The following is a 56,430-nucleotide window of genomic DNA, read 5'->3' as shown; positions in this document are numbered from 1 at the left end:
GGTGTGGATGTCAGTCCCTGCGGCCATACTTCTGGCCGGGCACCAGTCCCCCGATCGGCCGGGGGGCGGGCCACCGTCAGCGACCGAGGGGGAGGTCACGTGACATACCCGCCGAATGTACGCACGGCGCCGGAGCACGCGTCGGCCCAGCCGCCCGCGCCCGTACCTGTGCCGGTACCCGCGCCGCGTCGCAGCGCCTGGTCCGAGTCGACGGCGCGGCTGAAAACTGCGGCGACGACCGAACCGGGCAGGCTCCAGATCATCGGGGCCGCGCTGGCGGTGCTCGTCATTGCGTTCGGGGCCGTGACGGCGTTCGAGATCTCCGGCCGGTCGGCCGCCGCCGACGACGTGGTGAGCCGCAGCCAGCCGCTGAGCGCCGAGGCGGCGAACATCTACCGTTCGCTGGCCGATGCCGACACCGCGGCGGCCGGCGGATTCCTCGCGGGGGCGCAGGAGCCGCGCGATGTCCACGAGCGGTACGAGAAGGACATCAAGGACGCGTCCAGGCTGCTGGTGAAGGCGGCGTCCACCACGGACGCGTCGTCGCCGTCGGGCCAGGAGATCACCAAGCTCAACGAGGAACTCCCCCGGTACACCGGCCTGATCGAGCGGGCCCGCGCCAACAACCGGCAGGGGCTGCCTCTGGGCGGCGCCTATCTCCGGTACGCGAACCAGAAGATGTCCACCGAGCTGCTGCCGGCCGCCGAGCGGCTGTACACGGCGGAGACCGGCCGGCTCGACCAGGACTACGACTCCGCGAGAGCGTGGCCGTTCCTCTCGCTGGGTCTCGGTGTCGTGGCGCTGGGTTCGCTGTTCTGGGCGCAGCGGCGCAACTACCGCAGGACGAACCGGGTCTTCAACCATGGACTGCTCGCCGCGACCGCCGCGTCGACGGTACTGCTGCTGTGGCTGGGCGTGGGGCACACGGTCGCGCGGTCCGAACTGCAGGACGCCAATGTGCACGGGCAGCAGTCCCTCGATGTGCTCAATCACGCGCGGATCAACTCGCTGAAGGCGCGCGCCAATGAGAACCTCACCCTCGTCGCCCGCGGCGCCGTGCTGACCGCGGACGGCAAGAACGACAAGTACGAGACCGACTACACCACGGGCATGAAGGCCCTCCGCGAAGAGCTGGGGACGGCCAGGAAGCTCGCCGACGACTCCCAGGGGAGCGGGCCGGTGGCGGATGCCATCAGCGGTGTCTCCGAGTGGCAGGGCCGCCACCGGACCGCCCGCACGACCGACGACAACGGCGACTACGAGGGCGCCCTGAAGCAGATCATCGGGCCCAGGAACTCCACGGGGGAGTCCTTCAACCGGGTGGACGAGGCGCTGGAGAAGGCACTCGCCCATGAGCAGGGCGAGTTCACCCGGGCCGCCGAGGACGGGCGCGGGGCGCTGGGCGGGCTGCCGATCGGGGCGGCCGCTCTCGCCGTACTGGCCGCGGTCGCCGCGATCGTCGGGGTCAACCGCAGACTGTCGGAGTACCGGTGAGAGGGGGAACGATGACCAGGACCAGTTCCACCCGGGGCAGGCTGCGCGGCTGGGGCGGGGTGACGGGGATGGCCGTGGCCTGTGCGGTGACGGCGTCGCTCACCCTGCTGCCGCTCTCGCACGGCGGCTCCGGGCCGTTCGGCGTCGGTGTCTCCGGGCCGGGTACGGCCACGGCGGTGCCGGCCAGCGCCGGCGACTGCACGGACCCGGAGGCGAGCCTGCAGCCCTCGAGCGCCGACGGGCCGGGCATCGCGAAGATCAAGGAGCGCGGGAAGCTGATCGCCGGCGTCGACCAGAACAGCTTCCGCTGGGGCTACCGCAACCCGGAGACCGGGAAGCTCGAAGGGTTCGACATCGATCTGGTGCGGGCCATCGCAAAGAACATCCTGGGCGACCCGGACAAGGTGATCTTCCGGGCCATCCCCACCAACCAGCGCATCGCCGCCCTGGAGAACGACAAGGTCGACGTCGTCGTCCGGACGATGACGATCAACTGCAGTCGGCTGGACCAGGTCTCGTTCTCCACGGCCTACTTCCAGGCCGGTCAGCAGGTCCTCGCGCCGAAGAACTCGCCGATCACGGGGTACGACAAGTCCCTGGCCGGCAAGCGGGTCTGCACCGCCGAGGGTTCCACCGCGTACGAGGCGCTGGAGAAGCAGTCGTTCGGCGCCAAGTTCAAGGACCGGCACGACGGCACCGAGGCGGACGAGGACCAGCTCACCGTCCCCAACCAGCTGGACTGCCTGGTCCGGCTGCAGATGGGCGAGGTCGACGCGGTGGTCACCGACAACGCGCTGGCGGCGGGCCAGGCCGCCCAGGACCCGGCCGTCGTCCTCAAGGGCGACAAGCCGTTCACCACCGAGTACTACGGCGTGGCCACGAAGCACGGCGCGAACGACCTGGTGGCCCGGGTCAATCAGGTGCTGGTCGACTACCGCCAGGGAGGCGCCGACAGCCCCTGGATGGTGTCCTACCGGAAGTGGCTGGCGAGCGGACTGCCCGGGATATCGGCGCCGCCTGCGCCCAAGTACCGGAGCAACTAGTCCTTGATCCTGCCGGGCCCGGCCCGGCAGGGAGAGCAGAGAGGTGATCGATGGGCGTCGCGGGCCCCTTCCCCGGCTATGCGGGGAAGCCCCCCGGCCCGGTCCTGGACCGGGACGAGGCGGACCGTGCGCTGGCCCGGCTCGGTGCGGAGCACGAGGCGATCGAGACCTCGCTCCTCGCCCTGCAGGACCATGCCGGCCGCCGGCTCCTGGAGGGCGCCGATCTGACCGGTGTCACCAAGGAGCGCTGGGCCACCACCGAGCAGTCGATCACGCTGCTGTGGGGGTATTTCGACGCCTACGCCGCAGCGATCGAGGAGGCCCGTGAGATCCGGGCCAGGCGGCGCTCCCCCAACCGTGACGACCTGCTGGCGCTGACCGAGCTGCTGCGCGGCCAGAGCGTCACGCTGGCGTCCACCGCCACCCGCCCCGATCCGTCGATCACCGGCCCGGCCAAGCTCTCCGAGCGGTTCTCGCTGGAGGAGCTGGTCGCCCGGATGAACGATCTGTACGCGCGCTCGCTGGACATGGTCGTCGCCTCCGACTCCGTATGGTCCGCGCTGCCCGCCCGGATAGATCTGCTCGCCGCCGAGCTGCGCCGTACGCGTTCGCTGGCGCACTCCGTCGGCGTACGGCCCGGGGAGCATCCGGCGGGCGACGACCTGGAGTCGATCACCCATGAGCTGACCACACTGCGGGTGCAGGTGATCTCCGATCCGCTGGCGTTCTGGCTGCCGGGCCCCGGCAGCGCGGCACCCGGCGGCGGCCGTCCGGACACGACGCGCTACGACCGGGCGGCCCGCGCCCTGGACGACGTGCGCCGGGAGATCGAGGCGGTCCTTGCGGTACGGCAGGACGCCGAGCAGCGCCTCGTCCAGCTGCGCGACATCCTCTCCCGCGCCGACCGCACGCTGGCCGAGGCCCGGTCGGCGCGCGGCGAGGTGCTGGCGAAGATCGCCGCCTCCGAGGTGCCCGCGGTCAGTGGCCCGCCGACGGTCCTCCAGGAGCGGCTGGCCGCCGCGTCGGAGTACCGCAGGCACGCCCAATGGCACCGGCTCTCACCGCTGCTGGAGTCCCTGGAGCGGGAGGCCGAGGACGAACTGCTGCGCGCCCGCGAGTCGCTGACGGCGGTCACCGCGCCGTTGGCGGTCCGGGCGGAGCTGCGCGGCCGGCTGGACGCGTACAAGGCGAAGGTCGCCCGGCACGGCCTGGCGGAGGACCCGGTACTGATCGAGCGGTACGACGCGGCGCGCCGCATGCTGTGGAGCGCGCCGTGCGATCTGCGGGTCGCCGCGCAGGCGGTGCTGCGCTACCAGGAGGCGGTGGCGGAGCTGCTGAACCCGCGCCGGCCGTTCGCACCGGAGGACCGGCGATGAGCAGGCGTACGAGTACGGGCAGGGTGAACGGGCCACTGCTGCGGCGGGGCGAACAGGGGGACAGACCATGAGTACGCAGTGCCAGCGCCCCGCGTGCGAGGGCAATTACGAGGACATGGGCGGCGGTGAGCTGTACTGCGACACCTGCGGTCTGGCTCCGGTCGTCTCCCCGACGGGGATGGTGAGCTCGCCGCCCACCGGCATCGCGGCCGGCGGCGCGAGTGGCAAAGGCAGCAACAGCAGTTCGGCACGGAGCGGCTCGCGGGCGTCGTCCCGGGCCTCCTCGCGCTCCTCGGCCCGCTCGTCGACCTCCCGGCGTTCGGTGTCGGGGCGGCTGTCGCGCTCCCTGTCGGGCAGCGCCACGTCCCGGTCGGTGTCGGTGCGCTCCTCCGGTACGTCGACGGGGGCATCCGGGCGCAACCGGCTGGGCGCGGGCCTGGTGCAGGTGCCGGACGTGCCGCGCCCCGATCCGCGCTCCGCGGTGATGGAGAACCCGGAGGTGCCGGAGCGGAAACGGTTCTGTTCGCGCTCCGACTGCGGGGCCCCAGTGGGCCGGTCCCGTGGTGAACGGCCGGGCCGGACCGAGGGGTTCTGCACCAAGTGCGGCCACCCGTACTCCTTCGTACCGAAGCTGCACGGCGGCGACATCGTGCACGGCCAGTACGAGGTGGCGGGATGTCTGGCGCACGGCGGGCTCGGCTGGGTCTATCTCGCGGTGGACCGTGCGGTCTCGGACCGCTGGGTGGTCCTCAAGGGCCTGCTGGACACCGGTGACCAGGACGCCATGGCGGCCGCGATCTCGGAGCGCCGTTTCCTCGCCGAGATCGAGCACTCCAACATCGTCCGGATCTACAACTTCGTCGAGCATCTCGACCAGCGCACCGGCTCGCTCGACGGCTACATCGTGATGGAGTACGTCGGCGGCAAGGCGCTCAAGGAGATCGCGAACGAGCGCCGTACCCCGTCCGGGAAGCGGGATCCGCTGCCGGTCGAGCAGGCCTGCGCGTACGGCATCGAGGCGCTGGAAGCGCTCGGCCATCTGCACAGCCGCAATCTGCTGTACTGCGACTTCAAGGTCGACAACGCGATCCAGACCGAGGACCAGCTCAAGCTGATCGACATGGGCGCGGTGCGCAGGATGGACGACGAGGAGTCGGCCATCTACGGCACGGTGGGCTATCAGGCGCCGGAGGTCGCGGAGGTCGGCCCCTCGGTCGCCTCCGATCTGTACACGGTCGCGCGGACGCTCGCGGTGCTCACCTTCGACTTCCAGGGGTACACGAACGTCTTCGTGGACTCGCTGCCGGACCCGGACAACATCGAGGTGTTCCGGACGTACGAGTCGTTCTACCGGCTGCTGGTGCGGGCCACGGATCCGGATCCGGCAAGACGGTTCGCCTCGGCGTCGGAGATGGCGGAGCAGCTGACGGGGGTGTTGCGGGAGGTCGTGGCGTTGCAGACGGGGCGGCCGCGACCGGCGCTCTCGACGCTGTTCGGCACGGAACTGCGGGTCACGGACACGCAGTTGTTCGCCGAGCTGACGGACGATGTGTCGCGGCTCGGGGTACGGACGGAGCCGGCCGGACGGCGCAGGGGGAAGGACCGGAGTCCGGTTGCGGCGTTCGGCGGGGTTCCGGTTGCCTCGCCGGCGGCGGTCGGGCATGTGGCGCCCGGTGCGCCGCCGTTCATTCCCGGGCAGTCGGCTCCGGGGGCCGCACCGCTGTCGGCGTCCGCCACGCACGTACGGGGTGGCAACGGCGCCGCCGTCCCGTACGCACAGACGCAGGCGGCCATTCCGGCGCCCCGGGTCGCGCCCGCACCGGTCGCACCGGTCGTCCCCGGGGCCCTGCCGGGCGCCTCCGCTCCGGGCGTGCCACGGCTGGCCGGGCTCGACGCGCGGGCCACCTCGCTCGCGCTGCCCGTACCGCGGGTGGACGCGAACGACCCCAACGCGGGCTTCCTCGCCGGGCTGATGGCGTCTGCACCCGCCGAACTGATTGCCGCATTGCAGGCCGTACCCGCCGCCTCGCTGGAGACCCGGCTTCGGGAGCTGCGCGCCCGCCTGGAGATGAACGAACCGGGCGCCGCCGGACAGACCCTGACCGGTCTGGAGGCGCAGCACCCGGACGACTGGCGGGTCGTCTGGTACCGCGGGATCGCCTCGCTGGTGACGGGTGACAACGAGACCGCCGCGCTGTCGTTCGACGCGGTCTACGACGCGTTCCCGGGTGAGCCCGCTCCCAAGCTGGCGCTGGGCATCTGCGCGGAGCTCCTCGACCAGCTGGACAACGCCGCCGAGTACTACCGCCTGGTGTGGACGACCGATCCGAGCTTCGTCAGCGCCGCGTTCGGCCTGGCCCGGGTGCAGATAGCGGCCGGGGACCGGGCCGGGGCCGTACGGACGCTGGAGTCCGTGCCCGAGGCGTCGATCCACTACACGGCCGCCCGGGTCGCCGCCGTACGGGCCCGGCTGCGTGAACGCGCCCCGCACGAGCCGCTGATCGCCGACCTGACGGCCGCCGCCGACCAGGTGTCCGGGCTGCAGAGTTTCGGACTGGACGCGGTGCGCCGCGAGCAGCTGTCGACCGAGGTGCTGGGGACGGCGCTGGACTGGGTACTCTCCGGAAGCCCCACGGACCGGCCGGACTCCCCGCAGTCCCGTGCTCCTGCCGGACCGAGGATGCTGCTCGGCAGCGAGGTGGACGAACGCGGGCTGCGTTTCGGTCTTGAGCGTTCGTACCGGATGCTCGCCCGGCTTGCGCAGCGTGGCGACGAGAGGATCGAACTGGTGGAGCGGGCCAACCGCTTCCGCCCCCGGACGTGGGTGTGAAGATGTCGCAGATGCACCAGGAGACCGCCTTGTCGAGGTGTCCCAACTGCGAGGAGCCGCTGGAATCGGGCGACCTGTTCTGCGGTGCGTGCGGGTACGACCTGTCGGTCGTACCGGCGCCGCCGGAGGATCACCCGACGATCGCGATGGCCGCGCCCGTGGAGGGCGGTGCGCCGGGGGGCCCGGCGGCTTCCGGGCCGGGCGCGCCCACAGCGGCGGCCCCGGGTTCGGTCGAGTGGTCGGCCGCCCCGGTGGTCGACCGGTCCGAACCGCCCGCGCCGGGCGGTGCACCGGTACATGCTCCCGCAGGGGTCCGCTTCGACCGTCCGAACACCTCGGGCTCCGACTCGGATGACTTCGAGCCGGCGGCGCCCGTCGCCCCCGACCCCCGTACCTTCGAGGGCGCCGCCTTCCCGGAGGCGGCCCTCACCCCGCCGGACGGCACCAAGCTGTGCGTCGCCTGCCGCGCCGGTCATGTCGACCCCGACGGCTACTGCGAGAACTGCGGTCACGCCCAGCCCCGCGAGCGCGACCACATGGAGCAGGAGCTCGGTTCGGTGGCCGCCGTCAGCGACCGGGGGCTGCGCCATCACCGCAACGAGGACTCGTTCGCCGTGTCGACCACCGCCCTGCCGGACGGCTCACCGGCCGTCGTCGCGATCGTCTGCGACGGCGTCTCCTCCGCGAGCCGCCCCGACGAGGCCTCCGCCGCCGCCGCGATCGCCGCCAACGAGTCACTGCTGGAGTCGCTGCCGCGCGGCGCCCACCCGCAGCAGGCGATGCACGAGGCGATCGTCGCCGCCGCCGAGTCGGTCAACTCGCTGGCCCACGACGACGGCCGGGCCCAGGAGCACGATCCGCACCACCACCGGAACGCCCCGGCCTGCACCCTGGTCGGCGCGGTCATGGCGGCCGGCCTGCTGGTCGTCGGCTGGGTCGGCGACAGCCGCGTCTACTGGGTGCCGGACGACCGCACCACCCCGCCCGCCCGGCTCACCGAGGACGACTCCTGGGCCGCGCAGATGGTGGCGACGGGCCTGATGAACGAGGCCGAGGCCTACGCGGACGAGCGCGCCCACGCCATCACGGGCTGGCTCGGCGCCGATGCGTACGAACTGGAGCCGCACACCGCTTCGTTCAAACCGGACCGGCCGGGTCTGGTGGTGGTGTGCACGGACGGGCTGTGGAACTACGCGGAGTCGGCCGCCGAAATGGCCGCCGCCGTCCCCCCGGACGCGCACGAACGACCGTTGCACGGCGCCCAGGTGCTGGTGGGTCACGCGCTCGACGGTGGGGGCCACGACAACGTAACAGTGGCTCTGCTGCCGTTCGCCGTACCGCCGCAAGGGGCAGGATCGGCCTACAGCACCGCTTGAGTCCTGTTCAGTCCGGTTCCGTTCGTCCGTTCGCCCACTGCGACCTTTTGCCAGCTCTGCCACCTTCGCCAGGAGCCGATCAGATGGCCAACTTCTCCAAGTCCCACGTGCCGCAGTTCTCCGTCGAGGTGTACCAGAACGAATATCTGCCGGAGGACGGCCGCGAGGTCAACGCGATCGTCACGGTCACGTCGACCGGCGGCGGCACCACCGGTGGTATTCCGCTGACCGGTGCGACCGCCTCGCCCGCCCATGTGCCGGGGCAGGGGCCGAACGCCGCCGTGGTGATCATGGTGGACTGTTCCGGTTCGATGGACTATCCGCCGACGAAGATGCGCAACGCCCGCGACGCGACGGCCGCGGCCATCGACACCCTGCGCGACGGCACGTCGTTCGCCGTGGTCGGCGGTACGCACGTCGCCAAGGAGGTCTACCCGGGCAACGGCCGCCTCGCCACCGCCGACACACAGACCAGGACCCAGGCGAAGGAGGCGTTGCGTCGGCTCAGCGCGGGCGGCGGTACGGCGATCGGCACCTGGCTGCGGCTGGCCGACCGGCTGCTCGGCGCCGCCGATGTGGACATCCGGCACGGGATCCTTCTCACCGACGGCCGCAACGAGCACGAGTCGCCCCAGGACCTGCGGGACGCGCTCGAAGCGTGCGCGGGCCGCTTCACCTGTGACGCCCGCGGCGTCGGCACCGACTGGGAGGTGAAAGAAGTCACAGCCATAGCCTCCGCGCTGCTCGGCACCGTGGACATCGTCGCCGATCCGGCGGGGCTCGCCGCAGACTTCACGCAGATGATGGAGAACGCGATGGGCAAGGAGGTCGCCGACGTGGTGCTGCGGCTCTGGACGCCCGTCGGAGTCGAGATCAAGTTCGTGAAGCAGGTCGCGCCGACGGTCGCCGAGCTGACCGACCGCCGCACCGACGCGGGCCCGCGCGCCGGGGATTACCCGACCGGGTCCTGGGGCGACGAGTCCCGCGACTACCACGTGTGTGTACAGGTGCCGGAGGCCGGGATCGGGCAGGAAATGCTCGCGGCCCGCGTCTCGTTGATCCTCCCCGACCCGTCGGGGACGGCGGCTCCGCAGACACTTTCGCAGGGATTGGTGCGGGCGGTGTGGACCGACGACATGGTGGCGTCCACCTCGATCAACCCCCAGGTCGCGCACTACACGGGCCAGGCGGAACTGGCACAAGTCATCCAACAGGGGCTCGAAGCGCGCAAGTCGGGAGACTTCGACGGCGCGACGGCGAAATTGGGCCGTGCGGTGCAGCTGGCATCGGCCTCCGGGAACGCTGACACTGCGAAACTGCTTTCGAAGGTGGTGGACGTCGTCGATGCGGCGACAGGTACTGTGCGACTGAAGGCGAAGGTGGCGGAGGCCGACGAGATGACCCTCGAAACGCGCTCCACCAAGACCGTTCGCGTGAAGAAATGACCTGATGGCCGACCGGCAGCCGGCCGGCTCGGCGACCTGGCGAAGCAACAGAGATGACGGCCCCCGGGGCCGGACGAGGAGAGGGGGAAGCGCCGACATGCCGACCTGCCCGAACGGACACCAGTCGGGTTCCGACGACTGGTGCGAGGTCTGCGGCCATCGCATGGCCGGCGCGGGCGCGCCTGCGGGTGCAGTCCCACCGCCGCCTCCCCCGCCGCCCGCTCCCGGTTACGGCTACCCGCAGGGCCCCGGCCCCGATGCGACGCAGCAAGCGGAGCTCTGCCCGCAGTGCCGCACCCCGCGTGAGGCGATGGCGCCGTTCTGCGAGGAGTGCCGGTGGAACTTCCTCACGAACACGGCGACGTCGTACACCCCGCTGGCCCCGCAGCACGGTGGCCCGGGTGCCGGCGGACCGGTGCCCGGTCTGAACCTGCCGCCCGGCTTCCAGGCGCAGCAGGGTCCGCCGCCCCCGCCGCCGCAACAGCAGCGCGATCCCTTCGAATACCAGAGCTCGCGGCCCTCGCAGGTGAACCGTCCGGCCGAGCCGCTGTCCGGTCCCGGCAGCCACCCGGGTCCTCCGGGACCGGGTCCGCAGCAGCCGCCGAACCCGTTCCAGCAGCAGGGCCCGCCGCAGCCGCCGACCCCGTTCCAGCAGCAGGGCCCGCCGCCTCCGCCGTCCTTCCGGCAGCAGACCGCGCCGCCGCAGCCGCAGGTTCAGCAGCCGGGTGGTGACGACTGGATGCTGCCGCCGCCCTCGCAGCCGCAGGCACCGCAGGCTCCGCAGCCCCCGAGGCAGCAGCAGTCGTCGCCGTTCCAGAGCCAGGTCCCGAACCAGGCGCCCGCGAACTGGACGGCGGTCATCGCCCCGGACCGTGAGTACTTCCTGGCGATGATGCAGCGCAGCGGCCCCGAGGCGACCGGGCTCAACCTGCCCGCGTACTCCCCGGAGCAGCGCCTTCCGCTCACCGGCAACCAGGTCACCATCGGCCGTCGTCGGCACAGCACCGGCGAGTCGCCCGATGTCGATCTGTCCGTGCCGCCGGAGGACCCGGGGGTCTCGCACCAGCACGCGGTGCTGGTGCAGCAGCCCGACGGCAGCTGGGCCGTGGTCGACCAGAACTCCACGAACGGCACCACGCTCAACGGCGCCCAGGACCCGATCCAGCCCTACGTCCCCGTTCCGCTCCAGGACGGCGACCAGGTGCACGTCGGGGCGTGGACGACGATCACCATCCGGCGCGGCTGACCGGAACGCTCAGTCCGCGAGGTCGGCGGGCAGTGGCCAGGCGTACGGCCCCTCCGGGTCGTCCAGCCAGGCCCACTGCCGCCCGTCCCGGACCGTGATGCCGAACCTCGCCCGCTCGGGGCGTCTCTCGCGCTGCCAGAGTGAGAGGGCCTCGCGCGGGTCGAGAGTGGACTCGGTCAGCGTCAGCAGGAACAGGAACAACTCGTCGTCGGCCACCCGCCTCGGCAGTCCCGCGGTGTGCGGGTGGCGCACCGGCGGTGGCACCGCCCCGCGCAGCGGCACGAAGTACGCGGGCGTGTGCAGGAACCGCCCCTCGGCGGACCTTCCGTGCAGCGTCTCCCGCACCTCCAGCATGATCAGACCGGTGGCGAACGGCGCCAGGATCCGCGCCCCCGGCCTGCACTGCGCCAGCCATGCCTGCGGTACGGACGGCAGGGTGCAGGTCGCGATGATCCGGTCGTACGGGCCCCGCTCCGGGCAGCCCCGCGCCCCGTCCCCGGTGATCACCGCCGGGTGGTGGCCGGCCGCCGCGAGATGCCTGCGGGCCGACTCCGTGATCTCCGGGTCGAGGTCGATGGTGGTCACCGCGTCGTCGCCGAGGCGGTGAGCGAGCAGCGCGGCGTTGTAGCCGGTGCCCGCACCGATCTCCAGGACGGTCATGCCGTCCGCCATCTCCAGCTCCTCCAGCATCCGGGCCATCATCGACGGCTGGCTGCTCGACGAGACGAGCTCACCGTCCCGGATCCGGGTGGCCAGCGCCTCGTCCGCGTACGCCCCGTACAGCCACCGGGCCCGCCGGGCCGGGTCGGGGTCCTCGCACCAGAGCCGCGCGGGCCCGCCGGTCCCGGTCACGAAGTAGTACGGCACGAACAGATGGCGCGGCACCTCCTCGAACGCGGCACGCCAGGCGGGGTCCTTCAACGCACCACGCGCGACCATTTCCCGCGCCATCGCCCACCGGGCCCCGGCGCCGGCCTCCGAGAACTGATCCAGGTGTGGCCCCATACCTCCACTCTCCCGCTCGCACCCCCCGGAAGCGACGAGGCGCACAGTGGCCGTCCCGGCCCGGGTCCTAGGACCCAGGTCCTCGGCCGGTGCGTCTGCGACCATGGACGGGTGACAGAGAATCCGCACGACACGCTTCAGGAGCAGACCTTCTACGAGCAGGTCGGCGGCGAGGAGACCTTCCGGCGCCTGGTCCACCGCTTCTACCAGGGGGTTGCCGAGGACCCGCTGCTGCGGCCGATGTATCCGGAGGAGGATCTGGGGCCGGCCGAGGAGCGGTTCACGCTGTTCCTGATCCAGTACTGGGGTGGCCCCAGGACGTACAGCGAGCAGCGCGGTCACCCGCGGCTGCGGATGCGGCACGTCCCGTTCCGGGTGGACCGGGCCGCGCACGATGCCTGGCTGAGCCGGATGCGGGTGGCTCTCGACGAGCTCGGGCTGTCCCCGGAACATGAGCGGCAGCTGTGGGACTACCTCACGTACGCCGCCGCCTCGATGGTGAACACCGAGGGCTGATGGCTCAGCCCTTTTCTCCCCTTTCTCCCTTTCCAGCACCTTCCTCCCCTTCTCGCACCCACGCACTGTGCGGAATGCGGTGCTCCGCCGCCGCATAACGATCACGATCCCATCAAGGTGCACGTGCAAGCGGTTTCCAGAGGTGGGTGCGCTCTGAAAGCATCTTGGGAGCGTCGGGGGGCGCGTGGGGTGACAGTGTCGAGGGGGCCAGGTGACGGGGTTCGTCTTTCTGCGGGTGAGGGCGCATCGGCTCCTTCTCGCCGCAGCCGTCCTGGCCGTCCTGCTCACCACATCGGTGCTGGCGGCACTCACCGCCTTCTCCGGCTCCATCGGCGACGCGGCCCTGCGCCACACGCTCACCCACCGCTCCGCCGCGTCCGCCTCGCTCGTCATCTCCGCACAGGTGGAGCGCGAGCAGCGGGAGGCGGCCGACGCGACCGCGCGCCAGGCCGCCCATGAGACGTTCGACGGCCTGGCGGTGACCGTACGGACGCTGGAGGCCTCGGGGCCGTACGCCCTGCCGCGCAGCCTGCAGGCTCCGGCGGCCCGGCGCGGCGATCCCGATCTCACCCGGTTCGCCTCGCTCGACCGCAGCCGCGTCCGTCTCACCGCCGGCCGCATGCCCGGCGCCGGGAGCGGGAAGAGCGGCGCCCCCGTCGAGGTGGCCCTGCCCTCCGTCGCCGCCGATGTCCTCAAGCTGAAGCCCGGCGCGCGACTCACGCTCACCGACCGGCTCGGCGACGGCACCAGACTGCCGGTCCTGATCACCGGCCTCTACGAGGCGGCCGACCAGGCCGACCCGTACTGGCAGTTGGACGAGCTCGGCGGGCGCGGCATCCGCAAGGTCGTCTTCACCACGTACGGTCCGCTGCTCGCCGATCCCGCCGTGCTCGACTCCGGGCGGATCAGCTCGGGTGAGATGTCGTGGCTGGCCGTCGCCGACTTCCGTACCGTCACCACGGACCGCATCGACGCGCTGCACACCGCATCGACCAAGGGCCCGAAGGCGCTCCTCGCCGCCCCGGAGTTCAAGGACGGGGCCCTCGCACAGACCTCGCTGCCCACCGTCCTCGACCAGATCGACCGGGCGCTGCTGGTGTCCCGCTCGACCCTGATGATCGTCGCCGTGCAGCTGGTGCTGCTCGCCGGTTACGCACTGCTGCTCGTGGCCCGGCTGCTGAGCAGTGAGCGCGGCGGGGAGACGGAACTGCTGCGGGCCCGCGGCGGTTCGCGCGGCCGGATCACCTCGCTCGCCGCGATCGAGGCGCTGCTGCTGGCGCTGCCCGCCGCCGTCATCGCCCCGCTGCTGGCCGGGCCGCTGACCCGGTTGCTGGCGGACCGCAGCGAGCTGACCCGGCTCGGGCTGCGGCTCGACGCGGGCGCGACCGGCACCGTGTGGCTGGTGGCCGCCGCCGTCGCGCTGGCCTGTGCACTGGCCGTCGTCGCGCCCGCGCTGGCCGCCAGCGCGGGGGTGCGCAGCCGTACCCGGACCGCCGCGCTGCCCGGGCCGGTGCGCGCGGGCGCCGACATCGGACTGCTGCTGATCGCGGCGGTGGCGTACTGGCAGCTCGACCGGCAGACCGGCAGCTCCGGCAGCGGTGCGCTCAGCGGTGACCGGGAGGGCGATCTCGGGGTCGATCCGCTGCTCGTCGCCGCGCCCGCGCTGCTGCTGCTCGCGGGCACCGTGCTGACGCTGCGGCTGCTGCCGCCCGCGGCCAGACTGGCGGAACGTCGTGCGGCGGGCGGTCGGGGGCTGTCCACCGCGCTGGCCGGATGGCAGTTCAGTCGCCGTCCGCTGCGCGGCGCCGGACCGGTGCTGCTACTGGTCCTGGCTGCCGCGATGGGGATGCTGGCGATCGGGCAAAGTGCGTCCTGGGACCGTTCGCAGGGCGACCAGGCCGACTTCAGGACGGGCGCGTCGGTGCGCATGGTCGGCGGAATCAACGGCGATCCCACGAAGGCCGGGGCGTACGCACAGCTGCCGGGGGTACGGGAGGCGGCGCCCGCGTTCCGGACGAAGGTGGATCTGTCCGGCGACCGCACGGCGGACGTGGTCGCCCTGGACACCGCGCACGCCGGCGAGCGGATGCTGATGCGCGACGATCTCGCCGGCGAACAGGTGGACCGCCTGCTCGGCGCGCTCGAACCGCCGAAGACCGCGCGGACCGGGCTGCTGCTGCCGAAGGGCAGCAGGGAGATCCGGTTCGACCTGCGGATCACCGTGCCCTCCGCACCGCACCGGGCGTCGCCGTCCGGCATGGCCCCGCTGGTCACCGTGGAGCTGGAGGACCGTTACGGCCTGCCGTACCAGGTGCTCGTCGGACCCGTGCCGGCGGATGGCCGGGCGCATCCCCTGTCGCTCGCGGTGGCGGCCGCCGGTGAGCTGGCCGTGACCGGGTTCGAGCTGGACAGCAGACAGCCCGTCGACCGTGCCGAGACGCACCGGGTCACCGTGAGCCGGCTGCGGACCGTGACCACGGACGGCACCGAGCAGCCGGTCCCCGTCCCGGCCGGGTTCGGCTGGCAGGGTGCCCTGACCACCACTCTGCTCAACGAGACGGGGCCGGGCGCCCCCGTCCACGCGGCCGCGTCCGACCGGGACCCGCTGACGCTCCGATACGACACCGGGTCCGTTCCGGTCGAGGACACGGGCTACGGGGTACCGTCCCTCAACCTGCGGGCCACTGCGCCCCACGCCGAGGCCCCGCCGCTCCGCGGGGTCGCCACCGACGCCTATCTGAAGGCGTCCGGGGCGAAGCTGGGGCAGGACGTCGATGTCACGCTGGCCGGCGAAACGGTCCGGGTGAAGATCGTGCGGACGGCCCGTCAGCTGCCCACCACCGGGCCGGGTGTCGCCACCGCCGCTGCCGCCGAGACGTCCCGGAGCCGGGACGGCGGTGCGCTGCTGCTCGACCTCAGGGCCCTCGGCCAGGTCTTCGCGGACCGCCCGAACGCGGTCCTCACCGCCAACGAATGGTGGCTGAGCACCGACCCCGGCCAGGCCGGGAAGGTCGCCGCCGCACTCCGTGAGCAGCCCGACACCGACCCGGCGCAGGTCCTGGTCCGCGACGAGGTGGCCCGGGATCTGCTGGGCGATCCGCTGGGCGCAGGGCCGCAGTCCGCACTGCTCGCGGTGGCGGTCGTCGCCGCCGCGCTGGCAGCGGTCGGCTTCGCGGTGAGCGCTGCCGGATCGCAGCGCGAACGGTCCGCCGAATTCGCCGTGCTGCGGGCCCTGGGGGCGCCGCGCCGCGGGCCGGCCCGGATGATCGCCGCCGAGCAGGGCGTGCTGATCGCCATCGCGCTGCTGGTCGGGTTCGCGCTCGGGGCCGTACTGACCAGGGCCGTCGTGCCACTCATCGTGCTGACCGGGCAGGCCGCCCAGCCGGTGCCGCCCGTGCTGGTGCAGCTGCCGGCCGGGCAGGTCGCCGCGCTGCTGGCGGGCGTCGCCGCGCTGCCGCTGCTGATCGTGGCGGCGATCGCCCTGCGCCGCGCCGACCCGGTGACTTCGCTGCGCCACCAGGGGGACAACTGATATGAGCCCACGTTCCGACAGCGGTCGTTCCGCAGGCGACGCCCGGGCCGCGGCCTGTGCCCCGTGGGTCCGTACCCGGCTGCGTACCGCGCCCGCGGCCGCCTGCACGCTCGGGTTGCTGGTGCTGGTCACAGCATTCCTCGCCGCCGCGTTCCCACGGGCCGTCGACGCGTACGAGAGCAAGGGGCTGCGCCACGACCTGGTTGTCGAGGACCCCAGGCGCAGCGTTCTGGAGCTGACCGCTCCGCCGCCTGCCCTGGGTGTCGAGGCGGAGCGCGCGGCCGCGGTGCGCAAGGCGACGCTGGGCGCGGTCCACCGCAAGGTGCTGGCCGGGCTGCCCGAACCGGTGCGCGCCGACGCCTTCCAGTCCTCGTACGGCATCCGCACGACGGAGCCGATCGCCGCCGGGGAGAAATGGCTGCCCCGGCCCTATGGCCTCGACCCCGAACTGACGTACGCCACCCCCTCGGCCCTGCCGGCCCACGCCACGCTGCGCGACGGCGCCTGGCCCACCGTCCACGGCGAGGTCACCACTACCGCCACGGAGGTCGAGGCCGCGGTCACCGAAGAGACCGCGAAGGCCCTGGGGCTCAAGGTGGGTTCGACGATCGCGGTACCGACCCGGGGCGAGGAGCCGCTGACCGTACGGATCACCGGCATTGTCGCCCCGAAGCTTCCGGGTGCCGCCTACTGGTCGTTCGAGCGCCTGCTGCGTACCCCTGCGCTGGTCCCGACGAACACCAAAGGTCCCCCCCTCTACTACTGGATAGCGGCCCTGTTGCTGCCGCCGGACGCAGCGCCCGCGCTGCTCTCCACGACCGGTGCGCCCGAGCCGTACTGGCGGATCGCGCCGGACGCCTCCCGGCTCACCGCGCTCGAGGTGGACCGGCTCCGCTCCCGGGTGGCTTCTCTGGAGAGCGGCCCGGAGCTGCTGAAGCTCCGTGCGCTGGCCGGTCCGGCGGCGACACTGACGACCGATCTGGACGTGGTCCTCACCCGGTACGACGCATTGCGTTCGGCGATCAGCCCGGTCGTCACGGTCGCCGCCGTCGGAATCGGCGCCGTCGCCGCCGTCGTGCTGCTGATGACGGGCGGCCTGCTCGCCGCCCGCCGCCGCAGCGAACTGGCCCTGCTGCGCTCACGCGGCGGTTCGTTGCGCGGCATCGGCGGGCGGCTGCTCGCGGAGACCGCGGTGACGGCGGTGCCCGCGGCGGCTGTCGGTCTGCTGCTCGCCGTTGCCGCCATCGGCGGGGCCCGGCTGTGGCCCGCGGTCGTCGGGGCAGCAGCCGTCGCCGTACTGGTCTGTGTTGCCCTGCCGCTGGGTACGACGCTCCTTCACCGCAGACCGCAGCTGCACGGCGCCCGCGACGACATGATGACCGCTCGCCCGTCGCGGCGGCGCACGGTTGCCGAACTCACCGTGCTGGTGCTGGCCGTCGGCGCGGTCGCCGCGCTGCGCCGCCGCGGCACCGCCGCGGGCGGCGGTACGGACTTCCTGGTCAGCGCCGCTCCGGTGCTGGTCGGGCTGATCGCAGCGCTGGTCCTCGCCCGCCTGTACCCGCTGCCGCTCCGGCTCGCCTCCCGCACCGTCGCACGGCTGCGCGGCGCGGTCGGCTTCCTCGCACTGGCCCGCGCCGGGCGCGCGTCGGTGAGCGGCGCACCGGCCCTGCTGGCGCTGCTCGTCGCGCTCACGACGGCGGCGTTCGGCGGCTCGGTGCTGGCGGGCGTCGCGGACGCCCGGGACGATGCGGCGGTGCGGGCCACCGGTGCGGACGCCCGGATCAGCGGCGAGGGCGGTGCGATGCCGCTGCCGGACCGGCTGGTCCGGGACGTACGGAAAGCGGGCGGTGTACGGGATGTGGCGCCGCTCCAGATCGAGTACGGCGTACCGCTGCCGTCCAACGACGCCGGCGTCGAGGACGCGAAGGGCGCCACGCTGGTCGGTGTCGATCCGGGGACGTACGCGAAGCTGGCGCGTGCAACCGGTTTCGGACCGTTCCCCGCAGACCGGCTGAAGGCCACCGGGGCGGCGCCCAGGAAGGGCACGCTGCCGTCGAAGGACCGGGTGCTGCCCGTCCTCGCCTCACCGGTTGTGGCCGAGCGCCTCGGCGAACGGCCGCGGGACATCCACTCGCAGGCCGGGGACTTCAAGGTGCGCGTCGTCGGAACGGTGACGCGCACACCGGCCGTCGACAGCGCCGGCTTCCTGATCGTCGACGCCGCGTCCCTCACCCACCGGCAGACCACCACCCTGCTGGTCACCGGCGGCTCCCCGGACGCGAAGGCGCTGCGCGCGGCCGCGCACCGGGCGGGCTCGACATTCTCCGTACAGCTGCGGTCCGAGGAGCGCGCGGCGTTCGTCGACACCCCCATGCAGTCGGGCGCCGAGCGGATCTACGCGGCGGCGATCGCGGCCGGCGCGGGCTACGCGCTGCTCGCCGTACTGCTGTCGCTGCTGCAGACCGCACCGGAACGCACCGCGCTGCTGGCCCGGCTGCGGACCATGGGCCTCACCCTCCGGCAGGGCCGACGGCTCCTCGGCCTCGAGGCGATGCCACAGGCGCTGCTGGCCGCCGCCGGCGGACTGCTCGTCGGCTGGTCGACGATCGCCCTGCTGGCACCCGGCGTCGACCTGGTACAGCTGGCGCTGTCCAGCGGGCCCGGCTCCGACGTACTCGACACCGCTCCGCTGCGGGCCGACCCGTGGTCGCTGGCGCTGCCGGCCCTCGGCGTGGTCGCCCTCGCCGCCACCGTGGCAGCCGTACAGGCCTGGTGGGCCGGGCGCCGTGGATCGATCACCGAACTCAGGGCAGGAGACACCCGATGACGTCGTCGACGACCGAGACCACTCTGGCGGAGCTCGAACAGCGGGCCGCCGCACGCCGCGACCGGCCCTCGTACGGGCACGACGCGCTGATCGCCTGCGATCGGCTGGTCCGCATCTTCAGCGCGGACGGGGTGGAGGTGCAGGCCCTCCAGGGCCTCGATCTGCTCGTCACCGAGGGCGAGTTGATGGCGCTCGTCGGGGCGTCCGGCAGCGGCAAGTCGACCCTGATGAACATCCTGGCGGGCCTCGACGTACCGACGGCCGGGTCGGCGAAGGTCGCGGGCTGCGATCTGCTGTCGATGGGCCCGAAGGAGCGGCTCCGCTACCGCCGGGACGTCGTCGGGTTCGTATGGCAGCAGACCGCCCGCAACCTGCTCCCCTACCTCAGCGCCGTCCAGAACGTCACGCTGCCCATGCAACTGCACGGCCGCGGCCGGAGCCGCGAACGCGCCGCGCGCGCGGACTCCCTGCTGCAGATGCTGGAGGTCGCGGACTGCCGCGACCGGCGGCCCGCGCAGATGTCCGGCGGCCAGCAGCAACGGGTCGCGATCGCGGTCGCGCTCGCCAACAATCCCTCGGTGCTGCTCGCCGACGAACCAACCGGCGAGCTGGACTCGGCGACGGGCGAGCAGGTCTTCGCCGCGTTCCGCCGGGCCAACGAGGAGCTGGGCACGACGATCGTGATCGTCACCCACGACCAGGCGGTGGCGGGCGAGGTCCGCCGTACGGTCGCCATCCGCGACGGCCGTACGTCGTCCGAGGTGCTGCGCCGTACGGAGGTGGACGCGGCGACGGGCAAGGAGTCCCAGGTGGCCCGCGAGTACGCGATGCTCGACCGCGCGGGGCGGCTGCAACTGCCCGCCGAGTACACGAAGACGCTCGGGATGGAGCACCGCGTGATGCTGGAACTGGAGCAGGACCACATCGGGGTGTGGCCGGACGACGACCAGCAGCGCGGATAGCGGGCGCCTCTCCCGCAGGTCCGCTCCGGACGCGGTGTCAGCGGACGCCGACCGACACCCCGAGATCGCCGAGGCCGCCGCCCGCACCGCGCAGGGCGATCGAGCCGAACGGGGTACGCAGCCGCAGCCAGGGGCCCGACGCGAGCAGGGCGACCGGGAAGTCCGGGGCCGGGCGGAGGAAGCCGAGGGACTGGGCGGCGTGGACGGCGCGCAGCGGGAGTTCCGTGTCCCCGACCGTGCGCGACCAGATCTCGCGGCCGATCAGGTCCCGTTCCGCCCTGGTGCGGCGGTCCGCGGGCAGCGCCTCGTCGCGGGAGCGGAACTCCGCCACCGCGGCGCTCAGCTCGACGCGCAGGGAGACGGGGTCGGGCAGTCCCGGCTGCTCGTGCCAGCCGCCCCGCGGCGGGAGGACTCCGGTCCACGGCGGCCCGGTGACGGGCGCGGGCAGGGTGCCCGCACCGTGTGCCTCGTGGGTGCCGCCATCGATGTCCAGCGATTCGAGGAGCTCACCGGCGGACACGGTGATGTCGAAGTCGTGCGTGCCGCGCAGCCGCGCCGTCCGGATGGCGAGCACCTCGAACGACGGCGGCCTGCCGAACACGGCCAGCGCGCCGCCGCCCGCCTGCAGCCGGACGGCGGCCGCCCGGTCGTAGTGGAGCAGCCGGCCGAGGAAGGCGGCAAGATCCGCCGCCTCCCTCGCGTCCGCGAACTCCAACAGCTGCACGGGAACCGTCATGCGGCGGCGGGCTCCTCGGCCAGGAACTCCTGGAGGAAGTGCTTCTCCTCCGCGGAGATCCGCCGCGGCCGCTCCTCGGCCAGGTTGTACGGCACGACGACGGTCGAGGCCCGCACGTACACCTGGTCCGGGTCCTTGATCTCGTAGCAGATCGTCAGTGACGCGGCACCTATCTTCGTGACCCACGACTCGACGGTCACCGGCGCGTGCCGGTGGACCAGCGGGCGCACGTAGTCGATCTCGTGCCGGGCCACGACGGACCCGCCCGCGAAGGACGGCGAGCCGTCCCCCGGCGCCAGCCGGAACATGAAGTCGATGCGCGCCTCCTCCAGGTAGCGGAGGAAGACCACGTTGTTGACGTGGCCGAAGGCATCCATGTCCGACCAGCGCAGCGGGCAGCTGTAGATATGACGAGCCAAGACGATCAGCCTCGCGTGAGCTTCTTGTACGTGGCGCGGTGCGGGCGGGCCGCGTCCGCACCGAGACGCTCGACCTTGTTCTTCTCGTACGACTCGAAGTTGCCCTCGAACCAGTACCACTTGGAGTCGCCCTCGTACGCCAGGATGTGCGTGGCGACGCGGTCCAGGAACCAGCGGTCGTGGGAGATGACCACTGCGGCGCCCGGGAACTCCAGGAGTGCGTTCTCCAGCGAGGACAGGGTCTCGACGTCGAGGTCGTTGGTGGGCTCGTCGAGAAGCAGCAGGTTGCCGCCCTCCTTGAGCGTCAGCGCCAGGTTGAGGCGGTTGCGCTCACCACCGGAGAGGACACCGGCCGGCTTCTGCTGGTCCGGACCCTTGAAGCCGAACGCGGAGACGTACGCCCGCGACGGCATCTCGACCTGGCCGACGTTGATGTAGTCGAGCTCGTCCGACACGACCGCCCAGAGGGTCTTCTTGGGGTCGATGTTGGCGCGGCTCTGGTCGACGTAGGAGATCTTGACGGTCTCGCCGACCTTGATGGCGCCGGTGTCCGGCGCCTCCAGGCCCTGGATCATCTTGAACAGCGTGGTCTTGCCCGCACCGTTCGGACCGATGACGCCGACGATGCCGTTGCGCGGCAGCGTGAACGACAGGTCGTCGATGAGGACCTTGTCGCCGAAGGCCTTCGAGAGGTTGTTGACCTCGACGACGATGGAACCGAGCCGCGGGCCCGGCGGAATCTGGATCTCCTCGAAGTCCAGCTTCCGCATCTTGTCCGCCTCGGCCGCCATCTCCTCGTACCGGGCGAGACGTGCCTTGGACTTCGTCTGCCGACCCTTGGCGTTGGAGCGGACCCACTCCAGCTCTTCCTTGAGCCGCTTGGCGCGCTTCTCGTCCTTGCGGCCCTCGACCTTGAGTCGGGTGGACTTCTTGTCGAGGTACGTGGAGTAGTTGCCCTCGTACGGGAGCGCGCGGCCGCGGTCCAGCTCGAGGATCCACTCGGCGACGTTGTTCAGGAAGTACCGGTCGTGCGTGACGGCGACGACGGCGCCCGCGTACTTCGAGAGGTGCTGCTCCAGCCAGTTCACCGACTCGGCGTCGAGGTGGTTGGTGGGCTCGTCGAGGAGGAGCAGGTCCGGGGCCTCGATCAGCAGCTTGCAGAGCGCGACACGGCGCTTCTCGCCACCGGAGAGGTTGACGACCGGCCAGTCACCGGGCGGGCAGCCCAGGGCGTCCATGGCCTGCTCCAGCTGGGCGTCCAGGTCCCACGCGTTGGCGTGGTCCAGGTCCTCCTGGAGCTTGCCCATCTCCTCCATCAGCGCGTCCGAGTAGTCCGTCGCCATGAGCTCGGCGACCTCGTTGAAGCGCGTGAGCTTGCCCATGATCTCGGCGGCGCCGGCCTGGACGTTCTCCAGCACGGTCTTCGACTCGTCGAGCAGCGGCTCCTGCATGAGGATGCCGACGCTGAAGCCGGGCGACAGGAACGCGTCACCGTTGGACGGCTGCTCCAGGCCCGCCATGATCTTCAGCACCGTGGACTTACCGGCACCGTTGGGGCCAACGACACCGATCTTCGCGCCGGGCAGGAAGTTCAGGGTGACGTCATCGAGGATCACCTTGTCGCCGTGCGCCTTGCGCGTCTTGCGCATGGTGTAGATGAACTCAGCCAAGAGAAACCGTCCGGCAGCAATAGAGGTGTGGGCAGATACACCCCATCTTGCCTGACGTCCACCCCAGGACGGAAACGGGAACCTCGGAGCCCCCTGATCAGGGCGGCACGGACGATCAAGCCCGAAGGGGCGGTCACTGTCGGTCGCCGTTGGTCGACGTTGCCCCTCGATCGTGGGCAGCACGCACCCGATCGGAGATCACGAGGCCCGCGTCGCCCTCACGGATCCGAACATCGGACCGTGCGCGTCCCGCCGCCCGGACAGCGAGCTGGGCGTACTGGACCAGCACCGACTCGGGGCCTGGTCGGCGAGCACGTAACGACGTGAGCAGCCTTGGCCATCAGGCGTTGGGCCAAGGGCCGTCCCGTAATCCCTGGCGGGCGCTCGCATTCAGTCTTCCGCGATCTGGATGATCGTTTTGCCGCGTGTGCGGCGCCCTTTGTGGGCGAATGCTGCGGGCGCTTCGGACAGTGGTGGCACATCCCCGACGACCGGCTTGAGTCGTCCGTCCCGGACACGCTGGACGAGGTCCGCGAGGCGGACCCGGTCGGCTTCGACGACGAAGAAGACGGCCCGACCGTTCTCGGGCTGGATTCTGGGCGGCATGACGATGGTGACGAGGGTGCCACCGGCGCGTACCAGGGCGGTCGAGCGTTCGAGGATGTCGCCGCCGAGCACATCGAATACGAGGTCGACCTCGCCGATGTCTTCGAGCCGGTCGTTCTGCAGGTCCACGAAGGTACCCGCGCCGAGACCGAGTGCTGTTTCCCTGTCGGCGGCCCGTCCGGTGCCGATCACTCGGGCGCCCGCCTCACGTGCGAGCTGCACGGCGATCGACCCGACACCGCCGGCGGCACCGTGGATGAGGACGGTCTGGCCTGTCGTGAGGCGGCCGTGGTCGAACAGGCCCTGCCATGCGGTCAGCCCGGAGATCGGCAGGGCGGCGGCCACCGTGTGGCCGACGTCCGCCGGAAGCGGAGCGAGATTGCGGGCCTCTACCGCGACGTACTCGGCCAGTGACCCGTTTCGGGTCCAGTCGGCCAGTCCGAACACCCGCTGGCCGACGGTCAGGCCCGTGGTTCCGTAGCCCAGTTCGGCGACAACGCCGGAGAGTTCGTGCCCGGGCACGCTCGGCGTTCGGTCGCGGCCGGCGCGGTCGGACCAGGTTCCCGGCCAGTCGAGCTCTCCAGGGGTGAACCCCGCGGCATGCACCCGCACGATGACATCGTTCTCAGCGGCGTGGGGGTAGGACATGTCCGTGAGGGAGAGCCCACCGACACCGGCGTCACGGTCTCGCACGGTGATGGCTTGCATGATGGTCCTTTCTGGAAGAAATTTTCGAATCAGAGTTTCGCAAGCACAGAAAGAATCGGGCATTTTCCGGCCCGCTCTTGAACCACACCGAAGATATTCGCGCCATCATGCGCGAAAGTCCAGTTCATGCGATAGAAGCCGCGACCGCTTTCGTCATGACCGTTGGACACGGAAAGCCTTTGACGGACCGCAGAAGATTATTCTGCGGTTTCGTCGTGAAGGTCCTCCGCCATCAATAGAGGCTTGGAACTCGCGGCGATGCAGGTCGGCGGGTGGGATGGGTAACCGCGAAGCCCTGTCGCCCCTGATCTGGTCGAGGCCGCGCGGACCCTGGCGCTCCGGGCCGACCGGGTCGCGTCCATCTGCACCGGAGCATTCGTCCTCGGCGCCGCCGGTCTCCTGGACGGCAAGCGTGCGACCACGCATTGGAAGGTCACGCAAGAACTCGCCGCCCGGTGCCGGGCCAGCCGCGTCGAACCTGATGCGATCTATGTTCGTGACGGCGCCACGTACACCTCGGCGGGCGTGACCGCCGGCATCGACCTCGCGCTGGCACTCGTCGAGGAGGATCACGGCCCTGATCTGACCCGCGATGTCGCCCGCGCCCTGGTGGTCTATTTGCAGCGTTCAGGCGGTCAGTCGCAGTTCTCCGCCCCACTGCAAGGACCGCCACCCCGATCTCCGGCCATCCGTAGGATCACCGACTTGGTGACGGCTCATCCCGCGGGAAATCACTCAATCGGCGAGCTCGCCAAGCACCTGAATGTGAGTTCTCGACATCTCACGCGACTCTTTCGCAATGAACTGTCCACCACGCCGGCCCGGTACGTAGAGATGATCCGGTTCGACATGGCAAAAGCTCTGCTCGACCAAGGGCACACCGCAACGCAGGTGGCATCCCTTGCCGGATTCCCGAGTTACGAGAGTATGCGCAGAGTTTTCGTGAGGAAAATGTCGATCAGCCCCGCTGCCTATCAGCGCCGCTTCAGCACGGCGCACCGCGCCAACACGGGGTAGCAGTAAGACGAACCCTCTTCCCGGACTCGGACCACCTTCCCGCCCGTCTGCGGCCGCTGCACCAGCGAGCCAACGGGTCGAGCTGATCCGCGGTGGGGACTGGGCCCATTGGGCGCCTTCTCCAGTTCGGGCCGGACCTTGATGCGGGTGCCGATCTGCTCTTTGAAGACCTTGTGGCACTGGGCCCGGTGGAGGGCTTCGAGCTGGCTCGCCAGCTCCTGGCGGGCGGTCGAGGTGCGGGCGTATCCGATCCGGATCGGCCGTTCTGCGCTGGGCGCGGGCACGACGGCGAGCGTGGGGCCCTGCTTCCACGCGCGGCCGGGGCCGCGGTCGGCGGGGACGGGGATCTCCAGTTCCTCGCGGAGCGCGGGGACGAGGACAAACCGCGGGGTGTGGTACTTCGCGGCTGTCTGGCCGCCCCGGGTGCGGCAGGCGCTGCCGGCGGGTGCGTCACAGTTCGGGCAGCCGTGATGTTCTACCGCCAATGCGGCCTGATCGGGCGCGAGATCCATGGCGGCAGCCTCTCGGAACCCCGTTGCACAACGTGCGGGTTTTGAGGGACTTCTGCAAGCGGCCACCTGTGGAAACGGGTCGGCTCCCGGGCCTCCCGCAGGACTCTCGCAGATGGTCATTTACGAGAATCGCCGTGCGTGCGGCTATGGCCTGAGGTGTGGTGACGGAGGCGCGAAGGCTCATATATCGTCAGCCGATATCGGAGCCCGTAAGAGGTGCGCTTTGTCGCCGAGGAGTGAGTCCATGAGCAAGCCATCGACGGCCGCCGGGCCGGAAGAGCTGCAGCGGCGGCTTGGGGTGTCCGACGCCGTGGTGATCGGCCTCGGGTCGATGATCGGCGCGGGAATCTTCGCCGCACTCGCGCCGGCCGCGCACGCGGCCGGCTCCGGGCTCCTGATCAGCCTGGCCCTGGCCGCCGTGGTCGCGTACTGCAACGCCACCTCCTCCGCCCGGCTCGCCGCCCGGTACCCGGCTTCGGGTGGCACCTACATCTACGGCCGCGAGCGGCTCGGCGACTTCTGGGGCTACCTCGCCGGGTGGGGGTTCGTGGTGGGCAAGACCGCTTCCTGCGCGGCCATGGCCCTCACGGTGGGCTCGTACGTGTGGCCAGGCCAGGCGCACGCGGTCGCGGTCGCGGCGGTGGTGGCGCTGACCGCGGTGAACTATGCCGGGGTGCAGAAGTCGGCGCTGCTGACCCGGGTGATCGTGGCCGTGGTTCTGGCGGTGCTTGCCGCCGTGGTGGTCACCACCGTCACCTCTTCCGCGTCGAGCGCGGCCCGGCTCGATGTCGGGGATGACGCAACCTTCAGCGGGGTGCTCCAGGCGGCGGGCCTTCTGTTCTTCGCCTTCGCCGGATACGCGCGCATCGCCACCCTCGGCGAGGAGGTCCGCGACCCGCAGCGCACGATTCCCCGGGGTATCTCGATCGCGCTCGGCATCACCCTGGTCGTCTACGCCGTCGTCGCCATCTCCGTGTTGACCGTCCTCGGCCCGGAGGGGCTGGCGCGGGCCACCACGCCCCTGTCGGATGCGGCCCGGGCGGCGGGCGCCGACTGGCTGGTGCCGGTTGTGCGCGTCGGTGCGGCGGTGGCCGCGCTCGGCTCCCTCCTCGCCCTGATCCTCGGCGTCTCGCGCACCACTCTGGCCATGGCCCGCGACCGGCACCTGCCCCACGGCCTGGCCGTGGTCCACCAGAAGTTCAAGGTGCCGCACCGGGCCGAGCTCCTGGTGGGCGCGGTGGTGGCGGTGGTCGCCGCGACGACGGACGTGCGCGGGGCGATCGGGTTCTCCTCCTTCGGCGTCCTGACGTACTACGCGATCGCCAACGCCTCCGCCTGGACCCTGACCCCGGAAGAAGGCCGCCCCGCACGGGTCATTCCCGTCCTCGGGCTGGTCGGCTGCCTGATCCTGGCCTTCGCCTTGCCCATTTCCTCGGTGATCTCCGGGGCCGCGGTGCTGGCCCTCGGTGCCGTTGCCTACGGCATCAGGCGCGGTCTCGCGGCCCGCAGCTGACCGTGTCCGGCCGCGCGCGGATTCGCTGCGGTCAGCCAGCCGGCACAGTGCGGCGGGAGCGGATCAGCGCCCGGCGGCCGAGGACGATGGCGATCGCTCCCAACGGGATGGCCGCGATGGCTCCGACGAGCCCGTTGCCGGTGCCGGGACCGCCGCTGGAGGTGGCCAGGTGCAGCACCGCGAGGACCGTACCGGCCAGCCCCATCGTCATGGCCGAGATGGAGCCGGTGCGCGCGTTGCCGGTGCGGATACGGCCGGCGAGGCGGGCCAGCGTCAGCCAGCCGATGGCCACGCCGACCGCCCCTACCGCGAGGGCCAGGTTGGCCCCGGTCCGCCCGTCGCCGATGACTCCGCCCTCGGCAGCCGCCATCAAAACGTCTGGTGCGTTCATGCCTCTCCTCTTCTCCGCGTGGAGCAATTCCAAGGTTTCGCTGTGCCTTGAGCATGTCTGCCGACCGCAGTGCCGGTCGTCCCTCAGGCGCAGGCACTTTGCGCTGCCGCCGATGCCGCAGATGCCTGCTGCGGATGCGGCAGGAGCCGCCCGGATACTGCAGGCGCGGTAGCCGGCCGCTCGTCCACGAGCGGGACGTGCCCGTAGCGGCACCCGGTTAAGGTGCGCGCATGGACAAAGGTCGGTTCGGCGTCCCGGCCGGTGTCGGAGACGGGGCGATCGCCCTCGGTGTGGCGGCACTGCTGCTGGGCACCGGGCTGTCCGGGGAGCACCCCGGCACGGGCCCCGACTTGCTCGGCTACACGCTGCTGGCAGCCGGCGGCCTCGCACTGGCCGCGCGTCGCCGCGCTCCGCTGACCGTCCTGGCCGTCACCGGGCTGTGTGCGGTGGGGTATCAGGCGGCGGGTTTCGACGTGCTCGCCGTCTCGTACCTGGTCGCGGTGTACGGCGCGGTGCGGGCCGGGCACCGGGCCGTCACGGTGGCGGCGTCCGTGACCATGCTGGTCGTTCTTCACCTCACTGCCCTGGTCTTCCACGATGGGCCTGCGGGCGAGGCGTTGGCGCAGGCCCGCCACGTCCTCGAGGTTGCCTGGTTGATCGCCGCGTTCGCCGCGGGGGAGGCGCTGCGGCAGGCCGAGCAACGGGCGGACGAAGCCGAGCGCACCCGGGAGGAGACCGCGCGGCGCCGTGCGGATGAGGAGCGGCTGCACATCGCGCGGGAACTGCATGATTCGCTCACCCACCAAATCTCGATCATCAAGGTCCAGTCGGAAGTCGCCGTCCACGTGGCCCGCAGGCGGGGTGAACAGGTACCCGAGGCCCTGCTCGCGATCCAGGAGGCCGGACGTGAGGCGACCCGGGAACTACGCGCCACCCTGGAGGCGCTGCGTGATGACGACACCACCCCGCCCCGCGGGCTCGACCACATCCCGGAGCTGGTGGAGCAGGCAAGCAGGGCCGGCCTGGAGGCGACGCTGACGATCGAGGGGCAGCGGACCGACGTGCCGGCCGCGGTGAGCCGGACCAGCTACCGGATCGTTCAGGAGGCGCTGACCAACATCACCCGGCACGCCTCCGCCGCGACCGCGTCGGTCCGCATCGTCTACCGTGCCGACTCACTGGCCATTCAGGTCGATGACGACGGCAAGGCCACGCCGGCCGCGGTGCCGAAGCTCGGGCTGGGGCTATTGGGCATGCAGGAACGCGTCACTGCCCTCGGCGGTCGGCTGCGCGCGAAGCCGCGCAGCGAGCGGGGCTTCACCGTCCAGGCCGAACTCCCCGTGGAACGAGCGTCATGATCCGTGTCCTGCTCGTCGACGACCAGCCGCTCATTCGCAGCGGATTCCGTGCACTCCTCGACCTCGAAGACGACATCGAGGTGGTGGCCGAGGCAGCCGACGGCGAGCAGGGCCTGGCGCTGGCCAGACAGCACCTGCCCGATGTTGCGCTGATCGACATCCAGATGCCGGTCGTCGACGGCATCGAGGCCACCCGGCGCATCGCCGCGGACCCGGCTCTGGCCCCGGTGCACGTCGTTATCCTCACCAACTACGGCATGGACGAGTACGTCCTGGACGCGCTGCGCGCCGGCGCCGCCGGTTTCCTCGTCAAGGACATCGTGCCGGACGACTTTGTGCACGCTGTGCGTGTCGCCGCCCGCGGTGACGCGCTGCTCGCGCCGTCCATCACCCGCAAGCTGATCAACCAGTACGTCACCCAGCCGCTGCCCGCTGCCGCCGACGCCGGGCTGGACGAGCTGACCAGCCGCGAACGCGAGGCCGTCACCTTGGTCGCGCAGGGTCTGTCCAACGACCAGATCGCCGACCGCATGGTGATCAGTCCAGTGACAGCGAAGACCCACATCAACCGGGCCATGACCAAACTCCACGCCCGCGACCGTGCCCAACTCGTGGTACTCGCCTACGAATCCGGCCTGGTGACTCCGCGCACCTCCTGACATCCATGGGCCGGTCGAGATCGTCTGCGGCCTGCTGATCCCTGGCCGGGACAGCGGCGGTACGAGGCCGATCAGGGCGCGTCGTTGCCGAGCACCTCGCGGGCCAGCTCCTTCAACGCGCGCCGATCCTCCGCCAGGGCCTGTCTTCCGGCCTTGGTCGCCTTGTAGACGCGACGGGTGCGCCCGTCGACCACTCGCTGCTCGGACACCAGCAGCCCGTCGGCCTCCAGCCGGTGCAGCGTCGGATACAGGGTGCCGGGGCTGATCTGATGGCCGTGCCGGGCCAGTTCCTCGGTCATCCACGCGCCGTGAATCTCCTCCTCGGCTGCGTGATGCAGGATGTGCAGCCGCACCGCACCCCGCTGGAACTCCCGCACCTGGACACCTCCGGCAGTGACGATTCCGATATCGGTATCCGATCCTACGTCGACCGGCACTAGCGCCTACGCGGCCGAAGCACCCAGGACAAGAGGCGCGGCCTGCGCATTCACCCTTCCCCGCCGTCCTCGTCATCGTCGAGTTCGGCGGCGTCCGGGTCACGCAACGGCCGCAGGGCGGCGCGCGCCGGGAACGCCCAGCCGGTCGCACTGGTGCTGCACCGGATCTCGGACGCGGCGGCAAAGAGCAACACCGGACCGGTCCGCGACGACCAGTTCGTCCATGTGCGCAGCCAGGTCCAGGACAGCGACCTCACCAGCGGGAAGCTGGTGACGGGACCGCTGCAGGAACGGGAGATCTGGTACGCCCGGAAGCCCGGCCCCCGCCAGGACGGGGATACCCTCCCCATCAACGCCGAGTTCGGGGACACCGACGGCACCCGCGAGGGCCTGACCCGCATTCGGTGGCGCTCGGTGCCGCAGTGAGGTCGGGTGTCTTCTGTTACGCGACAGCCCCGGTACGCGTGGGCGTACCGGGGCTGTCAGCAGCACATCGTGACAATGTGCCGCTCGGATGTCACGTTCCGCTTACTCCTCGGTCGACTGACCCGCGGACCGACCAGCGGACGACGTCTTCCGCTTGCGGAGGAGGAAGACCGCGCCGCCGCCGATGACGACGAGTGCGATGGCGATGCCCGCGATGATCGGCGTGGCGCTGGAGCTGCCGGTCTCGGCGAGGTCGCCCCCGGTGCCGGTCGAGCTGCCGCCGGCCGTGGCCGGGGCGGGCTGGTCCGCGGTCTGGGTGTCGAGGCCGCCGGTGCCGCTGCCGGTGGTCTTGCAGTCCAGGACGCCCTTGAACGTCTTGGTGAACCCGCCGGGACCGGTGATCGTGAAGTCGTACGCCTGGTCCTCGGCGACCGGGACGGTCACCGTCTCGGACTGTCCGGCCTCGACGGTGTGCTCGGCACCGGCCAGCTCGAAGGTGAACGCCTCGTCGCCCTCGTTGCTCGCGGTGACGTCCACGCCGCCCTTGGCGCAGTTCTTCTTCGCGGTGATCGCGGGGATTGCGCCCTTCTTGGCCCAGGTCGCGGTGGCGGTCGCGGAGACCGTGGACTCGCTGGAGCCGGCCAGGATCTGGGTCTGGCTCTTGGTCACCCCGGCGAAGGCACGGCCGACCGGCACCGAGGTGGTGGCCTGCACGGTCAGCGACGCGGTGCCGTCGGCGGCACCCGCCGGGACGTCGAAGTAGAGCTCGGCGCCGTTGGCGGCGGCGGTGACAGGCTTGCCGCTCTTGTCGGTGACCTTGACGCCGCTGGCGGAGTCGGCGGGCGGGGTCACCGAGACCTGGCCGGCGTCGGTGTGCACGGTGACCGGCCCGAGCCGCTCACCGGACAGGCCGGAGACCGCTGCCGGGTCCAGCGCGAGGGACGCCTTGGGCTCGGCGACGTCCTCTGCGTGCTCTCCCAGCCAGTCGGCGAGCTTCTCGGCCTGCTGGTCGGAGGCGTCGACATCGGCGTTGTCCGAGTAGCGCCAGATGGCGACCTGGGTGCCCGCCGCCGCGGTCTGCTCGGTCAGCGGCCCGGTGCCTGCCCGTTCGGCGAGCGCCGCGAGGTCGTCGATCTGCGGGTAGGAGTGCTGCAGGATCCAGCGGATCCTGCCCGCGTTCTTGTTGGCGCCGAGCGACGTCTGGTCCCAGGGGGTCTCCAGGTACTTCGCCTGGTCCTGGGTGGGGTTGTGAATGTCGATGCAGTACGTCTTGAGCTTGCCGCCGCCGTCGACGGTCATCTCGAAGAGCCCGGCGGCCAGCTCCTGCTTCTTGCCGTCCGTGTGGAGCACGGCCCGGTCGTAGGTCTTCAACCCGTCCAGGACGGCGGTCGCGCCACCCTGGTGCTGGGGCGCCTCGTCGGCGGCCGCGCTGCCCGCGCCGACGAGGGCGGCGGCCATGACGAGCCCGGATGCCACCGCTGATGCGGCCAGCCGGGAGATGCCCGGTCTCCGTGGGGGATTCGTCCCCGCCATGGATGCTGAAGCAGTCGCTGAAGAAGCAGAAAACACAGATGTCCCCTCCGGGCGGGATCCTCGCGCTTGGTGCGCGTGTGGGGTTTGTCCCGCCAGCCGACTCAAGTGCCCTGTGAGTACTGGGAGATCCTAAGGAAGCGGCGATGCGCATTGCCCCGTCATACCGTCGTACAACCATTCCGACTCAGAATCGTTATCGCCGGTAACTTCCGTGCCCACAGGCCCGATCACAGTGCCGGCGCCAGCTCCGGGATCTGTTCCTGACGCACCGTCGGTCCACGCCCCCCACGCCGCGCGCCCCGCTCGCTCTGCGCCCTCCGCTCCGCCAGCGCCCCCTGCGCGCCCTGCGTCCGCTTCGCGGACCGCGCAACAGGCTCCCCCCGTTCGACCGGCCCCCCGAACCCGTCGGCCTTCCCTTCTCCCCCTTCCTGCGCCGACCCGCCCCGCCTGCCCGGCCCGGCCGTCAGTGCCGGATCACCCCGCACCACCCGCCGGAACGCCGCCGTCCCCCGTGTCAGATCGTGTCCGACCGCCAGCGCCTCGATGTCCACGAACGTCCGGCGCTGCCCGTCCCGTTCCTCCTCGCGCACCTTCAACCGACCGTGCACGACCAGTGGTTCTCCCACAGCGACCGAACCCGCGAGATTCGAGGCCAGCGTGCGCCACGCCCACACGGTGTAGAAGCTGGTGTGCCCGTCCGTCCAGAACTGCTTCTCCCGGTCCCAACGGCGGGCCGTCACGGCGAAGCGGAATCGCGCCATTCCGCCGGTCGCGGTCTCCCGGAATTCCACCCCGGTCGCCGCGTTGCCCACCAGTGTCACCACGGTCTCGTTCATGCCTCCGCCTCCCCTTCGTCGCCCGTGACCGCTGCCGCGCGGTCACTGATCTCATGCTGAAGGGGAGGCGGGGATCCTGCTGGGAGCTGTGGACTACCGCCCGGTTGTGGAAAACTCCGTCACCGCCACGAACCGCTCCCGCACCTCGCGGTACCGCACCAGTTCGGCCGCCACCGGATCGAGTACCCGCGCCCGGCCGCAGGCCGCCGCCGCCACGCGGAGCCGCCGCTCGGCCTCCTGCCCGTACCGCCGTGCGGGCCCACGCGCGGCGGCCGCACACGACCACTCGACCAGCGGCCCGCCGACGACCCCGGCCATCATCACCGATGCGGCTGTGAGCAGCCCCGGTTCGACCAGGCCGACGATCTGGCCGATCAGCCAGAGGCCGCCGAAGATCTGCAGCAGCGTCATGGAGACCTGCGCCAGTACGGCGGCGGGCCACCATGCGGGCCGCGGCGGCCTGCCGGCCACCCGCCCGCTGTGTGCCCCACCGGATCCACCGGCCGTCGCGGCAGCGACCGCAGCCCCGCCGTCGGCGTCGACGGGCGCCCCGTCACGCCCCGCATCCTCGCCTGCACGCTCACCCTCCCCCACCGCCCTGCCCTGACCCTCCGCCGCCGTGCCGCTCTTCTTCCCCAGCTCGTCCAGCACCTCCGGCAACCCCTCCGCCCCGTTCGTCGCGGCCTCGCGGACCGCCTGCGCCCAGGGGCCGGGCAGCCCGTCGGCGGCAGCGTCCGCCACCGTGCGTACCGCCTGCTCGACGCGCTGCCGAGCGGTGAGCTGCTCCTCCGGCGGCGCGGGCAGCGCTGCTGCCCAGTCCATGGTTCGCGGCTGCCTGGTGGACTCGTACCAGCGCCACAGCCGCAGCCAGGGCGTCCCGCAGGCCCGCCCGGCGTTCCTGCGCCACTCGCGCTCGGCGGCCTGACCTGCCGCGGCCGCGCCGACGGCCTCGGCGAGCCGGTCGGCGAACTCCTCACGGGCACGTTCCCCGAGCCCCGGCCGCCCCTCGGCGACGTACGCCGGCCGCAGTCTGGCCGCGACGGCGTCCACATCGGCGGAGAGCCGGCGCGCCGCGGCCATGCGCTCCTGGACGAACCGGCCGAGCAACTCGCGCAGTTCGCCCACCCCATCGCCGGTGAGAGCCGACAGGGACAACACGGTGGCGCCCGGTTCGCCGTGTTCGCCGAGCGCCATGCCGTCCTCGTCGAGCAGCCGGCGCAGGTCGTCGAGGACCTGGTCGGCGGCGTCGCCGGGCAGCCGGTCCACCTGGTTCAGAACGACGAATGTGACCTCCGCGTGCCCGGCCAGCGGCCGCAAATAGCGCTCGTGCAGAGCCGCGTCCGCGTACTTCTCCGGATCCACGACCCAGATCACCGCATCGACCAGCGCAAGCACCCGGTCCACCTGCTCGCGGTGCCCGCTCGCCGCCGAGTCATGGTCGGGCAGATCGACGAGAACGAGCCCCTGAAGCGCCTCGTCCGCTTCCGTACCGCCCTGGTACGGCCTGCGCCTGAGCCGCCCGGGAATGGCGAGCCGGTCCAGCAGCCCGGCGGCGCCGTCGGTCCAGGAGCAGGCGATGGGCGCGGCGGTGGTCGGCCGTCGCAGCCCGGTGTCTGAGATCTGCGCGCCCGCGAGGGAATTGAAAAGGGTCGACTTGCCGCTGCCCGACGCACCGGCAATGGCGACGACGGTGTGCCGGGAGGAGAGCCGCTGCCGGGCGGCAGCCTCGTCGAGTACGCGCCCCGCCTCGGCGAGGGTGGCCCGGTCGAGCCGAGCCCTGGACAGGCCGACGAGCTCACGCAGCGCGTCGAGCCGCGGCCCGAGCGGGCTGCCGGACGGTACGTACGCCTCGACCTGGGGCCGTTCGTCGTCGGAGGCGGCCTCGCGGCCGGAATCGGGATCGGGTCCGGATTTCACGGAGGCGGCAGCGGCACGCCGGGCAATGAGCCCGTCGTCCCAGCGCCCGACGGGCTCGGGGGCGTTGCGGATCACGACATCCGCAGTCCGGCCCCGCCCCGGCTCCCGGTCCGTGTCCCGCACCCGGCCCTGCTCCTGGCTGTGGTCCTGGTCAGTGACGACAGTCAACGCTGCCACCTCTCCTTCTGCAGTACGGACAGCGCGGCAATCAGTTCTGCCTGCGGCTCCGGGGTCACATCGAGCGCGTCGAGCGGCGCGAGCCGCCGATCACGCTCGCCGTTCAGCACCTGGTCGAGATAGGCGGTCAGCAGCGCGCCGCCCTTGTCGCGCAGTCGCAGCGCCCCCTGCACGCCGATGCGTTCGGCGAGCTGCTCCCCGGCGCTGCGGGCACGGCGTCCGCCGAGCAGAGCGGCGGCCAGCAGTGCGGCCACCGTCTCGACGTCGGGCGCGGCGTTGCGTTCCAGCCGGCGCACCTCTTCCTCGGCCAGCTCCTCCAGCACCCGCCGCCACCGTCGTACGGCCATGGCGATCCGGCCCCGGATGTCCTCGGCCGGCCCCCTGCCCCCGGCCTGCCGGCCGACGGCCTCGGACCTGAGCACACCGGCTGCCGGCTCGTGCCGCCAGGTCGTGCGGATCTGCTCGTCGGCTGCGGCGACAGCGCACTGCAGGAGCGCGGCCAAGCTCTCCACCAGTGCGTCGAGAAGCTCCTCGGAGGAGCTGTAGAGCGGGTATCCGCGCCACCGGGTGCGGGCGTCCCCGGCGAGCACACCGCCGTTCTGCAGCCGCCGCTGCACCCGGGCGCCCTCCTTCCGGTAAGCGTCCTCGACCACGCCGGTGAGCCGCATGGCCGCCGCGTACTGCGCGGCGGCGGCCCCGGCCAGTTCCGGCATGCGTACGTCCAGCGAGTCGATGACCCCGGTCGCCGTACGCCCCACGGCCTGCTGACGGGCCGCCGGATCGTGCACGCGGTGGCCGAGCCAGGCGCGCAGCGGTGCGACCGCGGTGGTGGGCAGCAGCCCGCTGCCGCCGCCCGCCGACTCGGGCAGTTCCGGGATCGTGAAGCGGGGCACCTCACCGAGACCCGCCCTGGTGAGCAGCGCTCCGTACTGCCGCGACACTTCGGCGATCACCTGGTGCGGCACCCGGTCGAGCACGATGACGAGGGAGGCGTCGTACTCCTTTGCCGTACGCAGCATCTGCCACGGCACCGCGTCGGCGTACCGGGAAGCGGTGGTGACCATGACCCAGACGTCGGCAGCGCAGACGAGTTCGGCTGCCAGCACCCGGTTCCGTACGACGAGCGAGTCGATGTCCGGGGCGTCGAGCAGCGCGAGTCCGCGCGGCAGACTCGCGGCGGTCTCGACCCGCAGCGCGGTCCCGTCCTCCTGCTCGCCCCCGCCGAGCCCGTCGCGGTCGTCGCAGAGGCCGGGATCCGCGGACTCCTCCGGGGGCCGCCAGACCCGGGTCAGTTGCGGCAGTACGCGTACCCCCGCGAACCAGTGATGATCATCCGGATGGCAGACAAGGACGGGGGTCCGGGTGGTGGGCCGCAGCACCCCGGCCTCGCTGACCCGTCGCCCCACGAGCGAGTTGACGAGCGTCGACTTCCCGGCCCCGGTGGATCCACCGACGACCGCGAGCAGCGGCGCTTCAGGATCCTTCAGTCGGGGAAGCAGGTAGTCGTCGAGCTGCGCGAGCAGCTCGACCCTGGTCTGACGGGCACGTGCCGCCCCAGGAAGCGGGAGTGGCAGACGCACGGCAGCGACACGGTCGCGGAGGGCGGAAAGTGCGTCGATGAGCTGAGGCCGTACGTCCATGGTCACCACATGCGAAGAATGCCCAATTTTGGCGCCATTTTGAAGCGTATAGCCGCCTCTGCGCGCCGGTTACGCCGTCGGGACAGAGGGGACGAGTGGGGCGCAGGCATAACGAGTGCACAACACCCGGGGCGCCAGGCGTCAAAAGCAGTGCAAGATCCGCACCCACCTGCGATTATCGGTTCGCTTCACCGAACCTCCACATCGTGCCACGCAGGTGAAGCAACCAGGTCGAGGCGATCGGAGCCCTATCCTTGTCCCGGCAAGGTCACGGACCGGCCCGGTCCCAGGGCTCCAGGCCGCCGAGGCCACCACCCGGCCCCCGTAGCTCAGTGGATAGAGCAGGCGCCTTCTAAGCGCTTGGCCGCAGGTTCGAGTCCTGCCGGGGGCACACAGTCCATACCCCGCCAGGCCCTCCCTCGGGAGGGCCTTTTCAGCAGGTCACCGCACCGTAGCGAGGGCCGCGTAGCGAACGCATAAGCGCCGGACCGACCCCAGGTCACGGCGGGGAGGGTCCGGCGCTGTCCGGCTGTCACCGGGTTTCTGCGGGTGGCTCTGTCGAATACGTGTCGAAGTTTTCCCGGTGGGCTCAGCCCTCTGCCGTCAGGTCGGGGAGGTCACCGCTCGACTCGATGCGCCTCTGGTGATCCTTGAGCTGTCCGGAGATGGACCGGGCGTATGTGGCGAGCAGCACCGGCACACTGTTGCCCGCCCATTCGGCCACCTGTGCCGGCGGGACCCCGTTGTTGAGCCATGTCGTCAGGCAGGTGTGTCGCAGGTCGTAGACCCGCTTGCCGAGCGGCGAGGCGAACTCCTCCGGGGCGAGGACTTCCTTGCGCGCGGTCCGCCAGGCCCGCCGGAAGACCGACCCGGAGAGCAGGCCACCGTTCTCCCCGGGAAGAGCAGATCACCAGGCTTGAGTTTCTCCGTCGCAATGTGTTCGCGAAGGATCTTCGTGAGTGCCGGTCGACACGGCACGACGCGGGTGTCGTCCGTGGCCCTTCCCTTCAGTCCGCGCTTTTCGTGGACCTCCCCGGTGTCGGTCCACTGCTTGCCGACCTCCGGCTGAGCCGTATGGAAGAGCAGCTCGCCCCACTGGTCATCGTCGTGCTCTCCCGGCAACCGCGCCTCCAGGACCCGCATGGCGACGACCTCTTCGGGCCGCGGGCCGGCGTAGTAGATGGTGGCGAAGAATGCGTGCAGCCGCCGGCCACCACGAGGACGACGCCATATCCACCCGAGCAGGCCCGCGGCATGGGTCGAGTTGATGAGGGACCGCTTGTCCACTGCGGACGAGGTCTTGGGGGTGGTCCCTCGCCCCTTCGGCAGAGGGTTGGAACGGAGAACGCGGTTCTTCACCGCGTACTCCATGGCGACGTTCAGAATCCTGCGGTGGCGCTTCGACGAGGAGGCTGCAGCGGCTGTGCCATCCAGTCTGGAGTCCAAGGCATGCAGCACCTCTTCCACCTGTTGCGGATCCTCCCAGGCCGCCATCGTCAACGTGTTGCGCTCCACCCACCTCAGGATTGCCGTCACCTCCTGCGGAGCCTCCTTCCGACGCCGAGTATTGAAGGCAAACTCCCGCAAGGCGGTCCGGACATCGATCGCCGCGAACCTGCTCGACAACGGTGCGCGCAACAGTGCGATCGTCGTCGTCATGAGTGCCTTGGCCACGTTCTTACGGTTGTTGCCGGAGGTCCGTCGCCATTGAGCGTCTGTGAACTGAATCGCGAAGTCGTACCAGCTGACGGCGCCGGCACCGGACTGGTGGGAGATGGGCCGACCAGTAGTCAGGCTGAAGGCCTCACCACGACGGGCCGCAGACACCAGCTCGGAGCGGAAGGAGTCTGCCAGGGCCGAGGTCCCGAAGGGCTCTCGGAACGGTTTGCCCGCCACCATCCAGCGCACGGTGTACGAGGTCTTACGGCTCCCTCTATAGGTGAGGATCTTGTAGATCCTGACGTCATAGCTGGTCTCCATCAGGCACCGTCCTCGCGGTCGTCGAGCCAGTTGTCCAGATCGCCCCGACGGACACGCAAGTCACCGTTTGGGAGCTTGATACAGCGCGGCGCACGGTGCTTCTGTCGCCAGTCGTAGAAGGTCGAGCGCGAGATCTGAAGTTCCTCGCAGACCTCAGCGAGGGTCAGCATTCCTCGCGTGCGAAGGGTCGCCGTCACCTCACATCCCCTCCTCTGTCAGCAGTGCTTCGCGGGCGGTTTCTCGGTTGAGTTGCAGGTCTCTGGCGATCGAGGCGGCGAGGACGGATTCGCCGGGGCTGTGGCCTTGTCCGGCGTACTGCCAGTCGGTGAGGACGAGGACGGTCGGGTCCTGGTCCGGGTCGGGCAGGCCGAGTTCTTCGCGTTGCTGGGCGGCGCGGTAGTCGGCGCGGATCTGGCGGAGGGCGCCGAGGGTGGTGGAGTAGCGGCGGGACTTGGAGGAGAAGTGGCCGCGGAAGCCGAGCATGTGTGCCCAGGCCCGTAGCCGCCGGTCCGGGTAGAGCGGATCGAGGTCGAAGCAGGCTTCGATGAGTCGGCGTGGGTGGTCGGGTACGTCGAGGAGGACCAGGGCCTCGCGGTTGCCTATGCGGCGGTCGATGATGCCTGTCGTCTCGGCGGCCTTGGTTGCGTACTTGGCGACGTAGGAGGCGACGGCCTGTTCGGTGATGTCGGTCCCGGCGTCGAAGGCGCGGATGGGGCGGATGTCGAGCTGGGTGCCCCAGCGGAGCGGGCGGGCGGGTTGGCCGGCGGCGGCCGGGACGGTGATGGTCGTGTACGAGTGGGCAACAGCGGCGCGGATGGCGTCGGTGAGCAGCTGCACGGAGGCCCAGGAGGGCGGTGGGCTGTCGGGGCCGTCCGGGCCGTCCGGGCCGTCGAGGCGTACGACGGCATGGAAGTGGACGGCCCCGCGCTTTTGGAACTCGGCGACCTTGCCGTACGAAACCCGTGCCGTTTCTTTGAGTTCGCGTTGGGTGAGGCCGGCGCGGGCGGCGATCTCGCGGCGGAGGCGGTTGGTGAAGCGCTGCCACAGGTCCCCGGCGTGGTTGTTGAAGAGGACCGCGCCCGCGTAGTCGTACGAGTCGGGGTCGAGCGGGGTGCCGAGGGCATCGTCGTCAGGGCCGTGGACGGTGCCGCAGCGGCAGCGGCCGGAGTCGGGACGGTTGTGGACTGGGCCGAAGAACGGGGCGGTGAGCGTAGGCACCGGTCCCCTCAACCCCGACGGCGAGCACGTCACCGTGCAAGCGCATCCACTCCAGGAGGCGGCGGTAGCCGTCGGGGGTGGTGGGGAACGGAGCGGTGGCCAGGTGCCGGCCAATGGTGTCAATCACGGCTGCCTGGTGGAAGTCGGTGTGGGTGTCCACGCCGCCGACCACCGCGATCTGATCTGCCATGGTGGGTACTGCTTTCCTTCCGTGCGATGCGCGAGGGATCACACGGGCCGGTCGGGCGTCAGGACAAGACTGTGATGGGACCTTTGGCCGGACTCCTATGAGGTCACAGGCGCTCGACCGGCCGCGTGCATAGCGGCACCGCCCAGACCGCCGACGATTCCTTGAAAGGACAGCCCGAAGCGTCAATCGTTCGGTGGGTCAGGCCGCCGAGCGGTGCCATGACCAATCCTCACAGTCGTTCGTACAGTGGCGCGCTCCACCTGGACGCCATGAACCACGCCCGCTCCACGACGTGTGGGTCGAAGGCGGACGGGATGGGAGCTGAGGTGAGTGGTGGGTTGAGGGTGGTGCTGAAGTGGTCGAAACGCGCTACGAACGACCACGCGCCCCCTCACAATGCTGGTATGGATGAGGCACTCGCGGCCATAGTCGGAGCAGGCGTGGGCGCCATCGGGGCTACCTTCGCCGCAGTCTGGGCGGGCCACCAGTCAAAGTGGCAGACCAAGACTCAGATGCGCGGCCAGCACCTGCAATGGCGAAGGGAGTCACGACGTACTGCGTTCGCTGACGTCATACGCGCGTGCGGGGACTTGCAGCACTTTTGCAAGGAGACCGTTGCTGCCACCCTGGAAACCCCGCGAGACGATGAAGCCGTGGCCCAGCACATGGCGGCTGTGGAACAACGCTTGGCCGTCCTGCAGACTGCGCGCATCGTGGCCGATTTGGAAGCCCCGACTCTCGACGAGACGTTGACTGCCCTTGAAGCGAGCCATACCGAGATGGTGAATCAGGTACGCGACGTCGTGAGAGGCAACACGCACTGGGGTGAAGCAGCCTCGGCAGGCGGGGCCGCCAGCACCTCAACGGGCCACTTCGTCGCCAAAGCCCAGAAGGAACTCAATAGCTACGAAGGCGCCACGTGATCAACTGAACCAATAGAGCGCCCTCCGTGGGCCGTCTCGGGGCCGTGGGAGGGCGCTCAACGATGACCAACGCTGACAACTGCCGACAGCTCAGCAGCAGGTCACAGCCTTAATCGAAGATGTGAATGCAGGTCAGAGACCCCGCGCGTCACTTCTTCGGCTACTGGTCCTCTGGTTTACCTACACGCGCAGTTCTGTCACTTCCTACGATGTCCCTTAGCGCGATAGGCACATACGGTGCCGCAGGTCCGGCGCCGCAGCGGGTGGGGGCGCGGTGCGTGCCCAGGTCGAGCGCGTACGAGCTCGACCAAGAGGGGGAGAAGGATCTTGGCTAGTTGGAAGTCAATGCAAGTCTGGGTGTGCTTCGCCGAGAACGGCAAGCTCAACGGTGCTTCGCTTGAGCCAACGAGTTGGGCACGGCGAAAGCGCGACGTAGCGGTGCCGAAGAAGATTGATGCCCTTGAGCTGATCATTGATCTGCTGGAGGACGGTAAGGGCCTACGCATTGCCCAGCCAGAAGGGCAGCAGGGGAGGCTCATCACCACGCGCCAGCAGGATCACGGGGTGCTTATCGACGGCAGCCGCTATCCGGAGGTTGCAGCCACGCTCATCCGAAGGATGCGTGAAGTAATCGCCGTTCTGGTTACTCAAGAGCAGCAACAAAGCGCAGAGGCTGCTGCGGAGGCTGACAACTGGCTTGCCGGAGACCGCGTTCGTGGCGCGGATGACCGAACTAGGTCGGAGAGCATCCACACGTTGCAGGGTGGGCTGCCTACACTCGGCCGCCGCCGCTGACCAACGTGGACCTGAAACGCGAAAGCCATGTCATCCGCGCGCACGATGGGACTGCGGTACAGCAGCGAAGTACAGCAACCACAGCAGCCGGCACCGTCCGGTAGCCGCCTTCCGGGGCCATAACACGGCCGGTATGACCGTCACCGGCCGATCCGCATAGAGCTACGGATCAGAAGGTTGCACCAGGTAGAGACGGTCTGGCTCGGTGCCAGGCCGTCTCAGTTTCCGTCTCATTCAGCTACGTTCATCGCCGTACAGGCGGGATCATCGGCGGAGACCGCCCCGGCACTCGTCCGCCCATGAACGCAGGTGAACGGCCGTGGGCGCACCCCTCGCCGCCACCAACGGACTTGCAGGTAGTGCTCGGCTGTTCATCGCCCCTCCAGGCTCTGGACGGCCACCGTGTCCTTCGGGTCCGGCGCGTGCTCGGAGCCGTGGCAGGCGGCCAGGGTGGCCACTCCCAGGAGCAGGAGGGCCACCACGGCCGTCTTGCGGATCACGATCAGGCGCGGCTCCGGCCCCGGGGAACGATCCGCATCACAGCGGTTCCCAGGGCCACCAGGGCGAAGGCCGTCAGGCCCAGCCACACGCTGGTCGTCAGTCCGATACCGGTAGAGGCCAACGCCCCACCGCCCACAGTTGTTGCAGGGTTGTTGTACAAGGGTCCCTCCCAAATGATCTCTGACAGTTTCTGAAGCGACCTGCTACCAGGCGCGCTCACGGCGGAACACGGAGTCCAGGTACGCCTTGGCGTGGCAGGCCTGGAGCAGGAAGTCGAAGAGCAGCTCGTACATGGACGCGGCGAGGAGCATCCGCTTCCAGCCGAGCTCCCGTACGGTCACAACCCGCTCGATCACGAAGACGAGCGAGACCCAGAGCCAGAACTCGTTGACGTGGAACGAGTGCGAGGCCAGGGCGTAGGCGAGGGTCGCCAGGTATACGGCGGTCACGAGGACGCCAACCATGCTCAGGAGCTGACGGCCCCAGTAGCGCCACGTGATGCGCGTCAGGCCGTACTGGACGCAGTTCTCCACCGCTCCCCGCTTCCAGCGCAGTCGCTGGTCCCACAGGGCCTTCCAGGTCAGCATGACCTCGGTGGTGAGCGTGCAGCCCTCCGGCGAGAGCACTCGATAGCCCAGGTGCAGCACCGCGAAGGTCAGCTCGTTGTCCTCGGTGAGCACCGAGGTGTCGTAGATGCCCCCGAGCCCGTCCCCGGCCGGGAGACGGCCCTCCAGACGGGCCTGGGAGATCTGCCGCAGCACCTGCACCCGGAACATGGCCGCTGTGCCGGTGAGCACCAGGCACTTGCCGCCCAGGCGCTTCACATCCCGCGAGTAGCGGGCGTACTCGTTGCGCTGGAGGTGGCCCACGAAGCCCCCGCCGGGTCCTCCCCGGAAGGTGCCGCCCACTCCCCCGTAGCCCTTCGCGAGGTGCTCCACCCCACAGGCCACGAAGCCGGGGTCCAGGGCGCTGTCCGCGTCCGTCACGAGGACCACGTCGTCGTCGTGCAGATAGGGCAGCAGGCGGGCCAGGGCCTGGTTCAGCCCTCCGGCTTTCTTGTGCCGGTTGCCCTGGGTCTCGAAGACCTCGGCCCCCAGGGAGTCCGCGATGGCCACGGTGGTGTCGGTGCAGTTATCCGCGACCACGATGACCCGCCGCGGGGGCACGATCTGCCCGTACAGCCCCTGGATGGAGTCCGCGATGGCGTCGGCCTCGTTGTGGGCCGGTATCAGGGCGATCACGTTGCGGATCTCGGCGGGCCTCAGGCTCGATCTTCGATGCTTCCCCATGGGTGCTTCCTGTGGAGTCGTTCTGAGATGGAATCGGCGGGGTCTCGGAAATGGGTACGGTGGCCGGTTCCGAGATCACGGCGGGAGTCGTCTCCTCAGGCACAGGGGCTGTGTTGGTCGACGGTGAGAGTGATTCGCCCCCGGTCAAGGGCGTGGGCAGCGCGGCATGGTGGACGATCCGGAGTGACTGAGTGCAGCGCGTCAGAGCGACGTACAGGGCACCCCGTACACAACGGTGGACAGACCGATACCCGCAAGTCCGTACATGATGTCCCCTCTTACTCCATTGCGGACGGCGAAGATCACGGTCGTACCAACCGGTCGACCAGATCACCCCCGCCCGCATTCCCCATGAAAGCTTCACGTGATCTACACGCGACGCCCGACAAATCGTACTGTCACGCGCAGTTGCCGTAAGAAGCCACGCCGTAACTCGGGCCGAGGGAGAGGTCGAGCCATCTACCGCAAAGCGGGACATGCCTGCATAGTTGCCCCACCTTCAACCATTTTTTGAGTGACGGATATCACGCTGAGCAGCCGCAGCGGCATGCCCGGCATGCCAACCGTGCTGTAAGCGCGAAAAGTTGACGGGTACGTGGATCAAGCCCGCGCCTGACATCCACATCTGACATCAACGGCGGCAGAAAGCCGCAGCTACGAGCGGTTTGAGTCACCCTTGTTTCCCAGGCGTCCGAGGCGCGCGAGGCGCCATTGATCGAACTCCTAATTCGGTGCTCACGAACGAGCGCCCTCCCGGGCCGTCCTCGGGCCGTGGAAGGGCGCTCAATGGTGACCAACGTCGACAGGTGCTGACAGCTCGGCAGCAGGTCAGAGCGTTGATCCAGTACGTGGCCGCAGGTCACGGCCGCCCGTGATCAGTTGTGGCTGTGCAGATCACGCAGCGCCGAGCTGAGCGGCCAGGAACACCGCTGCCACCGAGGGGCGGACTGCGTACGTTGCGCCCGCGTTCCCCTCGGGAGCCTCCCACCAGTAGAACGGAAGCCGCCGCTCACTGTTGCTGTGTCCCTTGCTCATCCCGGACAGCACCCCTGCCACGCGCCGCGCCGGATCACTCTCGTTCGGCCCACCCAGGGCCTTATCCACCAGCTCCGTGCAGTGGACCCTCCGGCCAGGGTTGCGCAGCAGGTACTGGAACACCCACCGGGCCTGCGGCGCGAGTTCGGCCAAGAACATCGCGGCGCGCTCCAAGTCCTCCGGACCCCATTCCGAGGCTCCGTAGTGCCCCGCTTCGCCAGAGTGCTTAGCCCATCGTGGATCAGCCTCAGTCAGATACGCCGTCATGCCCCGCCCCCAACAGTTCGTCCCTAGCGCGTGTGTCGTTGGCACCGTACAGAGCCACCAGGACACTGCGTGTCGAATCCGTGTCGAGGTTCTACCGGCAAGCCGCTCAGCTGAGAAAGAGCCACAGGTCAAGAGGAGGACGCGACGCAGCCACAGAGCGCCTTCTAAGCGCTTGGCCGCAGGTTCGAGTCCTGCCGGGGGCACACAGTCCGCACCAAGCCAGGCCCTCCCTCGGGAGGGCCTTTTCAGCAGGTCACCGCACCGTAGCGAGGGGCGCGTAGAGAACGCATAAGCGCCGGACCGGCCCCAGGTCACAGTGGGGAGGGTCCGGCGCTGTCCGGCTGACACCGGCGTTCTGCGGGTGGCTGCGGTGGATACACGGTGGCGCTCCCAGGTCGACGAGCTCACGGGGGTCTACAGGAACTCCTCGCGCGGAATCGTCACCCTGGTCTTCCGCTGCAAGCCCTCCGGCGGCGCCGAGCGCACGCGATCCGCCTGCTCGATGCCCTGGACGGGGCCGGCCCCCACGTACGGAGCCACGACGGCAAGCACCTGCTGGGCAGGTCAGCATGACGACCCCCGTAGCCCTCAACTTCGAGCTTCTGACAGAGAAGAACGCTCACGACAACCTTCGCTTGCGTCTCGGGCCATACCGCCACACCTGCGATTCGTACTACCTCGACATCGACAACTCCCCCACAGCATCACCGGATCTCAAGGGGAACCTCGCACGCTTCTTGGAACAATGGAGGAGCCAGGTCGATGGACTGAAGGGGACAGGAGGCACTGCCTACCTGCCCTACGACCTCTCCGACGAGTGCACGGGCTGGCTCCGCGTATCGTCCACAGACGGATGCAACGCCGACGTACAAGCGGGATGGAGCCTGGTGTCAGGCTGGAGTTTCATGCCCTCCGGCTACCTCGTTACAGCTCCCGAGATCACGGACTTCGATCCCGAGGCGAACGCCCGGATCGAGTGCTCCTTGGACGACCTGTCCCGGTGCATCGCCACGAACGCTGAGACCTTCACGGCCCCCAGGCAGTAGCGCGGTAAGAGTTTCTCTACTTCATCAAGGCACCCGGCTGCGCTCCGCTCCGCCGGGCGCGCTTCCCGGCTCCGCTGCGGGCGACGCTCCTGCCTTCGGCCCGCTCCGCCCGCGCTGCGCCGACGCGCGCCCACATCTGGATAGGTCCGGAGGCCGTGAGTCGATCACCGCATAGCGCGGCCACGGCCAAAGCATGCCTCCGGCGGGGGCGCTCAGACTCCGGGATGGGAGCTGGGCAGTGTGGTGGGTTGAGGTTGAGGTCTCGCGCGCAATGGCTATGACCCCCACAACCAGGAACACAGTGGATCGCAAAACCTCATACGCCCGCGCAGCGGCCACTGTATGCAGAAGACTGCTCCGGCGCCTTAGGTCACTTACCCAAGTTTTTTGGAATTCCCATACAACCCTTGTACCAGCTTGTTGGTCTTGGGGGCGCCGATCATCCCGTGGCCCCATGGGCAACTCCGGGCAAATACGGGAGATCCGGTCCCCCCGGTACGAGGGATGCCGTCCTGGCATCCCGCATGTTGCAGGAGAGTGTCGATGCATAAGAACCTCCGCACCGCCCTGGCCGCGGCATCGGTCGCCGCGCTGACTGGCGGCCTGCTGGTGGCCACAGCCGCGCCGTCCACCGCCGCGTCCGCCAAATACGCGGATGACTTCAACGGTGATGGCTATCGCGATCTCGCGGTCTCCGCACCGGGCACAGTCGTCGGAGGTCATGACCAGGCTGGAGCAGTGGTCATCACCTACGGCTCGTCCAGTGGCCTGCAGAGCAGCAGAACCCAGGTCGTCTCGCAGAGCTCCAGCGGGGTGCCCGGCGCATCCGAAGATGCTGACCGTTTCGGTGAAGCCACCGCGTCCGGTGATTTCAACAATGACGGCTACGCAGACCTCGCTGTAGGAGCTCCCCTCGAAGACACCACCGCAGGCTCAGACAGCGGAGCGGTCACCGTGCTGTGGGGCAGCAGCGCGGGACTGGTCGGCGGCACCGCTTTGGAGATCCCTCCGCTTGGCTACGTGACAGGCTACGGCCAAGTCCTCACCAGTGGTGACTTCGATGGAGACGGCTTCGACGACGACGTTGCGGTCAGCTCGAACTGGGACAACTCTGTCTTCTTCTACAAGGGCGGAACCACCAAAAGCAGCACTCTCGGGGGACGGACGGGTTTCCCCGCGACATCTCTGACCGAAGTCATCTCGCTGGCCGCAGGTGACGTCAACGCTGACGGCATCGACGACATCGTGGTGGGCGGCCACGACAGCGACAGCAGGGAGCTCTACAAGCAGTCCCTGTATCTCGGACTCGGCTCCTCCCGGCCGCAGTACGCGGGCGATGTGGCACACGGCCAGACAGCAGCAGTCGGAGATGTGGACGGCGACGGGTACGCCGACATCGTGACCGGCCACCCGTGGGATCAGCGGTCGTCGATGGTGGGCACGAGCCTGGGGGGCAACGTCTCACTCACCTACGGTTCGGCTAGCGGCCGTGACACCTCGCGTCCCATCGTGACCATCACCCAGAACACCGACGGAATTCCCGGCGCGTCGGAAACGAACGACAACTTCGGGCACGCGGTGGCGCTCAACGACATCAATGGGGACGGCAGGGCTGACCTCGTTGTCGGCGCTCCGTACGAGTCAATCGGCGCAGCGGAGGCCACGGGCTCCGTCACAGTAATTCCTGGCTCCGCCAGTGGTCTCGCCACAACCGCGGCATACGCGTACAACCAAGGATCTACCGGGGTCCCGGGCGCGGCAGAGGATGGTGACTATTTCGGGAAGGCCGTGGCGCTGACGGACACCAACGGTGACGGCATGGCAGACCTCGCCGTCGGCGCCTCTGGAGAGAACAACATGGATGGCGCTGTGTGGTCTCTCAAGGGACGTACTTCTGGGCTGACCACGACCGGTGCGGTGAGCTTCGGCGCGGGGACAACCGGTCTGCCGACCAGCGAGTGGCCGGAGTTCGGAGTCTGGATCGCGGGGTGACGGTTGCGAAACACCACGAGTTCGGTCGTCCCGTGCCGACTCCCTGAAACCACCAGTACGCCTCCATCCCGTTCTGGCCCTACTTCCTTCTTGGACTGAACGGGCCCCGTGGTCGTCGGCTTGTAACGCTGATTGCCGTACAGCAGCGGATTACAGCAACCCCCAGCGATCGCAGCGCCCAACGCTGACTCCCATGGGCCTCCAGGCAACCTGTATGACCTTTAATGGCCGATCTCTATCGAGCTACGGATCAGAAGTTCCCCGTGCCACAACCGCGCCAGATCGGGCGGGGACTCACGGGGAACTGCGGCTGCTGGCGGAGGCGACAACCAGCAGCCGCCGCAGTCGATATCTCGCAGGTCAGCCCCCAACTCACCCCACCTCGCTCCTAAAGCGGATGTCGCAGGTTCGGATCCTGCCGGGGCCCCAGCGCAAAGGGCCCGGACCGATCACGCTCTGAGGCCTATGGAGAACAGTTCGGGTGTCACATGAGCGGCCGGTCTCGCCGACCAGGCAGGGACCGGCTGTCGTCCGCAGGGATGCACTCCCCTGGTCAGTGGGTGAAGGGGCCGCCGAGCGTGGTGTACGACAGCTTGAGCGAGATCGCGGTGTACGACTTCGAGCCGGTGCCGATAGTCCCGGACGTCGAGCCCTTCAGCATGTGGACAAGGCCCGACCGGGTGTTGTCCAGCCAGTCGTTCGTGTCCACCATGAGGTCGGCGCGGCCATCCCGGGTGTAGTCGGTGAGCTTGAGGTTCCGTCCGAAGTAGTCGTCGTTCTCGACGGCGTCCGCGATACCGGAGGTGTTCTGGTCGTACGCCTTGGCTCCGCTGCCGGACAAACCCCCTGCACGGCCGAGCAGCACCGTGACCATGCCGGCCTGGCGCTTGCCCGCCAAGTCCTCGCCGGGGGCCCCGATGGCGAGGTCCGCGTATCCGTCGCCGTTGACGTCGCCGGCGGCGACGGCGGCGCCGAAGTAGTCCTCGTTCTCCGAAGAGCCGGGTACGCCCGCCGTGTCCTGAGTGAACTTCAGCGGTTTGCGTGCCGTGTTCGGCCCGGCGGAGCCGCCGTACTGGACTGTGACGTAACCCCGTTCCCCGTCCGGCCGCTCATAGCCGCGGCCGATGGCGAGGTCGCCGTAGCCATCCTTGTCGAAGTCGCCGATGGTGGTTATGGGGCCGCCGCCGATCTGGTGGCCGCCGTCGTCGGGCACGCGCATCTCGCCCGCGCGCCGGGTGAAATCGCTGCCTCCGCGGTGGAAGTAGGCCCGCAGGTCCACGTCGTCGTAGCCGCCTTGGAGATCGCGGCCAAGGATGTACAGGTCAGTGGCGGCATCGGCGGTGACCCGGCCTGCCACCAGCTGGGAGGCGTCCAAATAGCCGTAGCCGCTGCCGAGGGACTGCCAGCCGCCGCGTCCACCGGTGCGGGTGAAGGGGCCCTTGAGCAGGACGACACCAGCCCGGCTGCCGCTGAGAGCGGTGAGGTCCTGGTCACCGTCGCCGTCGAAGTCGCCGGCCACGACGTCCAGCCCGAACTGGTCGCCCTGGCCCGGGTACTCCGGCGCGACGGGCGAGTGGAAGACGGTGCCGGAACCGAGGCCCTTGGCACCGCCCCAGACGACGGTCAGCCCCCCGCGGCCCTGAATGTCGCCGACGTCCTCGCCCGGTGAGGCGACGGCCAGGTCGGCGTAGCCGTCCCGGTCGAGGTCGGCGCTGGTGGCGGCGAATCCCCAATCGTCACCCTGCTCCACCGCGCCGGGTATGCCGGGCGAGTCCTGATGGATGGTCTGGACTCGCGTGCCGGGGCCGGTCGACGTGCCGTAGACGACGGTGACCCTGCCGTCCTTGCCATGCGCCCCGCCGAGCATGACGAAGTCGCGGTAGCCGTCGCCATTTTGGCGGCCTGGACGACCCCCTGCGCGTATCACCGCAGGTCAGCGACATGCCGTGTCGCTGATGCTCGGTGATTCCCAAGTTCAGAGAGGACCGGACCCAGCCGGTGCTGCCCGTCACCTTCGCGGCCACCGAGGAACATTCACCGGGTCACGCGAGAGACGATGCTTGTGTGATCAGCGGCGGGTATTGCCGGCCTGGCGCAGCTCGGCCAGGGGCTCAGCTCGGTAGGCCCGAGATCGTCAAACCGACCCGGCCCACCATCACGGACAACGCACTAGAAAGTGTCCCGCCACCGGGCCGGAGTGCGCGCGGCGGCGGACTGTTCTAGCGTCGAATGGAGAAGGGGCGGTCCTGCCGAGCCGACGGGTGCGGGGGCCCGGGACCACAGTTGTACACAGGCCGCGTCCGCTGCTCGGCACCTTGTATCCGCGAGTCCCCGACCAATCCTTGAGAGCAGGTGGCTCCCATGCGCACGTCGGCCCGTACAGCCGGAGTCCTCACCGTTCTGACCCTCGCACTCGGCGGCGTGGCCTCCGCCGCCCACGCGGACATCCCGGCCTGCACAAACATGGTTCAGCAGGCGGGCGTCGAAGTCTCGGACACCGTCAGAACGGCGTGCACCCAGGGTGTGCACGGTGACCTGCAAGGCTGTGCGAGTGCCCTGACCGGGGCCGGCGTGCCGGGCGGCGCCGCGAACGGTGCCTGCCGGATGGCGGCCAACCCTCCGTGACCGCCTCCCCCTTGAGCTGACCGGAGATGCATCGGGCGTAGGTGGCGAGGTGGACGGGGACCTCCGCCGAATCAACGGCCGTCGACTGGCTCACCCCGGAACAGATCACCGAGCGGATGCCCGGGGTCTACGCGATCCGCCTGCTCGACGCGCTGAACGGGGCCGGTCCCATGTCAGGAGCCACGACGGCAAGCACCTCATCACAAGCGCGCACTCAAAGAGAACGCTCATGCCGGCGGACGTTGCTCTGCACCCTGATCGCCTCTCCAGACGGGGGCTCACAACGTTCTCCGATTGCGCATCGGCCGCGCGCCGGCTCCCACCATCGCAAATGCGATTCGTACTACCTCGCGATCGATGAGCCCCGACTGCTCCAGGCGGCCTGGGCGCGAGGCTCGCGGGTCCGCTGGTGCAGTGGGGCGCGCAGATCCTCAGGCACAGGGATGGTGGCGACCCCGTCTACCTGCCGTACGACTTCTCCGACCAGTGCACGGCATGGCTGCGAGTGTCGTCCACAGACGGACAGACCGCCGAGATCCAGGCTGGATGGAGCTTGATCGAGGCCTGGGGGATCGAGCCCTCCAACTACCTCTCCACAGCACCCGAAGTAGCCGACTTCGACCCGATCGCCAGTGCTCACGTTGAGTCCTCACTGGCCGAACTAGCAACGCGTATCGACGTCAACCCCGGGTAGGGGTGACGTCGGAGACGCCGTGGAAGACCCGACGGTCGTCGATGACGATCGACTCGAGCGGCTCGAGCAGCGTGGTCCGGAAGATCGGGGTGCGCTCGCGGTCGTACAGCTGCGACTCGCCCCAGGTGATGCCCTCGCGATTGATCAGCACCTGGGCGACGAAGGCACTGGCGCTGCGCACCAGTGTGGTCCACGTGGACGAGCACAACCACGTGGTCCACCTCGGCACCGACCCCACGGAAACCCTCGTCCCGGGCCCGACCACCAGCCCGTCGGTCGCCCGCACGGCGCCGGGGGCCTGATGAACCCGGCGCGGCCACCACGGAGGGAGCCGGTTTCCGGGGCGGCTGACGGGGCGGATCACTGCTCGGCGACAACGTCGCAGATCCGGCGCGCGATCGACGCGTCCCGGGGCCTGTTTGGGTCCCGCGGGTGAGTGCACCTATGTTGGCGCACATGCAGTCCTACACAATCGGCCAGGCCGCCCGGCTGCTGGGCGTGAGTCCCGACACCGCACGGCGGTGGGCGGATGCCGGCCGGGTGGCGACCCACCGGGACGAGGGTGGGCGGCGGCTCATCGACGGCAAGGATCTGGCCGCCTTCTCCGTGGAGCTCGCCAGGACCGGGAGTGGTGAGGAGGACGCCTCGTACACCTCGGTCCGCAACGCCTTCCCCGGCATCGTCACCGCCGTGAAGCTCGGCGATATCGCGGCCCAGGTGGAGATCCAGGCCGGTCCGCACCGACTGGTCTCGCTGCTCACCCGGGAGGCCGTGGAGGAGCTGGGCCTGGAGGTCGGCATGGAGGCCACCGCCCGTGTGAAGTCGACGAACGTGCACATCGACCGCGCCTGACGCGGAGCTCACGGGCGACGGCCCCCGTGGATCACGCGTTTACGAAGCAGGAGCATGCCCCGCAGACGTAACGGGCGGCCGCCGCCCGGACGAAGTGCCGCTCCCGGGGCGTGCGCGACCAGATGCTCCGGCCGACGCAGCAGCATGCGCCGCCTGCCCCGCCTGTCTCCTGCGGTACGTGCTCCGCGACCAGGACGCCCACCGGATCGGCCGGGCTCGCCGAACTCCTCTCGCTCGCCGGTGTCACGTCCACGAGGTGTAACCACCGTCCACGTGTATCGCGTTGATGCCGCTGATGTGCCGGGCCCCGCAGCGGTCCTGAGGCAGCACGAGCTGAGGTCCGGCACGGTCGAGCGGGGTGTCGTCGATGCTGACCGCGAGCAGGACGGCGGCACGGCCGAAGTCCGGGTCGATCTCCGCCCAGGAGAGCAGGGCGTGGTGGCCGTCCGCGCCCGTCACGGCGATCAGGAAGCGAAGGCGGTCCTTGCGCCGAGCCGGGTCGAAGACGGGACCGGCGGCGGACAGGACGTCGTGCAGCAGCGGTCCCGTGAAGCCGTGATGCTGGATGCCGCTGGTGGCGCACTCGAAGCTGACCCGCACGCGATGCTGGGGCCAGGCGAGCAGGTCGGACACGGTCAGCCGGGCCGGGCGCGCGAGGTCCCCGGTCAGGGCGAGCTCCGCCACCGGATCGGCAACCCGTTCCGTCAAGGCCCGGCTCACTGGCCACCACCTCCCCGGATGACGGTACCCGGACCGCAGTCCCGTACAAACGCACATGCCCACCCTGTCCACAAACCGTCCAGCTCATGCAATGCAACAGGAGACTTCCCCCTTGCATCTGCGGCAGTATCATCCCCATGTGCATGCCCACCGGATCGGGGAGGCGGCTGCCTTGACGGGCGTCGGTGTCGACGTGCTCGGGCGCCGGGTCGACGGCGGCAGGCTGCACGCCGAGCACGACGAGCCGGGCCGCCGGATCATCCTCGGGCCGGACAGAGAAGAATCAGAGGGAGTGGACCCGTGATGACCCGTTCCGCACGCCGGACCCGCCGGACCCTGCAGGTGGCCGCTGCCGGTACCGCTGCGCTGCTGGCACTGAGCGCCTGCTCCTCGTCCGACGACTCGTCGGCCAAGCCGGACTCGTCCGCCTCGGCCCCCACGGACTCGTCGAAGAAGCTTTCCGGCACGGTGACGGTGTTCGCCGCCGCCTCGCTCAAGGAAAGCTTCACGACCCTCGGCGAGGAGTTCGAGAAGGAACACCCCGGTACGAAGGTCACCTTCAACTTCGGTGGCAGCGACACCCTCGCCGCCGGTATCACGGGTGGGGCCCCGGCCGACGTCTTCGCCGCCGCCAGCCCCAAGACCATGGCGATCGTCACCGACGCGAAGGACGCGTCCGGCACCCCGTCCACCTTCGTGCGCAACCAGCTGGAGATCGCCACCCTGCCGGGCAACCCCGACAAGGTCTCCTCCCTCAAGGACCTCACCAAGGCCGGTCTCAAGGTCGTCCTGTGCGACAAGACCGTGCCGTGCGGCGCCGCCGCGCAGAAGGCCCTCGACGCCGGCAATCTGAAGCTCACCCCCGTCTCGTACGAGCAGGACGTCAAGAGCGCCCTGACCAAGGTCGAGCTGAAGGAGGCCGACGCCGCGGTCGTCTACAAGACGGACGTGAAGGCGGCAGGTGACAAGGTGGAAGGCGTGGAGTTCCCCGAGTCGGCCGACGCAGTCAACGACTACCCGATCGCCCTGCTCAAGGACGCGCCCAACGCGGACGCGGCAAAGGCATTCATCGAACTGGTGCAGTCCGCCGAGGGCCAGAAGGTCCTGACCGAGGCCGGGTTCCTCAAGCCGTGACCTCGTTCGACAAGTCCGACGCCGCGGTCGAGCCCGTCCCGGGCGGGCCGCGGCGCGGGCGCGTCCGGCGCCGCCGCGCGGGGGTTCCGCTCCCGCTGCTGGTGCCTGCGCTGATCGGCCTGGCGTTCCTGCTGCTGCCCCTGGTCGCGCTGCTCGTACGGGCGCCGTGGCGCAGCCTGCCCGACCAGCTCACCAGTACGGAGGTCTGGCAGTCGCTGCAGCTGTCCCTGGTCTGCGCCACCGCGGCCACGGCGGTGAGCCTGGTCATCGGTGTGCCGCTGGCCTGGTTGCTGGCCCGTACGGACTTCCCCGGACGCGGCCTCGTGCGCGCCCTGGTGACCCTGCCGCTCGTCCTGCCCCCGGTGGTGGGCGGTGTGGCACTGCTGATGGCTCTCGGCCGCAACGGCGTCGTGGGCCAGTGGCTGGACTCCTGGTTCGGGATCACTCTGCCGTTCACCACGGCCGGGGTCGTGGTCGCGGAGGCGTTCGTCGCGATGCCGTTCCTCGTCATCAGCGTGGAGGGCACACTGCGGGCGGCGGACCCTCGCTACGAGGAGGCCGCCACGACCCTGGGCGCCTCCCGCTTCACCGCGTTCCGCCGGGTCACCCTGCCGCTGATCGCCCCCGGCATCGCGGCCGGCTCCGTGCTGGCATGGGCGCGCGCGCTGGGCGAGTTCGGCGCGACGATCACCTTCGCGGGCAACTTCCCGGGCCGCACACAGACGATGCCGCTGGCCGTCTACCTGGCGTTGCAGAGCGACCCGGCCGCGGCGATCGCGCTCAGTCTGGTGCTGCTGGCCGTGTCGATCGCGGTGCTGGCCGGGCTGCGGGACCGTTGGATGACAACGTCATGACCCACATCGACAGCGCCACCGCCGGCCCCGTCTCCGACGCCGTACACCGCGACGGCCTCGACGCCCGTCTCGTCGTGGAGCGCAGTTCCTTCCGACTCGACGTGACGTTGACCGCCGCACCCGGTGACGTCGTCGCGCTGCTCGGGCCCAACGGTGCCGGAAAGACCACCGCGCTGCGCGCGCTGGCCGGGCTCACCCCGCTCACCGGCGGTCATCTGCGCCTCGACGGGGCCTCGTTGGACCGTACGCCGCCCGAGTCCCGTCCGGTCGGCGTGGTCTTCCAGGACTATCTGCTCTTCCCGCACCTCTCCGCCCTGGACAACGTCGCCTTCGGCCCCCGCTGCCAGGGCGCGTCCAAGGCCGAGGCCCGCGCGCAGGCCGCACAGTGGCTGGACCGCATGGGCCTCGCCGGCCACGCCGGCGCCAGACCCCGCCGCCTCTCCGGCGGCCAGGCCCAGCGCGTCGCCCTGGCTCGCGCCCTGGCCACCCGCCCCCGGCTGCTGCTGCTCGACGAACCACTCGCCGCACTGGACGCCCGCACCCGTCTGGATGTGCGCGCTCAACTGCGTCGCCACCTCGCCGAGTTCGAAGCAGTCGCCGTGCTGGTCACGCACGACCCCCTGGATGCCATGGTCCTCGCAGACCGGCTCGTCGTCATCGAGCACGGCCGCATCGTCCAGGAGGGCGCTCCCTCCGACATCGCCCGTCATCCGCGTACGGACTACATCGCCCAGCTGGTCGGCCTGAACCTCTACAAGGGGCGCGCCGAAGGCCACACCGTGCGACTCGACGCGGGACCCGCGATCACCACCACCGAGGACCTCACCGGCCCCGCCTTCGTCGCCTTCCCGCCGGGCGCCGTGACCCTGTACCGCGACCGCCCCACCGGCTCCAGCGCGCGCAACCTGTGGCGGTGCGAGGTGGCCGGCCTGGAAACCCACGGCGATCAGATCCGCGCGGACCTCGCCGGCGAACTCCCCCTCGCCGCCGACCTGACCACGGTCGCCGCGGCCGAGCTCGACCTCCACCCGGGCGCCACGGTCTGGGCAACGGTCAAAGCGACCCAGACGCACGCCTATCCCGCCTGACCACAGCGCAGGCCCCGATGGGGCCGCCCGACGACATCCGATGGCAATCCGGACCGGCCCGGCGACATAGCGCACAGCGGTGCCCGAAATGCGACGTTCGTACTCACATGCGAATCTGATAGTGGCCCATTTTTCGAGATCGACAGCCGCTAACAGGAGGCACGATCGTGAGCAAGAAACAGAGCCGGCAGAACCGTGGTGCCCGCACTGGCGGCCATGAACGCAGCGCTGCCACGGAGACGAAGGAGCAGCAGCCGCAGACGACGGCCGCGCCCGACACGGTGCGCTCGATATCGGAGCCGGTGTCCCACAGGAAGCAGCGAAAGTTCGGCCACAACTGATCTCCAGCGGTCGACCGCCACCCGGAGACCGCAGTGTCGGCGCACCCCTGAGGGGCCACTGCATGGGCCCCCTCAGGGGCGTTTCTTGCGTTCGAAGGCATTTTGCGTTCGAAGGACGGACCGCTGCCGGCCGGCGCCCGGCTGAAGCTCGATCAGGGCACCGGCTGTTCGGTCCAGATGCACTTGCCGGTGGCCGTGTAGCGAGCGCCCCAGCGTTGGGCGAGGGCGGCGACCAGTTGCAGTCCGCGGCCGCCCTCGTCGGTCTCGGTGGCGTGCCGGATGCGAGGCGTGGTCAGGCTGCCGTCGGAGACCTCGCAGATCAGGCCCTCCGCGCGCAGCAGCCGGAGTCCGATGGGGCTTCGGCCGTACCGCACGGCGTTCCCGACCAGCTCGCTGACCAGGAGTTCCGCGGTCATGGCGAGCTCGTCGAGCTGCCAGTCGGCCAGCTGGTCCCGGACGTGGTTGCGGGCCTCCTGTGCGGCGATCGGGCCGTCGGAGAGGACCCAGCCGGCGATCGACTCGGCGGGTATCGCGCGGGTGCGGGCGACGAGCAGCGCGGCGTCGTCCGTGAGCTGCTGGCCCGGCAGCAGCTCGGCCAGGATGTCGTCGCAGAGCCGCTCCAGTGACGCCGCCTCGTCCTGGTCCTGTACGGCGGCAGCGGCGGTGGCCAGCGCCTTCG

The 56,430-nt window shown here is 70.3% G+C and carries 51 protein-coding genes, 2 tRNA genes and 4 pseudogenes (1 of these 57 only partly in view); 32 read left to right on the top strand and 25 right to left on the bottom strand.

The genetic code is table 11. The features are described 5' to 3' along the window. Positions 1 to 99: 99 nt before the first annotated feature. From ACWCP8_RS18300 to ACWCP8_RS18290, 3 genes are read left to right on the top strand one after another with little or no spacing between them, the layout of a single operon-like run. Positions 100 to 1,494 carry a hypothetical protein gene (locus tag ACWCP8_RS18300; protein ID WP_451116896.1) on the top strand — a complete coding sequence of 465 codons (1,395 nt, stop codon included), beginning with the start codon at positions 100 to 102 and terminating at the stop codon, positions 1,492 to 1,494. Positions 1,495 to 1,505: 11 nt separating this feature from the next. After that, positions 1,506 to 2,537 (top strand): glutamate ABC transporter substrate-binding protein, encoded by a 1,032-nt coding sequence (locus ACWCP8_RS18295; RefSeq protein WP_451116894.1) that lies wholly within the window; start codon positions 1,506 to 1,508, stop codon positions 2,535 to 2,537. 50 nt (positions 2,538 to 2,587) lie between these two features. After that, positions 2,588 to 3,913, top strand: coding sequence for a hypothetical protein (locus ACWCP8_RS18290; RefSeq protein WP_352262232.1), 1,326 nt, complete (start codon positions 2,588 to 2,590; stop codon positions 3,911 to 3,913). 105 nt (positions 3,914 to 4,018) lie between these two features. On the opposite strand, the gene ACWCP8_RS18285 is transcribed toward ACWCP8_RS18290, so the two are convergent. Further along, positions 4,019 to 4,333, bottom strand: a complete 315-nt coding sequence (locus tag ACWCP8_RS18285; RefSeq protein WP_451116962.1) for a hypothetical protein — start codon at positions 4,331 to 4,333, stop codon at positions 4,019 to 4,021. Between ACWCP8_RS18285 and ACWCP8_RS18280 the strand changes: the two genes are divergently transcribed. The 4 genes from ACWCP8_RS18280 (at position 4,293) to ACWCP8_RS18265 (ending at position 10,810) form a co-directional block, all read left to right on the top strand. Then, positions 4,293 to 6,743 carry a tetratricopeptide repeat protein gene (locus ACWCP8_RS18280; RefSeq protein ID WP_451116958.1) on the top strand — a complete coding sequence of 817 codons (2,451 nt, stop codon included), beginning with the start codon at positions 4,293 to 4,295 and terminating at the stop codon, positions 6,741 to 6,743. The genes ACWCP8_RS18285 and ACWCP8_RS18280 overlap by 41 nt on opposite strands. Then, positions 6,740 to 8,119 (top strand): protein phosphatase 2C domain-containing protein, encoded by a 1,380-nt coding sequence (locus ACWCP8_RS18275; protein ID WP_451116956.1) that lies wholly within the window; start codon positions 6,740 to 6,742, stop codon positions 8,117 to 8,119. Before ACWCP8_RS18280 ends, ACWCP8_RS18275 begins: the two co-directional genes overlap by 4 nt. Positions 8,120 to 8,202: 83 nt before the next feature. Further along, positions 8,203 to 9,564: a vWA domain-containing protein gene (locus tag ACWCP8_RS18270; RefSeq protein ID WP_451116891.1), complete on the top strand. Its 1,362-nt coding sequence runs from the start codon at positions 8,203 to 8,205 to the stop codon at positions 9,562 to 9,564. A 97-nt stretch (positions 9,565 to 9,661) separates the two neighbouring features. Beyond that, positions 9,662 to 10,810 carry an FHA domain-containing protein gene (locus ACWCP8_RS18265; RefSeq protein WP_451116889.1) on the top strand — a complete coding sequence of 383 codons (1,149 nt, stop codon included), beginning with the start codon at positions 9,662 to 9,664 and terminating at the stop codon, positions 10,808 to 10,810. Between the two features lie 9 nt (positions 10,811 to 10,819). Here the strand turns inward: ACWCP8_RS18265 and ACWCP8_RS18260 are convergent, their stop codons facing one another. Further along, complete coding sequence (locus tag ACWCP8_RS18260; protein ID WP_451116887.1) at positions 10,820 to 11,815, bottom strand: methyltransferase domain-containing protein; 996 nt, start codon at positions 11,813 to 11,815, stop codon at positions 10,820 to 10,822. A gap of 111 nt (positions 11,816 to 11,926) precedes the next feature. On the opposite strand from ACWCP8_RS18260, the gene ACWCP8_RS18255 reads away from it, so the two are divergent. From ACWCP8_RS18255 to ACWCP8_RS18240, 4 genes are all read left to right on the top strand, one after another. Next, a complete protein-coding gene (locus ACWCP8_RS18255; RefSeq protein WP_326603771.1) occupies positions 11,927 to 12,331 on the top strand; it encodes a globin in 405 nt (134 codons plus the stop codon). Between the two features lie 211 nt (positions 12,332 to 12,542). Continuing rightward, entirely contained in the window at positions 12,543 to 15,863 is a 3,321-nt protein-coding gene (locus ACWCP8_RS18250) for an FtsX-like permease family protein (protein ID WP_451116884.1), read from the top strand. A gap of 1 nt (position 15,864) precedes the next feature. Further along, the gene (locus ACWCP8_RS18245; protein ID WP_451116882.1) at positions 15,865 to 18,690 is read left to right on the top strand and encodes an ABC transporter permease; all 2,826 of its coding nucleotides are present in this window, start codon (positions 15,865 to 15,867) and stop codon (positions 18,688 to 18,690) included. Further along, complete coding sequence (locus tag ACWCP8_RS18240) at positions 18,687 to 19,652, top strand: ABC transporter ATP-binding protein (protein ID WP_352262246.1); 966 nt, start codon at positions 18,687 to 18,689, stop codon at positions 19,650 to 19,652. The genes ACWCP8_RS18245 and ACWCP8_RS18240 overlap by 4 nt, the downstream gene beginning before the upstream one ends. Positions 19,653 to 19,689: 37 nt before the next feature. Here the strand turns inward: ACWCP8_RS18240 and ACWCP8_RS18235 are convergent, their stop codons facing one another. From ACWCP8_RS18235 to ettA, 3 genes are read right to left on the bottom strand one after another with little or no spacing between them, the layout of a single operon-like run. After that, positions 19,690 to 20,388 (bottom strand): hypothetical protein, encoded by a 699-nt coding sequence (locus ACWCP8_RS18235; RefSeq protein WP_352262248.1) that lies wholly within the window; start codon positions 20,386 to 20,388, stop codon positions 19,690 to 19,692. Next, positions 20,385 to 20,807 carry an acyl-CoA thioesterase gene (locus ACWCP8_RS18230; RefSeq protein WP_030921448.1) on the bottom strand — a complete coding sequence of 141 codons (423 nt, stop codon included), beginning with the start codon at positions 20,805 to 20,807 and terminating at the stop codon, positions 20,385 to 20,387. Before ACWCP8_RS18230 ends, ACWCP8_RS18235 begins: the two co-directional genes overlap by 4 nt. A 5-nt stretch (positions 20,808 to 20,812) precedes the next feature. Beyond that, complete coding sequence (gene ettA / locus ACWCP8_RS18225; RefSeq protein WP_352262250.1) at positions 20,813 to 22,477, bottom strand: energy-dependent translational throttle protein EttA; 1,665 nt, start codon at positions 22,475 to 22,477, stop codon at positions 20,813 to 20,815. A gap of 136 nt (positions 22,478 to 22,613) precedes the next feature. Here ettA and ACWCP8_RS18220 point away from each other — a divergent pair, with 136 nt between their 5' ends. Next, on the top strand, positions 22,614 to 22,796 hold the full coding sequence (locus ACWCP8_RS18220) for a DUF6233 domain-containing protein (RefSeq protein ID WP_451116954.1): 183 nt from the start codon (positions 22,614 to 22,616) through the stop codon (positions 22,794 to 22,796). Positions 22,797 to 22,867: 71 nt separating this feature from the next. Here the strand turns inward: ACWCP8_RS18220 and ACWCP8_RS18215 are convergent, their stop codons facing one another. Next, the gene (locus ACWCP8_RS18215; RefSeq protein ID WP_352262251.1) at positions 22,868 to 23,791 is read right to left on the bottom strand and encodes an NADP-dependent oxidoreductase; all 924 of its coding nucleotides are present in this window, start codon (positions 23,789 to 23,791) and stop codon (positions 22,868 to 22,870) included. A 285-nt stretch (positions 23,792 to 24,076) separates the two neighbouring features. Between ACWCP8_RS18215 and ACWCP8_RS18210 the strand changes: the two are divergent. After that, a pseudogene (locus ACWCP8_RS18210) lies at positions 24,077 to 24,808 on the top strand (GlxA family transcriptional regulator); the annotation flags it as partial. On the opposite strand, the gene ACWCP8_RS18205 reads toward ACWCP8_RS18210, so the two are convergent. Further along, positions 24,766 to 25,320, bottom strand: a complete 555-nt coding sequence (locus ACWCP8_RS18205) for a zinc finger domain-containing protein (RefSeq protein WP_451116879.1) — start codon at positions 25,318 to 25,320, stop codon at positions 24,766 to 24,768. The pseudogene ACWCP8_RS18210 and the gene ACWCP8_RS18205 overlap by 43 nt on opposite strands. A 244-nt stretch (positions 25,321 to 25,564) precedes the next feature. On the opposite strand from ACWCP8_RS18205, the gene ACWCP8_RS18200 reads away from it, so the two are divergent. Then, on the top strand, positions 25,565 to 26,833 hold the full coding sequence (locus ACWCP8_RS18200; RefSeq protein ID WP_451116877.1) for an APC family permease: 1,269 nt from the start codon (positions 25,565 to 25,567) through the stop codon (positions 26,831 to 26,833). A 31-nt stretch (positions 26,834 to 26,864) separates the two neighbouring features. Here the strand turns inward: ACWCP8_RS18200 and ACWCP8_RS18195 are convergent, their stop codons facing one another. After that, positions 26,865 to 27,224, bottom strand: coding sequence for a DUF6223 family protein (locus tag ACWCP8_RS18195; protein ID WP_356005346.1), 360 nt, complete (start codon positions 27,222 to 27,224; stop codon positions 26,865 to 26,867). A 230-nt stretch (positions 27,225 to 27,454) separates the two neighbouring features. Here ACWCP8_RS18195 and ACWCP8_RS18190 point away from each other — a divergent pair, with 230 nt between their 5' ends. Further along, positions 27,455 to 28,582, top strand: coding sequence for a sensor histidine kinase (locus ACWCP8_RS18190; RefSeq protein ID WP_451116874.1), 1,128 nt, complete (start codon positions 27,455 to 27,457; stop codon positions 28,580 to 28,582). Further along, positions 28,579 to 29,241 (top strand): response regulator transcription factor, encoded by a 663-nt coding sequence (locus tag ACWCP8_RS18185; protein ID WP_356005343.1) that lies wholly within the window; start codon positions 28,579 to 28,581, stop codon positions 29,239 to 29,241. The genes ACWCP8_RS18190 and ACWCP8_RS18185 overlap by 4 nt, the downstream gene beginning before the upstream one ends. Positions 29,242 to 29,312: 71 nt before the next feature. Here the strand turns inward: ACWCP8_RS18185 and ACWCP8_RS18180 are convergent, their stop codons facing one another. Further along, positions 29,313 to 29,618: a PadR family transcriptional regulator gene (locus ACWCP8_RS18180; RefSeq protein ID WP_451116872.1), complete on the bottom strand. Its 306-nt coding sequence runs from the start codon at positions 29,616 to 29,618 to the stop codon at positions 29,313 to 29,315. A 213-nt stretch (positions 29,619 to 29,831) separates the two neighbouring features. On the opposite strand from ACWCP8_RS18180, the gene ACWCP8_RS18175 reads away from it, so the two are divergent. Beyond that, positions 29,832 to 30,104, top strand: coding sequence for a hypothetical protein (locus tag ACWCP8_RS18175; RefSeq protein WP_451116870.1), 273 nt, complete (start codon positions 29,832 to 29,834; stop codon positions 30,102 to 30,104). 102 nt (positions 30,105 to 30,206) lie between these two features. Here the strand turns inward: ACWCP8_RS18175 and ACWCP8_RS18170 are convergent, their stop codons facing one another. From ACWCP8_RS18170 to ACWCP8_RS18155, 4 genes are all read right to left on the bottom strand, one after another. Continuing rightward, entirely contained in the window at positions 30,207 to 31,637 is a 1,431-nt protein-coding gene (locus ACWCP8_RS18170) for an LAETG motif-containing sortase-dependent surface protein (RefSeq protein ID WP_451116868.1), read from the bottom strand. 227 nt (positions 31,638 to 31,864) lie between these two features. Beyond that, positions 31,865 to 32,473: a single-stranded DNA-binding protein gene (locus ACWCP8_RS18165; protein ID WP_451116866.1), complete on the bottom strand. Its 609-nt coding sequence runs from the start codon at positions 32,471 to 32,473 to the stop codon at positions 31,865 to 31,867. A gap of 93 nt (positions 32,474 to 32,566) precedes the next feature. Continuing rightward, positions 32,567 to 34,558 carry a GTPase gene (locus ACWCP8_RS18160; RefSeq protein ID WP_451116864.1) on the bottom strand — a complete coding sequence of 664 codons (1,992 nt, stop codon included), beginning with the start codon at positions 34,556 to 34,558 and terminating at the stop codon, positions 32,567 to 32,569. Beyond that, entirely contained in the window at positions 34,555 to 36,207 is a 1,653-nt protein-coding gene (locus ACWCP8_RS18155; protein WP_451116862.1) for a dynamin family protein, read from the bottom strand. The genes ACWCP8_RS18160 and ACWCP8_RS18155 overlap by 4 nt, the downstream gene beginning before the upstream one ends. A gap of 318 nt (positions 36,208 to 36,525) precedes the next feature. Here ACWCP8_RS18155 and ACWCP8_RS18150 point away from each other — a divergent pair. Beyond that, positions 36,526 to 36,598, top strand: a tRNA-Arg gene (locus ACWCP8_RS18150). Between the two features lie 198 nt (positions 36,599 to 36,796). Here the strand turns inward: ACWCP8_RS18150 and ACWCP8_RS18145 are convergent. From ACWCP8_RS18145 to ACWCP8_RS18125, 5 genes and pseudogenes are all read right to left on the bottom strand, one after another. Continuing rightward, a complete protein-coding gene (locus tag ACWCP8_RS18145; protein ID WP_352262269.1) occupies positions 36,797 to 36,901 on the bottom strand; it encodes an integrase in 105 nt (34 codons plus the stop codon). Between the two features lie 65 nt (positions 36,902 to 36,966). Further along, positions 36,967 to 38,187, bottom strand: coding sequence for a tyrosine-type recombinase/integrase (locus tag ACWCP8_RS18140; RefSeq protein ID WP_451116860.1), 1,221 nt, complete (start codon positions 38,185 to 38,187; stop codon positions 36,967 to 36,969). Further along, on the bottom strand, positions 38,187 to 38,384 hold the full coding sequence (locus ACWCP8_RS18135) for a helix-turn-helix transcriptional regulator (protein WP_352262272.1): 198 nt from the start codon (positions 38,382 to 38,384) through the stop codon (positions 38,187 to 38,189). The genes ACWCP8_RS18140 and ACWCP8_RS18135 overlap by 1 nt, the downstream gene beginning before the upstream one ends. A 1-nt stretch (position 38,385) precedes the next feature. Then, positions 38,386 to 39,399, bottom strand: a pseudogene (locus tag ACWCP8_RS18130) (replication initiator); the annotation flags it as partial. Next, positions 39,317 to 39,595: an IS110 family transposase gene (locus ACWCP8_RS18125; protein WP_352262274.1), complete on the bottom strand. Its 279-nt coding sequence runs from the start codon at positions 39,593 to 39,595 to the stop codon at positions 39,317 to 39,319. The gene ACWCP8_RS18125 and the pseudogene ACWCP8_RS18130, both read right to left, overlap by 83 nt. Before the next feature lie 404 nt (positions 39,596 to 39,999). On the opposite strand from ACWCP8_RS18125, the gene ACWCP8_RS18120 reads away from it, so the two are divergent. Both ACWCP8_RS18120 and ACWCP8_RS18115 read left to right on the top strand, forming a co-directional pair. After that, a complete protein-coding gene (locus ACWCP8_RS18120; RefSeq protein WP_352262276.1) occupies positions 40,000 to 40,518 on the top strand; it encodes a hypothetical protein in 519 nt (172 codons plus the stop codon). 327 nt (positions 40,519 to 40,845) lie between these two features. Next, entirely contained in the window at positions 40,846 to 41,313 is a 468-nt protein-coding gene (locus ACWCP8_RS18115; protein WP_352262277.1) for a hypothetical protein, read from the top strand. A gap of 371 nt (positions 41,314 to 41,684) precedes the next feature. Here the strand turns inward: ACWCP8_RS18115 and ACWCP8_RS18110 are convergent, their stop codons facing one another. The 3 genes from ACWCP8_RS18110 to ACWCP8_RS18100 all read right to left on the bottom strand — a co-directional run bounded on the left by ACWCP8_RS18110 (position 41,685) and on the right by ACWCP8_RS18100 (position 44,312). Continuing rightward, a complete protein-coding gene (locus tag ACWCP8_RS18110; RefSeq protein ID WP_356006891.1) occupies positions 41,685 to 41,813 on the bottom strand; it encodes a hypothetical protein in 129 nt (42 codons plus the stop codon). Between the two features lie 204 nt (positions 41,814 to 42,017). Continuing rightward, positions 42,018 to 43,103, bottom strand: a complete 1,086-nt coding sequence (locus tag ACWCP8_RS18105; RefSeq protein WP_352262280.1) for a glycosyltransferase — start codon at positions 43,101 to 43,103, stop codon at positions 42,018 to 42,020. Between the two features lie 894 nt (positions 43,104 to 43,997). Continuing rightward, positions 43,998 to 44,312 carry a DUF6416 domain-containing protein gene (locus ACWCP8_RS18100; protein WP_352262281.1) on the bottom strand — a complete coding sequence of 105 codons (315 nt, stop codon included), beginning with the start codon at positions 44,310 to 44,312 and terminating at the stop codon, positions 43,998 to 44,000. A 213-nt stretch (positions 44,313 to 44,525) separates the two neighbouring features. Here ACWCP8_RS18100 and ACWCP8_RS18095 point away from each other — a divergent pair. From ACWCP8_RS18095 to ACWCP8_RS18080, 4 genes and pseudogenes are all read left to right on the top strand, one after another. After that, positions 44,526 to 44,608: transfer RNA gene (locus ACWCP8_RS18095), tRNA-Ser, on the top strand. A 140-nt stretch (positions 44,609 to 44,748) separates the two neighbouring features. Continuing rightward, positions 44,749 to 44,978, top strand: a pseudogene (locus tag ACWCP8_RS18090) (NUDIX hydrolase); the annotation flags it as partial. Further along, positions 44,975 to 45,451 (top strand): hypothetical protein, encoded by a 477-nt coding sequence (locus tag ACWCP8_RS18085; RefSeq protein ID WP_352262283.1) that lies wholly within the window; start codon positions 44,975 to 44,977, stop codon positions 45,449 to 45,451. The pseudogene ACWCP8_RS18090 and the gene ACWCP8_RS18085, both read left to right, overlap by 4 nt. A 543-nt stretch (positions 45,452 to 45,994) precedes the next feature. After that, on the top strand, positions 45,995 to 47,443 hold the full coding sequence (locus ACWCP8_RS18080) for an FG-GAP-like repeat-containing protein (RefSeq protein WP_451116855.1): 1,449 nt from the start codon (positions 45,995 to 45,997) through the stop codon (positions 47,441 to 47,443). A 553-nt stretch (positions 47,444 to 47,996) separates the two neighbouring features. On the opposite strand, the gene ACWCP8_RS18075 is transcribed toward ACWCP8_RS18080, so the two are convergent. Next, the gene (locus ACWCP8_RS18075; RefSeq protein WP_451116853.1) at positions 47,997 to 49,370 is read right to left on the bottom strand and encodes an FG-GAP and VCBS repeat-containing protein; all 1,374 of its coding nucleotides are present in this window, start codon (positions 49,368 to 49,370) and stop codon (positions 47,997 to 47,999) included. 434 nt (positions 49,371 to 49,804) lie between these two features. Here ACWCP8_RS18075 and ACWCP8_RS18070 point away from each other — a divergent pair, with 434 nt between their 5' ends. Both ACWCP8_RS18070 and ACWCP8_RS18065 read left to right on the top strand, forming a co-directional pair. Then, entirely contained in the window at positions 49,805 to 50,068 is a 264-nt protein-coding gene (locus ACWCP8_RS18070; protein WP_352262291.1) for a hypothetical protein, read from the top strand. Between the two features lie 59 nt (positions 50,069 to 50,127). Beyond that, positions 50,128 to 50,270 (top strand): annotated as a pseudogene (locus ACWCP8_RS18065) (NUDIX hydrolase); the annotation flags it as partial. A 478-nt stretch (positions 50,271 to 50,748) separates the two neighbouring features. Here the strand turns inward: ACWCP8_RS18065 and ACWCP8_RS18060 are convergent. After that, complete coding sequence (locus tag ACWCP8_RS18060) at positions 50,749 to 50,943, bottom strand: 2OG-Fe dioxygenase family protein (protein ID WP_451116851.1); 195 nt, start codon at positions 50,941 to 50,943, stop codon at positions 50,749 to 50,751. A 275-nt stretch (positions 50,944 to 51,218) separates the two neighbouring features. On the opposite strand from ACWCP8_RS18060, the gene ACWCP8_RS18055 reads away from it, so the two are divergent. After that, positions 51,219 to 51,614, top strand: coding sequence for a TOBE domain-containing protein (locus ACWCP8_RS18055; RefSeq protein WP_313937349.1), 396 nt, complete (start codon positions 51,219 to 51,221; stop codon positions 51,612 to 51,614). Between the two features lie 243 nt (positions 51,615 to 51,857). Here the strand turns inward: ACWCP8_RS18055 and ACWCP8_RS18050 are convergent, their stop codons facing one another. Next, positions 51,858 to 52,322, bottom strand: coding sequence for a molybdopterin-dependent oxidoreductase (locus tag ACWCP8_RS18050; RefSeq protein WP_451116849.1), 465 nt, complete (start codon positions 52,320 to 52,322; stop codon positions 51,858 to 51,860). Between the two features lie 151 nt (positions 52,323 to 52,473). Between ACWCP8_RS18050 and ACWCP8_RS18045 the strand changes: the two genes are divergently transcribed. The 5 genes from ACWCP8_RS18045 (at position 52,474) to ACWCP8_RS18025 (ending at position 55,751) form a co-directional block, all read left to right on the top strand. Further along, entirely contained in the window at positions 52,474 to 52,638 is a 165-nt protein-coding gene (locus ACWCP8_RS18045; RefSeq protein WP_451116847.1) for a hypothetical protein, read from the top strand. Further along, positions 52,638 to 53,468, top strand: coding sequence for a molybdate ABC transporter substrate-binding protein (gene modA / locus ACWCP8_RS18040; RefSeq protein ID WP_352262301.1), 831 nt, complete (start codon positions 52,638 to 52,640; stop codon positions 53,466 to 53,468). The genes ACWCP8_RS18045 and modA overlap by 1 nt, the downstream gene beginning before the upstream one ends. Further along, positions 53,465 to 54,322, top strand: a complete 858-nt coding sequence (modB, locus tag ACWCP8_RS18035) for a molybdate ABC transporter permease subunit (protein WP_352262303.1) — start codon at positions 53,465 to 53,467, stop codon at positions 54,320 to 54,322. The genes modA and modB overlap by 4 nt, the downstream gene beginning before the upstream one ends. After that, positions 54,319 to 55,410 (top strand): ABC transporter ATP-binding protein, encoded by a 1,092-nt coding sequence (locus ACWCP8_RS18030; protein ID WP_451116844.1) that lies wholly within the window; start codon positions 54,319 to 54,321, stop codon positions 55,408 to 55,410. The genes modB and ACWCP8_RS18030 overlap by 4 nt, the downstream gene beginning before the upstream one ends. Before the next feature lie 167 nt (positions 55,411 to 55,577). After that, positions 55,578 to 55,751: a hypothetical protein gene (locus ACWCP8_RS18025; protein ID WP_352262305.1), complete on the top strand. Its 174-nt coding sequence runs from the start codon at positions 55,578 to 55,580 to the stop codon at positions 55,749 to 55,751. Between the two features lie 152 nt (positions 55,752 to 55,903). Here the strand turns inward: ACWCP8_RS18025 and ACWCP8_RS18020 are convergent, their stop codons facing one another. After that, positions 55,904 to 56,430, bottom strand: the 3' end of a protein-coding gene (locus ACWCP8_RS18020) for a SpoIIE family protein phosphatase (protein ID WP_352262306.1). It continues 2,503 nt past the right edge of the window; 527 of the gene's 3,030 nt are visible here — the last part of the coding sequence; its start codon lies off the right edge, out of view; its stop codon occupies positions 55,904 to 55,906.

The organism is Streptomyces sp. NPDC002206 (assembly GCF_053593595.1).
The sequence above is the reverse complement of the archived record's forward strand: the minus strand, read 5'-3'. Positions and strand labels throughout refer to the sequence as shown.

Coding starts and splice junctions, on each gene's coding strand:
- ACWCP8_RS18215 (WP_352262251.1), bottom strand. CDS start 23,791: ATGCAAGCCATCACCGTGCGAGACCGTGACGCCGGTGTCGGTGGGCTC.
- ACWCP8_RS18195 (WP_356005346.1), bottom strand. CDS start 27,224: ATGAACGCACCAGACGTTTTGATGGCGGCTGCCGAGGGCGGAGTCATC.
- ACWCP8_RS18265 (WP_451116889.1), top strand. CDS start 9,662: ATGCCGACCTGCCCGAACGGACACCAGTCGGGTTCCGACGACTGGTGC.
- ACWCP8_RS18120 (WP_352262276.1), top strand. CDS start 40,000: ATGGATGAGGCACTCGCGGCCATAGTCGGAGCAGGCGTGGGCGCCATC.
- ACWCP8_RS18245 (WP_451116882.1), top strand. CDS start 15,865: ATGAGCCCACGTTCCGACAGCGGTCGTTCCGCAGGCGACGCCCGGGCC.
- ACWCP8_RS18205 (WP_451116879.1), bottom strand. CDS start 25,320: ATGGATCTCGCGCCCGATCAGGCCGCATTGGCGGTAGAACATCACGGC.
- ACWCP8_RS18290 (WP_352262232.1), top strand. CDS start 2,588: ATGGGCGTCGCGGGCCCCTTCCCCGGCTATGCGGGGAAGCCCCCCGGC.
- ACWCP8_RS18240 (WP_352262246.1), top strand. CDS start 18,687: ATGACGTCGTCGACGACCGAGACCACTCTGGCGGAGCTCGAACAGCGG.
- ACWCP8_RS18170 (WP_451116868.1), bottom strand. CDS start 31,637: ATGGCGGGGACGAATCCCCCACGGAGACCGGGCATCTCCCGGCTGGCC.
- ACWCP8_RS18260 (WP_451116887.1), bottom strand. CDS start 11,815: ATGGGGCCACACCTGGATCAGTTCTCGGAGGCCGGCGCCGGGGCCCGG.
- ACWCP8_RS18055 (WP_313937349.1), top strand. CDS start 51,219: ATGCAGTCCTACACAATCGGCCAGGCCGCCCGGCTGCTGGGCGTGAGT.
- modA (WP_352262301.1), top strand. CDS start 52,638: ATGACCCGTTCCGCACGCCGGACCCGCCGGACCCTGCAGGTGGCCGCT.
- ACWCP8_RS18105 (WP_352262280.1), bottom strand. CDS start 43,103: ATGGGGAAGCATCGAAGATCGAGCCTGAGGCCCGCCGAGATCCGCAAC.
- ACWCP8_RS18140 (WP_451116860.1), bottom strand. CDS start 38,187: ATGGAGACCAGCTATGACGTCAGGATCTACAAGATCCTCACCTATAGA.
- ACWCP8_RS18270 (WP_451116891.1), top strand. CDS start 8,203: ATGGCCAACTTCTCCAAGTCCCACGTGCCGCAGTTCTCCGTCGAGGTG.
- ACWCP8_RS18070 (WP_352262291.1), top strand. CDS start 49,805: ATGCGCACGTCGGCCCGTACAGCCGGAGTCCTCACCGTTCTGACCCTC.
- ACWCP8_RS18235 (WP_352262248.1), bottom strand. CDS start 20,388: ATGACGGTTCCCGTGCAGCTGTTGGAGTTCGCGGACGCGAGGGAGGCG.
- ACWCP8_RS18155 (WP_451116862.1), bottom strand. CDS start 36,207: ATGGACGTACGGCCTCAGCTCATCGACGCACTTTCCGCCCTCCGCGAC.
- ACWCP8_RS18295 (WP_451116894.1), top strand. CDS start 1,506: ATGACCAGGACCAGTTCCACCCGGGGCAGGCTGCGCGGCTGGGGCGGG.
- ACWCP8_RS18080 (WP_451116855.1), top strand. CDS start 45,995: ATGCATAAGAACCTCCGCACCGCCCTGGCCGCGGCATCGGTCGCCGCG.
- ACWCP8_RS18085 (WP_352262283.1), top strand. CDS start 44,975: ATGACGACCCCCGTAGCCCTCAACTTCGAGCTTCTGACAGAGAAGAAC.
- ACWCP8_RS18165 (WP_451116866.1), bottom strand. CDS start 32,473: ATGAACGAGACCGTGGTGACACTGGTGGGCAACGCGGCGACCGGGGTG.
- ACWCP8_RS18200 (WP_451116877.1), top strand. CDS start 25,565: ATGAGCAAGCCATCGACGGCCGCCGGGCCGGAAGAGCTGCAGCGGCGG.
- ACWCP8_RS18125 (WP_352262274.1), bottom strand. CDS start 39,595: ATGGCAGATCAGATCGCGGTGGTCGGCGGCGTGGACACCCACACCGAC.
- ACWCP8_RS18190 (WP_451116874.1), top strand. CDS start 27,455: ATGGACAAAGGTCGGTTCGGCGTCCCGGCCGGTGTCGGAGACGGGGCG.
- ACWCP8_RS18185 (WP_356005343.1), top strand. CDS start 28,579: ATGATCCGTGTCCTGCTCGTCGACGACCAGCCGCTCATTCGCAGCGGA.
- ACWCP8_RS18030 (WP_451116844.1), top strand. CDS start 54,319: ATGACCCACATCGACAGCGCCACCGCCGGCCCCGTCTCCGACGCCGTA.